Below are 57,671 nucleotides of genomic sequence, written 5' to 3' on the forward strand. Positions count from 1 at the left end.
TGGGTGTTCGGGTGGGCTGGTAGATGTTTATATCATACACCCGCCTCGCCATGCAGCGAGGCGGGCCGCTTTTTCGTTGCAGCTGTGCCGACTGACAAAAAAGACCTGCGCGATGGATTACCCCGGGAATAAAACCGGGGCCGGTCCAGTCATGCCTGACGAACCGATCCGCAAGGGCCGCCGGATAATCCGCGGCCCGTCTGCGACTCTTTATCGTGAGGTCAACATGTCGTCAGATCATTCGTTCGACGCGTCGCGTCGCGGCGCGCTGAAGTGTCTTGCATTCGGTGGCCTGGGCACCGTATTCGTTTTGTCCGGCGGGATACTGACGCCGGTGGAACTGGCGCTCGCCGCCGACCAGAAATCGTCCGCGGCCGGCTCGGGCGTGCCGCTTTTCCTGCAGATCAGCGACTCGCACATCGGCTTTAACAAGGAAGCCAACCCGGACGTGGCGGGCACGCTGAAGCAGACCATCGAGTACGTGAACGCGATGCCGGTCAAGCCCGCGCTGACCATCCATACCGGCGATATCACGCACCTTTCCAAACCTGCGGAGTTCGATCTCGCGGCCCAGTTGATGTCCGGTCTGAAGATCACCGAGCTGCATACCGTGCCAGGCGAGCACGACGTGACGGACGGCCCGGGAACGGAATACTTCAGCCGGTTCGGCAAGCCCTCGGACAACAAGGGCTATTACAGCTTCGACCACCAGGGCGTGCACTTCGTCGGCCTCGTCAACGTCATGCACTTCAAGCCGAACGGCCTGGGCGGTCTGGGCGACGAACAACTCGAGTGGCTCGAAAACGATCTGAAGGGGCGTTCGTCCAGCACACCGATCGTCGTGTTCGCGCACATGCCGATGTGGACGATCTACGAGCCGTGGGGCTGGGGCACCGGCGATGCCGGCCAGGCGATGACCTATCTGAAGCGCTTCGGCTCGGTGACGGTGCTGAACGGCCACATTCATCAGATCGTGTCGAAAGTGGAGGGCAACATCACCTTCCATACGGCGCGCTCGACGGCCTATCCGCAGCCGACGGCCGGCAACGGAACCGGCCCCGGACCTTTGACGGTGGCTAGCGACCAGCTCCCGAAAATGCTTGGGGTCACCAGCATCAAAGTCACGCGGCATCCGCTCAAGGCGACGCTGAACGACACGACACTGGTTTGATCGATACTTTCTTCTTGCAGGAGATCAGTTATGCAAACTAAAAACATTCGCCGCGTTTTTCTCGTAATGGCTGCCAGTTCGGCATTGTTTGCGGCATTGTCGGGGTTCTCGGTGGCGCGGGCGGAAACGCCGAACGCGGTCGTCATCAAGAACTTCATGTTCTCGCCGATGGAACTGACGGTCAAAGCCGGCTCGACTGTGACCTGGAAAAACCTCGACGGCGAGCCGCATACCGTCGTGAACGACGCGGGCATGTTTCGCTCCGCCGCGCTCGATCAGAACGACACTTACCAGTTCAAGTTCGACAAGCCAGGCGTGTACAAGGTGTTTTGCGGCATCCACCCGAATATGAAGGAAACGATTACCGTGCAGTAAGCGCCGAAATAGGAGAGATCCCGGCGCGGCGTTCACCGTGGCGAACGGCAGGATGCGACGACCCGGGTCTCCACACGCAGTCTCCACACTCAAATAACAGTAGCCGCCTCGCGCCGAAACCGAGCTTCCAGACGCCAGCGCGAGCGTCGCCGGCAGGCGCGCGACACGAGGTGATTGACCGGTGCTCGTGGAGGCGGGATGCGGCGTTCTCCGCGCCGAACAAGGCAAGCCACGCGCGCCGCGATTCGATCTGATCCCGCGCGAGTGCAGGCGGTGCTTGTCATTGTTTGCAGCCAATGGCCGGATATCGGGAATGGCACTTGCGTTTAAGACATGAGACGTCAAGCGCGAGCAAGCCATTGCGCCTGAGCGTGGCTGTCGCATCACCCCACAGCCGTCCGCTCGCCGCCCGCCGCGTGTGGCTTGCACGGCCTGCAGACGCACCTTGCGAAGGCTGCCGACATTGCGCGCGACTACCAGCGTCGTAGAAGTTTTACCTGTTTCTCCAACGCAACCCTGCCTCGCCAAGACGCCGTTTAAAGCGCAGCATGGCCGTGTTGTTCTCGTGCGTTGAGGAGGCTAAATTCGTCGAACGGCTTTGCGCGGATCACCAGGATCGTGTGAACAAAGCCTGCCGACAGATCAGACATAAGGATTTAGTGGAGAGTACTGCGATGTTCAATGATCCCAACTTGCCCCACTCTCTGGCCGCCGGCCTGGATGTCGGCGGCCGAATGAACGGTTTGCCACTTTCCGCTGCGCCGCCGCGGTTCGGACGCTTCGCCATGTGCGTGGCTGTGGCCAGCGCGCTCGCGATCGGCGTGATGGGTACGGTGGCGTACGGTGTCTGGTTCAATCACGATCAGAAGGCCTACACCGAAGCAATGGCCGGCGCACGGCAAGCGCTCGGTAGCGGCGCATCCGGGAGTGCGGCAGTGGTTGCACGAACCAACGGCGCGACATCGTTGCCGTCAGCGGCGGCGGAACGCAGCCCGACGGTGACGGCAGCGCCAACCGCCGACGATCCGGAAGCGGGCGGGCAGTTAGCCACCTTCTCTGGTGAGGTCAAGCGGCATTCGCCACCGACGGTCCAGACAAACTTCGTGACAGATGCGGCGCCCGACGCGCCTGCTTCCTCTGCCAGCGCGGCCCGACGTTCGGCAAGCGTCGGCACGCCTGCCGTGCAGCAAGCGGCCCCGTCGCGAGCGGGTAAAGATGGTCGTGCAACGCCGCAGGAGCGCCGTACGACCTTGGCAAACGCGAAGCATAAAGACAACGCGTTCACCCGCATCGGGCTCTTTTTTCGTCGAGTGAACTATCGGCAGCATGGCAACGCAAATCGGCAAGACATCTATTCCCATCCCTGAGCGACGCCGTGGCGCTCGCATGGGTCCGGCAGGCGCCTTCATGACCCGGTTCAGGCGGGCGCCCGCCATATTGGCCGGCGCCTCGCTGGTCTGTCTGCTGGCTGGTCTTCTGTATCTCGCCTCGCAGATCAGAACGATCTTCTCCGATCAGTTGAAGCAGGAATACGCCGGGCTCGTGCTCGAAGCGGCAGGCCGCGCGGACAGTGCGCGTGCCATGGTCGAGGTATGGCGGCAACGCCCCGGTGATCGCGAGGCGCAAGCTCAGGGTTACCGGCAGGCACGCGCCGAACTCGCCGATCGCCTCGGGGCGCTCGCGGCATTGGTGAACGCCAGCCCGTCTGCCGCGCCGCACATGCCCGGCTCAGCGTTGATGGCTGACGCCAGTCTGAGCGAGACCGAAGCGCTGCTTGCCACGGTCTCCGCGTATTGGCGGACACAGCGCGATACCAACGGCGCGGACATACGCCTGCGGGTCGCCCACGTCGCGAACGTGCTGATCGCGCTGGCTGCGCTGCTGTTCTGTTTGTTGCTCACCGCGCTCGGCATGTACGCCAAACGCAATCGTCAACTGGTGGGCGAGTCGTACGAATTCGAGTACGCCGCGTTGCACGATCCGCTCACCACGCTGCCGAACCGGCGCCAGCTGTTCGCCGTGCTCGACGATGCAGCGGCGAACCCGCAGCCAGGACCGGCGCCTCGCAAAATCGCCGTGCTGTATGTGGATCTGGATGGTTTCAAGCAGGTCAACGACTCGCATGGCCACCGTGCGGGCGACGAATTCCTGATCGCGGTATCGCGGCGTTTTCGCGAGTCGGTGCGCAAACGCGACGTTGTCGCGCGCATTGGCGGCGACGAATTCGCGGTACTGATACACGAATTCTCCACCGCCGACGAACTGGCCGAGGTTGCCCGGCGGCTGATTGCGTGCGTGGTGGCGACCGATGAGCAGATGGGACTCGGGCTGGTGCGCGCGAGTATCGGCATTGCCAGCTTTCCCGACCTCGTCGGCGATTACCAGCGTCTCGTCGCCGCGGCGGACGAGGCGATGTACCGCGTCAAGCGCAGCGGCAAAAACGGTTACGCTTTCACGGCGAAAGCTGACTGAGCGCACACTCGGCGCGTGTGTGCATGTTTGCGTGTGCGCATCCTCGGTGCGGAGCAGGGTTGTGCCTCTTCAGCTTCACTTTCCGCCCCGGCATTCGAATACCCCTACGCGATGACCTCGCGCACGCCGAGCTTTGTTTCGTGTTACAAAAACGAGGCTCGACGACGTGTGCATGATTCATGCGCCGGCGCGATCGTGGTCGATGCGAATTCGGTCCCAGCGGAAAGATCCATGTCCAGATATTCAATGATGCGCGCCGTAGGGCGCTTGAAGCAGCCGGAGTGGCTCGTCGCCATTCTGGTCGCTGCCTTGGCTGCCTGCGCGCCGGTGCCTCCCGCGCCTGTTCAACCCGTCGCTCAATCCGTCGCGCAACCGGCTGTCATTCAACCGGCCGCACAGCCCGGCAATCAGCCCGGCAATCAGCCCGGCGCTCAGGCTACAGCCCGCACGGCCGCAGGGTCGCTGCCGGTCCCGCCAAACCTGGTTGCGCTGGCGCAGCCGGCCGGTCAGAAACGATTGACGGGTGCAGCGTCCAACCAGTCATACTGGCCGCTCTCGCAGTATTTCGAAACCCAGCGTAACGAAGCCTATTGCTCCGTGGCCACGTCGGTTATGGCGCTGAATGCACTGGGCATTCGCCGGCCCGAGTCGACGCAATATCCGGATTTCCCGTTCTTCTCGCAGGACGATTTTTTCCGCGCAATCGATCCGCAGGTCGCCAACGCCGCGCAGGTGTCGAGGGAGGGCATGACGCTCGACCAGCTCAGCACGGCCCTCACTGCATTTCCGGTGGCGGTCAGGAAATATCACGCCGCGGACCTGTCGCTCGGCCAGTTCCGCGATATCGTGCGCGCGACTACGGCGCACAACGACCGCTTCGTGCTGATGAATTTCCGGCGCATGGAAATCGGCGAAGCGGGTGGTGGACACTGGTCGCCGCTCGGCGCTTACGACTCGGCGAGCGACAGCGCGTTGCTGCTCGATGTGGCGCGCTACAAATATCCGGCCGTCTGGGTGCCGGTCGCGCAGTTGTACGCAGCGGCGCTGGCGGTGGATAGCGTGAGCGGACTGTCGCGCGGCATCGTGATTATCGGCAAGCGGCAGAATTAGAAGCGGGTTGCCGATGCATCGAGAAGACTTCGACGTGACGCGTTCAGTGCGAGCCATTCATGGCTCGCACCAGGCACCTGGCACCAGGCATTAGACAGCAAGCAACACGCAGCACGCAGCACACACGCGCCAAACCTATTTCACCCGCTTCACCACCGGTGTCTTCCACTTGCCGTCCAGCAGCACCGGTTTGGGCCAGTAGAAGCGCATGGTGATCATGAACGGTCCATCCGGCGCCGGCAGCCAGTTGGCCTCTTTGCCCTTGCCCGGCGACTTCGCCTGAATATAGATCGTCAGGCCGCCATCGCGATCCTTCCTGAGTTGCGGCAGCATGGGCGAATTGATCAGATAGCGATCGATCGGATTCTTCACGAGCAACTGACTGGGCAGCGCGTACATGGTCACCGACCAGAACGCATTCACAGGCGGCAATTGTCCCTTCGGAAACCGCAGCACGTAGCGACGCTGACTGCCGTCGAGGGGCTGGCCGGCCGAATCCTTGTCGAGCACCGGATACAACGCCTCCTCGCGCGAGTTCGCGCCGATGCCGACCTGGGTGCCGGTGGCGCGCGCCACGTAGTCGTTCTTCAGATACTCGCGCGAGCCGAATAGCGTGTCGGTCTTGCCGCCGAGTGAAGCGCGCCTGTCGTCGATCGCCTTCTGACCATCCTGCATGCCGGCCTGAAAGGCCGCTTTCTGCTCGGGCGAGAGCGCGTTGACATCGAACCGTCTGCCGGGCACGACGCCGATCTGTGCAAAGCGGCTGCGCAGCCCCGCTTCGTCCGGATTGACCGGCGCGAATTGCAGCACGAAGGCAAGTTCATTGAAGAACTCGAGCGATGTCCGCGCGGTGGCCGGTGCGATCGGCTTGATCCACTGCACTGGCGGCGCGGTGGGTGCGGGTTTGCTGCCGGTGAACGCCGACAGCGTTTGCACCTTGTAGCCCGCCTGAATCTGCTTGACGTTGTCGAGGTCGTCCGGATTGAACAATTGCGTGCGCCCGACCACGTTCACGAGATCGGTCTCGGAACGGATGACCTGCGTGATGCCATTGGGCGTCTGCCCGTTCCAGCGTGGTCCCGCGATCAGGAACGTGCCGCCGTTGTTGCCCGTCGTGCGGCTGCCGATATACGCGAAGTTAAAGGTGTAGAGGTCCATCAACTGGAACACGAAGTAGCGCTTCGGGTCCATCGGCGGGACGGTGATCACCACCGGTTCCGCGCGCAGGTCGAGGCCGGCGAACGAGTAGGGTGTATCGGAGTTGGGCGTGACGAAGGCGGTGTCGTCCGGCGTGAAAACGCGCGAGATGTTCAGGATGGAATTGAACGGGCCTTTGTATTGCGGGTTGGTGGAGTCCACCGAAAACGCATACATGATGCCGTATGAATCGACCATTGGCGTGCCGTAGAGATAGGCGTCTTTGGCGATCGAGCGGATGTCGGCGCTGCTGGCGGTGACGGGGGCGACAGGGGCTCTTGCGAAGTCGTTGGTAGGCGCCGTCTGGCAGGCGGCGAGGGCGATGGCCAATAGCGCGGCAGCGATAGTTCGTGTTCTGTACATTGCGACCCTTGCGAAGGCGCCGTGCAAGACGGCAGCGTGATCATTCGGACAGCGCGGGATAACAGAGGCAACAGAGGCAACAGCAAACCGGACTCGCAGTGCAGACGTTCTGCACGCCGCAGCTTGCCTAATGCCGGGGCAAGCTGTCAAGCGGCTTTCGGCAGGCTGGGTGGACAAAGTGTGGGAGCGCGAAAGGCCGCGCGTCATGACGTCATGCGTGGCGAATCGTCCGTATGCGCAGAAGAAGCCGGTGACGTGTCGACCCATGAACTGTTCTGCAAAACGATCCGATAGCCATCCGGATCTTCGAAAGTTTTGCCCTGACGGTCCCAATAGGGATTCTCAGATTCGCAGGCCATTGCGCCGAGCGCTTCGAGCCGTTCGACGGCCGCACACCATGCATCGCGCTCAGGCAGATAGAGCACGAGAAGGTGCTCGGTGGTCGGCGCCCGGTCCACGGTCACGCCGTGTTGATGCGTGAACTCGATGTGCCAGGGGCAGCCTCGCCGTCCCACGATGACGCCATCGAAGCCCGCGTGATTCTCGAAGCGCGCGAGGACTTCGAAGTCCAGCCCGCGGGTGTAGAAATCGGTGACCTTATGCAGGTCGTTAGTGGGGCGGGCGACCCGGAGAACGGGCGAATGCATCGGCGACTCCACGAAACATGGGCAGGCCGCATAGCATAACGTGTCAGTTGCGGCGCGCAGCCGATAACCTTAGCCGGGTGCCTCAAACCGATTACGAAACTTGATTACGAATCCCCCATCACGCCATCACGCCACTACGCGCTGCGCGCCATCTCGCCGAGGCCCGCATTGAAGTCTTCCCTGCGGCCACCCGCAGCGGCGGCCGCCCGAGCCCGAACCGCAGTCTTGCGAATCCGCGTATCGCGCAGCGCCGGACGTGCATCCACCAGATCCGCATACAGCGCGAGATAGTTCGAAGTCGACGTGTCCCAACCGAAGTCGCGGCTCATCGCGTTACGCTGCAACACGTGCCACGACGACGGCTCCACGAACGCGGACAGCGCGCGGCCCAGTGCATGCATGACGTCGTCCGGGCCTTCGCCGTCGAACAGGAAGCCGGTTGCCTTGCTGTCGCCGCGAGGATCGTACGGCAGATAATCGACGATCGTATCGGCCAGGCCGCCGACACGCGACGCCACCGGAATCGTGCCATAGCGCATCGCGTAGAGTTGCGTGAGTCCGCAGGGTTCGAAGCGGCTGCCATGCAGCAGAATGTCCGCGCCCGCATGCAGCATGTGCGCGCGCCGCTCGTCATAGCCGATCTGCACGCCGACGCGCCCCGGCCATGCCGCCGCGATGTCCTGCAGTGCCTGTTCGATACCATGCTCGCCCTGACCGAGAATCGCGAACTGCAAGCGCGGATGCCGTTCGAGCAGCGCCGGCAGCGTATGCACGACGACATCGGCGAGCTTCTGTTCGGTAAGTCGGCTGCCGATGGCGACCAGCGGCGCGAACGGATCGCGCGTGAGACCGAAGGCCTGTTGCAGTTCACGCTTGCAGGCCTGCTTGCCGGCGGTGTCGTCGACGGAATAGGGGCGGGCGATGAGTTTGTCGGTGGCGGGATTCCAGACCGTGGTGTCGATGCCGTTGACGATACCCGACAGCTTGCCGGCCTGCGCCTGCAATACGCCTTCCATGCCGTGGCCGAAATGCGGCGTCAGGATTTCGCGTGCATAGCGGCGGCTCACGGTGGTGACGCGATCGGCATGCACAATGCCGGCTTTCATCATGCTGAGCGAGCCGTAGAACTCGATGCTGCGTTCGTCCGACAGCGCGGGCGCCAGCAATTCGGGCGGCACGCCGATCCAGCCGCCCATGGCGAGCGGATGGTTGCCCTGGAACGCGAGGTTGTGAATCGTGAACACGCTTTTCGCGGCAACGCCCGCGAGCCGCAGGTAAAGCGGCGTGAGTCCTGCATGCCAATCGTGCGCGTGCACGATGTCGGGGCGCTTCACGTTGCGCACGCCGCGCGCCACCCGCGCGGCCGCTGCCGCGAGCGAGGCGAAGCGGGTCAGGTTGTCCAGGTAGTCGCGCCCCTGCGGATCGCGGTACAGGCCTTCGCGAGCAAACAGGTGATCCATCTGCAGAAGCAGCACCGGTATGCCGGTGTCGGGCATCTGGCCGCGCAGGAGCCGTGCGTCGCCGCCGGGCAGGCCTGTCATGCGCGCGACCGGCGCGACCTCGACGGCGCGTTCGAGCGCGGCCGGATAGGCGGGCATCAGGATCGAGACATCGACACCGGCGTCGCGCAGTGCGGCGGCGTATGCGCTGACCATGTCGCCGAGTCCGCCGGATTTGGCGAGCGGCAGGGCTTCGGAAGCGACGAGAAGAACGTTGAGCGGCAAAGCGGCCCCCAAGGACGGGATTTGTGCACTTGCACAGTGCGGTGAGATGCGTTGAGGTGTCCTTTCAGCAAGGGGTGTGCCTGATGTTCAGGTCGTTATTCTGGCTACGCGCAAGATTTGTGTTGCAGTGCGGCCGAGCGGTTCTTTGGCTGCGGGCGCCTACTTAAATGTCTTGACCGTGCGCCGCACCGCAATGCGTTTTTTCATTCGTGTGTAGATTTGACGTTCTGTTTCTCGACGCAGGCGCGAGGCTTGAAATGAAAAGGGGCTGTCGCCGAAGCGACAGCCCCTTTCGACAACTGCCGGAAAAAGTCTTAATGCACCGGCGCGTGGGTCTGCTCGACCGGCCGCGGCTGCGTCATCGCGCTCACCGCCGCGAACACGATGATATTCACCGCCAGCGCGAGGAACCCGATATTGACGTCCTTCAGCGCGTCGGGCAGGAACGGCATCAACTGACCGACGCTCAGGTGCATGGTCGTCGTCACGGCCACCACCGCCACTCCCGCCAGAATCCCGCAAAACGCGCCCTGTTTGGTCGCGCGGTTATGCGGACGCAGGCTGCAGATCACCGCGGGGAATAGCTGGGTAACGAAGCTGTAACCCATCAGCAGCAACGCCACGATGGTTTCGCCGCCTTGCAGCGTGAAGCCGACCGCCACCAGCGCCACGACCGGCACGAGCACACGCGCGAGCGTCGCCACCGTGGCGTCCGACGCGTTGCGGTTCACCATGCCGCGATACACGTCGTTGGCGAGCAGCGTGGACGCGGAGGTGAGGATCATCGAGCCGGGCACCAGCGCGGTCAGAATCCCGGCCGCGCCGATCACGCCGACGAACCACGGGTCGAAGGTCTGCAACGACAGGCGGAACAACGACAGGTCGATGTCGCCGCCCTTCAGACCCGGCACCTTCAGGGTCGCCGCAAAGCCCACGAAGAACACGAACAGCAGAATCAACTGGTACAGCGGCAGCACCATCGCGTTACGGCGGAAGATGCGCTCGTCCTTCGCGGTGAAGATCGAACCGAACGTATGCGGCCACATGAAGAAGCCGAGCGCCGTGAGCAATACCGTCGACTGGAACCACGTCACGCTCGAACCCTTGGCCGGGAAGGTCAGGAAGCCGGGGCGCGCGGCGTCGATCGCGTGGAACATCTCGCCGAAGCCGCCGTAATAGTGCAGCGGCAAATAGATGCCGAGGAACAACACAATGGCCAGAATCAGCAGATCCTTCACCACCGAATTCCACGCCGAACCGCGCACGCCCGAAACGATCACATAAGCGGTCACGACGCACGCGCCGATCCACACGGCCGCCGTCGACGAAATCGCCCCGTACGAGGCCGTCGCCACGATAATGCCGAGCCCCTTCAGCTGCAGCACGAGGTAGGGAATCAGCGCGGCCACGCCGACCAATGCGACCAGCGTGCCGAGCGCCGGGCTTTCGTATTTGCGCGTGAAGAAGTGCGGCTGCGAGACGAGCCGGTGTTTTTTCGCATAACGCCAGATGGGCGGCAACATCCAGTACGAAAGGATGTACGCGAGCGTGCCGTAGGCCAGAATGTAATAGACCGGCGCGCCCTTGCCATATGCAAAGCCACTGCCGCCGAGGAAGGTGAAGGTCGTATAGATTTCGCCTGCCATCAGCAGGAACACGAAGGCCGTGCCGAAGCTGCGGCCACCCACGGTCCATTGTTCGAGACTCATGTCGTGGCCGCGCTTGGCGCGCACGCCCAGGTAAAGCGCAAACAGCGTAATCGCCGCAATGATGATGAGTGCGCTCATGAGCTGGCCTCCTCGCCATCCACGGCGAGCTGACGGTTGGACGGGTCCAGACGGTAGATGATCGCCATGATGATCGAACTGAGCACCACCCACATGACGATCCAGGCCAGCACGAACGGCATGCCGAGCATCAGCGGCTCGACACGATTTACAAACGGGACACCGAGCAGAATGCCGATGAACGGCAGCGCGGCGAGTACACGAAGCAACATGGGGGCAACTCCTCGAACTGGTAAGTACGTCTCGTTGAAAGTGCGGCTTCGCTGGGGACTGTATGCCTGATGCTTTGGTCGCGTAAAGCAGGTCAAAAAAGTGTAGGCTTTCTGAAAGTTGCGGGCGCACCTTCATAGGTGCCGGTTGCTGCGTTGCAAGGCGGCAAGCGGGGCGTGGCGCGCCGCGGCACACGCTCAAGCGCCGGGCTTTTTTACGATCCTGGTTGGCGCGCCGCGATATGATCTCGCCACGCAACGCAAGCGTCATCGGAATCGCCGGAGAGACTCCGGTTTCATCAACATGGCGCGGCGCGCCGGGTACACAGACGAGCTACCCGAGCCGCCGCTCGACACGGAAACGCATATGGTCGAAAGTCTGATCCCGGACATTCTGTTTGGCTTTACCGGGCTGATCAGCATCATCAACCCAATCGGCATTGCTTTCGTCTTCCTCGACCGGACTGCTTCGCTGAGCACGGAAGAGCGCACGTTGCTGGCCCGCAAGATCGCCATCAACGTGGTGTGTGTGCTGCTGGTGGCGTTCTTCATCGGAACGCCGATCCTGCATTTCTTCGGCATCTCCATGCAGGCGCTGCGCATTGGTGGCGGCCTCGCCGTCGCCGTGGGCGGCTGGCAGATGCTCAACGCGCCCGACACGCAACCAGGCGAGCAGCCGGCAGTCAAACGGGTGGACGCGGACAACGCAATGTCGAAGGCGTTTTTCCCCTTTACCATTCCGTTGACCACCGGGCCGGGCTCGATCGCCACCGCCATTGCGCTAACCGCGAACCGCACGCATAAGCTCTCGGAGTTCGTGATTTCGAGCATTGCGTCGGTCGTGATCTCGCTCGCCGTGGCCGTCACGGTGTATCTGGTCTATAGCCGCGCGGTGATTTTCGCCAAGTATCTCGGCGTGGAAGGCACCAAGGTCGCCATGCGTGTATCTTCCTTTTTGCTGCTGTGCATCGGCGTGCAGATCATGCTGACCGGCTTCTCCGAATTCCTGATTCCGATTGCGACACTGCAACCGGTGGTCAAATAGACGCATCCCCGGCGGCCTGCTGTTCCATCCGGCACCGGGGGCGCTCACGCACCCGACAGGAGAACACTCCATGTGCCGTTGGCTCGCCTATACGGGCAACCCGCTTCAACTGGAAACGGTGCTGTTCAACGCCAAACACTCCTTGATCGACCAGAGCCTGCATTCGCGGCTTGGCTACACCACGACCAATGGCGACGGCTTCGGCATCGGCTGGTACGGCGATCCGACGGATATTCCGTTTCGCTACCGTTGCATCCAGCCGGCGTGGAGCGATCGCAATCTGCGCGAAGCCGCGCGGGCGATCCGCGCACCGCTGTTCGTCGCGCATGTGCGTTCAGCAACCGATACACCTTCGCAGGAAACCAACTGTCATCCATTCCGTCACGGCCGGTGGCTCTTCGCGCACAATGGTCTGATCCGCAACTATCCGGCCGTGCGCCGCGATCTGATGGTGAAGATCGACCCCGATCTGTTTCCGTCCATCGAAGGTTCGACCGATTCCGAGGTGATGTTTTTCCTCGCGCTGACCTTCGGTCTGGAACTGGCGCCGGTCACCGCGCTAGAGCGGATGGTCGCCTTCGTCGAGCAAACCGGCCGCGAGCACGGCGTGGATGAACCGCTGAACATGACGGTGTGCGTCACCGACGGCGAGCAGATCGTAGCAGTGCGCTATTCGAGCGAAAGGCAGTCACGCTCGCTTTTTCACAGCACCTCGTTCCGTCATCTGCACGAGCTGTATCCGGACGATCCGCGCATTGCGGCGGTCGGCGAGAATGCGTTTCTGGTGTTGTCCGAACCGCTTGCGGACTTGCCGGGCTGGTGGGAAGAGATTCCCGAAAGCACGGTGGTGGTGGCGCGCGGCGGCCAGATCGAACAGTATCCGTTCAAGCCGCAAGCGGCGTGAGTTGAGGAGCCGACCATGACGCCTCAGATAGAAGCGTTTTACGATGCCACCACCGGCACCTTCACCTATGTCGTCTACGCGTCCGAAGGCTCGGCGTGCGCGGTGATCGATCCGGTGCTCGACTACGATCCGAAGTCGGGCGGTACGTCGACGGAGTCGGCGGAGCGCGTCGTCGCATTCGTCAACGCGCATGAGCTGCGTGTTCAGTGGCTGCTCGAAACGCACGCGCATGCCGATCACCTGTCGGCCGCGCAGTATCTGAAGGAAGCCCTGGGCGGCGAGATTGCCATTGGCGAGAGCATTCGGATCGTGCAGAGCACATTCCGGCGCATCTTCAATCTCGGCGAGGACGTGCCTGCCGACGGCCGCCAGTTCGACCATCTGTTCCAGCCGGGTGAGACGTTCAGCATCGGCGAGTTGAGCGGGGAGGCGTTGCATGTGCCGGGCCATACGCCGGCGGACATGGCGTACCGGATCGGCGATGCCGTGTTCGTGGGCGACACGCTGTTCATGCCGGACGTCGGCTCGGCGCGCTGCGACTTTCCCGGCGGCGATGCCCATACGCTGTACGAGTCCGTGCGCAGGCTGCTCGCGCTGCCGCCCGACACGCGGCTGTGCATGTGTCACGACTATCCGCCGCCGTCACGCGGGCCGCAATGGCAGACCACGGTGGCTGCACAGCGGCGCGGCAATATTCATTTGCACGACGGCGTGAGCGTGGCGGAGTTCGTGGCGATGCGCACCGCGCGCGACCGCACGCTCGGCATGCCGACGCTGATTCTGCCGGCCATTCAGGTCAATATCCGCGCGGGCAGCTTGCCGGAGCCGGAAGACAACGGCGTGCGGTACCTGAAGATTCCGCTGAACGCGTTTTGAGCCGCGTGGGCGCCGGCGTTACCGCGTGAGCAGCATCGAACTGAGTACGGAGAACACCGTCGCGGGCAGTTCGGCAAGGCGGCTCACTACCACGTTGTGCGGATAGAAGACCTCGACCGCGTCGGTCAGTACGCCGATTCCGACCAGTTCGATACCGCGCTTGCCGATGGCCGCGACACGCTCGCGCAAATCGCTGCGCAACACCTGCGGATCGCCGTCGCCGGTGGATGGGTAGCCATCGGAAAACACCATCAGAATGCGCCGTTCGGCCTGGTGACCGGCAAGCCGTGTCGCGGCCCAGGCCAGCGCCTCGCCGTCCGGATTCTCGTGCCCGCAGTCGATGGCGGCGATCCCGCTCATGTCGGTCGCGCCGAAGCGTTTATAGACTTTCAGATCGAGTCGTTCGACGAAGCGGTTATAGCGCCGTAAGTCCGCGCCGGTTGCCCGCTGCCGCTCATAGAGCTGCTTCATCGGCACGGATTCGACCGAACAATAGCCGAGTACTTCGCAGTCGAACGACAACTGCGTCAGTGCATCGCACAAGGCGGCCGCGCACTGGCGCGCGAGTTCGATCTTGCGCCCGGCCATCGAGCCGCTGCGGTCGATCAGCAGCGTCACGGCCACGTCGCGTCCTTTGGCGGGCCGCTGCGTGCGAAACGGCGTGCGGTAGCCGGGCGAGGTCGCGAGCTTCGCCAATGCGGTGCGATCGATCTCGCCGCGCTCCTGCTCGCGGCGCCAGCGCGTGCGTTCGTCGGCGCTCAGCGCGCGTTCGAGCTTTTCCTTGAGCGGCGCGGTGTCCGCGCGCGCTTGCGTGCGTAGTTCGCGCCACGCGGCGCTGTCGCCCTGGCCCGTGAGATCGCGGATATCGTCGAATTCGGTGGCAAGCGGAATCGACAGCCGGGCTCGTGACGCGTCCGCCATCGAGCCGGCTGCTTCGCCTTCGGAACGCTCGGAGGGCTGCTGCGCGTCCGCGAGCGATTGACCCATGCCGACCGCGTTGTCCGCCTGCGCGCCACTGCTTCGCTCGGACAGCGGCGAGGTCGTGCTGTTCTGATCGGGCCGCGTGGTTTCGTCGTCATCGGGCGGCGCGGACGACGACGCGGCCGTTTCCGTATCGATGTCCTCGAGCGGATCCGCGGTGAACGCCATGCTGTTCACCTCGCCTGCGGACAGCGCGCGCACGCGCGCCACGAGCGCCTGCGCCGCGGCAATGCTCTGCGCGGTCGAACGGCTCGCGCGCGCCTCATCGAGCAAGTCCTGCGCGGCATGCAAGGCGGCGAGCAGCGACTGGCTCGCTTCGTTCCGCGTGGGCGGCTCGTCCCACAATGCGCGCTCCACCAGCCAGACCAGCCGGTCGCGCCAATGCAGCTTTGGCCAGCGTTGCCGCACGCGCTCGGCGGCATGCAGGCGCAACCTGCCGATGAACCAGCGCGCGCCCGGATATTCGTCGAGCAATTGCCCGCACACGCGGCGGTCTTCGACAACTTGCGCAAGAGTCGCGGCGATGCCCGCGGGCAGCGCGTCGAGCTGCGCGAGCGACGCATGCCTGGCGCGCGCGACCAGCAGGTCGAGATAGCCGATCAGCACATCGCGCTCGACCTCGCCATTCAACTCGTAGTCGGGAATCACGATCCGGCCGGGTTCGACGCGCGGACCATCCGGACTGAACGCGACCGTCACGCCGTACTGCCCGGTCAGCACGCGGGCGACCTTGCTGAGCGTGGATTCGAATGCGAAGCCGCGCGTGTCGCGCGGATTGCGCGTGGCGTGCATGGTGTTCAAGCGTCGGTGGCCGGCGCGATGTGATGACGGATGATGCCGCGAATCAACGCGGCGTCTTCCGGGCTCACCTTCGCATAAATTGCCGGGCCGGCTGCGCGTTCAGGGTCGCCCGTGCGCAGCATCAGTTCGGCCCAGTCAAGCAGGCGCCGGGTGGAGAACGCACTCGACAGGTCTTCGCGGGCGAACGCCGCGCGGCAGTCGGCGGCGATCGCGGCAAGCGTGGTGGCGAGCGCGCGCGTCATGTGCGGGGCGAGCGTGGCCATCAGCACATCGGCTTCTTCCGCGGGTGACAGATAGTCGAGTAGATAGACGCGCCAGCGATCCAGAAACGCCTCGTTCATCAGATTGGCGCCCTGATACAGATGCCGGAACTGACTCATTGCGCCGACCGCATTCGCCGTGGCGAACAGCCGGAAGCCCGGATGTGGCGCGACGATCTCGTTGCCTTTCTCCTTCAGCACGAGGCGGCCGTGCGGTTCGAGCACGGCGGTGAGGGCGGCGAGAATGGACGGCTCGGCAAAATCGATTTCGTCGACGATCAGCCAGAGTCCTTCGCGCATGGCCGTGGGCAGTACGCCGTCCACCCAGATCGTCTCACCGCCCTTGACCGTCCAGAAACCGACAAAGTCGCCAACGGTGGTCTGCCCGTTCATGTTGGAGCGCAGCACGCCGTGATGCGAACGCGCCGCGACCTGTTCGATCAGGCTGGTCTTGCCCGCGCCGGTATGGCCGATCAGCATCACGCGCCGGTTCTCGACAATGTCCTCGACAATGTCGTTAAAGCGCTCGGAGAACAGATAGGCCGGGTTCAGGCGCGGCACGAGCGGATTGCCCACGCCGCAGGGCACATCCACATGACCGATGCGCACGGTCTCGCCGGTGCCTTCGACCTGCCGGTGTTTTGCCGCCGCGGTCCGTGCCGCGGCGCGCTGCAATTCCGGCATGAAGGCGACGCGCCCGGCCGCGGATTGCTCGCTTGCGGCATTGTCCGTGTCGATCGCGAAGCCTTCGCGGCGCCATTTCTTGAGCTTCGCGCGCAGATTTTCCGCATCGACAACGAGATCGATATCGACCGCACCAGGCTCGCCGCCGTTGTCCACGCCATGTTCGAGGCGATAGGTTTCCGGCCGGTCTGCCACACTGACGCGCCACCATTCCGCGCCGCCTTCCGTTGCGCGTTGGTAGAGGCCAAGATTTTCGTCTTCGGTCAGTTCGGGCGCGTTCATGGCAAAGGTTGAATAGTCAATGACGAATAGTGCGTTGCGATTTGGCTGACGCGGAATGACCGACTATCTTATCTTGAGCGGCTTTCGAACTGCCAATTGCATTCCGGGCTGGCCGGCAGTTTCGAAACATTCACAGTCCGCTTTGCCCTACATCGCGACAGAACAAATCGAAGGCAGAACAATGAGACTACATACAAAACTCATGGCTGCGCTGGCCGTGGCAAGTCCGCTGGCATATGGCCAAACGAGTGTGACGCTATATGGCCGCCTCGACGCCGGCCTGGAATATCTGAATCACATCAACAACGGCGCGGGCGGCAGTTCAAGCCGCTGGAGCGCGGAAGGAGGCGATTGGGGCACTAGTATGCTCGGCCTCAAAGGCAATGAAGACCTGGGCGGCGGCCTGAATGCGATCTTCAACCTCGAAACCGGCTTGCAGGTCATGAACGGCACGACAAGCGGCGGGCGGCTCTGGTCACGGCGCGCGTTCGCGGGTTTGAAGAGCCAACAGTGGGGCACGTTGCAGGCCGGCCGTAATCTGTTTATCGACAGCGACGGCGTGTGGGAATTCGACCCGTTCGTGCAGCAGGCGTTTTCGTCGGCCTCGCTCGTGCGCGGGCGCAACTGGCAGCAGACGAGCAACAACGTCGAGTATCACAGCCCGGTGTTCTGGGGTTTCGACGTGCAGGCGCAATATGCGTTCGGCAACCAGCCAGGCGCGTTCAATAGCGGCGCGGTGGGCGAGTTCGGCCGCTCGGACGGCATCATGCTGACGTACCACTCGCCGCTCTTCGACGTGCGCGGCATCTACGACGAACTGCGTGACGTCAACGGCCACTTCAGCAACATCTTCCAGGCATCGCGCGAATATTTCGTGGGCGCGAACGTGCGCCTCGATTCGCTGAAACTGCAGGGCGCCTACACGCATTACTCAGCGCCCGATTCGCCGGCCGGCGTGGCCGACACCGCGGATCACTACTGGCTCGGCGCGACCTACACCTTCCAGCCCCGCTGGGCCGTGACGGCGGGCGGATTCTACGTGAAGGTCGGCGACGGATCGGGCGACGCCGCGCACGATCCGTCCGGCCACGCGATGATGTACGTGCTCGGCACCACCTACAACCTGTCGAAGCGCACCTTCCTGTACGGCACGGTGGGTTACGTGCACAACGGCAGCAACTCGAATTTTTCGCTCGAAGCTTCGCCTCGCGATGCGGCCGGCAACACGAGTCCGCTCGTCGGCGAATCGCAAACCGGCGCTTATGTCGGGATGCTGCATCAGTTCTGAGGTCTGTCTGCTTGCGCCGCGTCAGGCGGCGGCTTCGGTCACGAGGGTGGATTTGCGCAGCCGCACCGGGATCGACTTGGAAGCCGGCACCTGACTCGTTTTCGCATGATGCGAGAGCGGAATCAAGCGGTTGCATTCCGGGTAATAGCCCATGATGCAGCCACGCGGAATGTCGAAAGCATGGACGTACATGCCGTCGATCTCGCGCGAGATGCCGTCGTTCGAGTCGGTGGAGATACATACCGAGTCGCCTTCCGCAAAGCCGAGCCGTGTCATGTCGTCCTGATGCATGAGCAACACCTCACGGCTGCCTTGCACGCCGCGGAAGCGGTCGTCGAGACCGTACACGGTCGTGTTGAACTGGCTGTCGCCGCGGGTCGTCATCAGGCGCAGCACGTCGGGGCCGCGCGACGGCATATCCGCGTCTTCGTCGAGCGTATCGGGCACGATGAAATTGGCCTTGCCGCTTTCGGTGTTCCATTTGCGCTCGCACGCCGCAAGCGGCCGATGGAACCCGCCTGGCTGCCTGAAGCGCTGATTGAAGCCCTTGAACTGATCCGGATAGGTGCGCTCGATCGCCTCGCGCACCAGTGCATAGTCATCTACCCACGCATCCCAGTCGAGATTCGGATTGCGCGGCAACAGCGCCTTGGCGATGCCCGCGACAATCGCCGGCTCGGACAGCAACATGTCGCCGGCCGGCTCGGCCATTCCATGCGAACCGTGTACGCAGGCCGTGCTGTCTTCCACGCTGACCCATTGCTCGCCGCTCGCCTGGCGGTCTATCTCGATGCGCCCGAGACACGGCAGCAGATAGGCGACCTCGCCATGCAACAGATGGCTGCGATTCAGTTTGGTGGCGATCTGCACCGTGAGCCGCAGCCGTTGCCAGGCGGGGTCCATGACATGATGATCGGGAATCGCCACCTGGAAATTGCCCCCTAAGCCGATAAAGGCTTTGACCTTACCGTCGAGCACGCCGCGACAGGCTTCGACGGTGCTCATGCCTTTGTCGCGCGGCGGCTCGAAGCCATACAGGTCCTTCAGTGTGTCGAGCGGCGCGAGTTCAGGCTTCTCCGTGATGCCGACCGTGCGCTGTCCCTGCACGTTCGAGTGGCCGCGAATCGGACAGATGCCGGCGCCGGGCCGGCCTATATTGCCGCGTAAAAGCAGCAGGTTCGACAACATCTGCACGTTATGCACGCCGTTGCGGTGCTGCGTGATGCCCATGCCGTATAAGACCATCGACGCATTCGCCTGCGCGTAAACACGCGCCACGCTTTCGAGCGCGGCGCGGCTGAGTTGCGAGCGCTGCTCGATCTCTTCCCATGAGGTCGCGCGCATGGCGTCGGCGAAGGCTTCGAAACCGTGTGTGTGTTCGGCGATGAACGCCGCGTCGAGCACGCGTGGCGCCGCGTTGCGTTGCGCGTCGTCGTCCCATTCGATTAGCAGCTTGCAGAGTCCGGCAATTGCCGCCGCGTCGCCGCCGATCTTGATCTGATGGTATTGCGTACTGATTTGCGTGTCGGCCGGGGTCAGCATGTCGAGCGGCGACTGCGGGTTCGCAAAATTAACCAGCCCGCGCTCCTTCAGTGGATTGAAGGTGATGATCTCCACGCCGCGTTTGCGCGCGTCCTGCAGTTGATGCAACATGCGCGGCGCGTTGGTGCCGGTGTTGTGGCCGAAAAACAGCATGCAGTCGGTGTGGGTGAAGTCTTCGAGCTGCACCGTCCCGACCGGCACGCCGATCGTCTTCGGCAAGCCGACCGAGGTGCTTTCGTGACACATGTTCGAGCTGTCGGGCAAATTGTTGGTGCCGTAGAGCCGGGCAAGCAACGCATACATGTAGGACGCTTCCAGCGACGCGCGGCCGGATGCATAAAATACGGCCTCGTTCGGGTGAATGGCTTGCAGTTCCCTCGCGATCTCGGCGAACGCGTGTTCCCAGGTGGTCTGCACATAGCGGTCGCTTGTGGCATCCCAACGCATCGGTGCGGTCAGCCGCCCGCGTGATTCGAGTTCGAGACCGCTCCATACGCGCAGTTCGTTCAGTGTATGCGTGGCGAAAAAGTCGGCTTCGACGCGTTTGCTGGTGATCTCCCACGCGGTCGCTTTCGCGCCGTTTTCGCAGAACTCGAACAGGTGCGGGTCCGCCGGTTTGGCCCATGAGCAGCTCACGCACGCGAAGCCGTCCGCCTTGTTTTGTTGCGCCAGGATGCGACTCCCGTTCAACGTGACGTGTTCCTGCACGAGAATCGACGCGACCGCTTTCACCGAGCCCCAGCCGCCTGCCGCGTTGCGGTATTCCTTGATCGGCGCGCTGTCGGGCGTGCAATCCGCTTCCGCGTTGTCGGGTGCTGTTCCGGCGATCTCATCCGTACTCATGCTGGGCCTCCTCGGCGTAGGCGGCCGCTCCTCGAAGACCGGCTCGCAGGAGGAGGACCGCAATTACCGGACCAGCGAATTAATTTGCGCTTACAACGATCTTCTGAGGCTGGAAGAAGGTGGTGGCGACCGGCGGCGGTTTGACTGGCGGATCGCCTTCGGGCGCACGTGTCGGATCGTTCGGCGGCACATCGTCGGGCGGCGGCGACGGGTCGGGATCGCTGGTGGGGAGCGGGACATCGGGATCGACCGCGGGTGGCGTCGGCGTATGCAGATGCAAGGTCGGTCTGCGTCGTGTGCTGAACAGAATCATTGTTGTCTCCGTGACGGCGAGGCTGATGTTGACAAACCCCGTTTGCAAACCGCCATCTGCAATCCGCATGCCACTCGCCTTCGTTTCCCCAAATGTTTCCCCCAATTCAGGCCCTGACCGAGTGGAACGGCTATTGCTCGGTCAAGACATGCGCGCGGCGCCGAGCGGCGGCACGCGCCGACATATCACATCGAACACGACGCACTGAAGTGCAGGGATAAGGGAAAGACAAATGGCGCGACATAAGGCCGACGTGGCTGACGACGACTTCGAGATTTACGCCAGCTATCACGGAACAGGCGATGGCCGTTACGTAGGTGGACTGAAGGTCGTCAGAAAGGCGGACAGAAAAATCCTGTTTCCATTCGACGGCGCGCCGGAGATCGGGCCATACGCGACCGCCGACGAGGCGCGGCGCGCAGCGATCGACTATGGCCGGGAGATTGTCGCCGCGGATCGCGCGGCTCCTGAAAAGTGATGGGGGCGGCGTGAGCGCGCCGTCTGCAGGCCGCAACGGCTCAGGGTATGCCGCCGAGCGATGGAGAAATCGTGCTGCCCCGACCGGGATCGTCGGGATGTTCGTCGGGCACCGTCGGTCGGACGGATAACGGCGGATGGGTGCGGTAGCAACTATCGATCGAAGTATCGGCGAGGCAGCGCTGGAATGCGTCCGCGTCGTTCTTTTGGGCGAATGTGTAAAGGGTTCGCTCGACTTGCACTTCCGTTTCGGACAGGCGAATGGTCGTCATCGTCATGAGGATCTCCTTTTTACAAATGGTGGTCCGGACCTCCACTTGAAACGCCGCAACCGACGTGCCCACCGTGGTTCGAGTGCGCTTTCCGCACAGTCGGCAGAGAGGGACCGGATGTTGCTGCAATGACGATATACCCGACAACATGAGGAGGGCGTCATGCAGGACAGCAAACCCCAGGATAGCTCCGCCGAACACAGTGCCGAGGCGGTGAAACAGCGTAACAAGCCGAGCGGCACGCACTATGTCGAGCCCAGCCCGCTGGGCATCGAGCCCGTCGAGCAGACCGGCGTGGACAAGCAGACCAATCCGCCGCGCTCCAGCGACAGCCCCGCGCAAACCGCCGAGGTGCCCTTGGGCACAGGCCCCCATGCCGAGCCGCCGGGAGGGGGCGGACGCGAGTCGCAGCGCAAGAACTGACGCGCCACGTGCTGCTTCGGCACGCGGTGGTGTCGTACGTGCAAATCCCACCAGGGGAGGATTCACTTCATATGTTTGAAAAATTCGTTCACCGACACGGTCACGCGCGTAAAGCGGCTCAAAGAATCGCGCGCGCGCAGGCGGGCGCGCTTTATGCGGCCCTGAAAAGACCGCCGGGGCCACCGCGCGCGCCCGACTCCGGGCAACACAGTGAGCATCGGGACGCAGAGGAGCATGCCATGCACAACGATTCGCTGCATGGATTCGATGCGGCTCAAACGGAGTACGAAGCCTTCATGCTGAAGCCGCATGATTGGGTGCCGAATAACCGCAAGCTGCCGGTCGTGATCTACCGGCGTGCGCTCATGCCGGACAGCGGCGACCTCGGTGCCGCATTCGAAATCCTGTTCGAACGCAACGCATGGCCGACGCAATGGCGCGATGGCATCTTCGACTACCATCATTTCCACGCTACCGCGCACGAAATTCTGGGCGTGACCGACGGGTCCGCGCAAGTGATCATAGGCGGACCGGGCGGCACGGTGGTGACGCTGTCCGCCGGCGACGCGATCCTGCTGCCAGCCGGCACCGGACATTGCCTGCAATCGTTCGCGCGGCACTTCCGGGTGGTGGCCGGTTATCCCGAGGGGCAGCAATGGGATATCCGCCGCGAGGCGCTCACGCCGGACGAACTGGCGGCCATGGAGGCGTTGCCTTTTCCGTCGCTGGATCCGATTGACGGCAAACACGGTCCGCTGGTGGAGCATTGGCTGCATGCAGCCTGAGGCGGTCGCTTCTTTTTGACTTGTAGCCGCGACGATCCGAACGATTCTGTAGCGCAAGCCCTCTGAAAGATAATCCGCTGCTTCCTTCCAACAGCAACCCTGTACATGCGGCACGTCATGCTCCGTGCAGGTTTGCGCGCATTGGCGCATCATCGTCGAGTCTCGCAGCGGTTCCTCATGCGTTCTGCCACATCAACACGGTTCGCCGGGTTCGCCGACGCAAGCAGTGCGTCCCGGTCGTCTCTTTCACGCCGAACAAGGAGTGTCCCATGCAAAACGATCCCGCCCTCGATCAGCTGTGTATCAACACGATTCGCACGCTGTCGATGGACGCTGTGCAAAAGGCCAATTCCGGTCACCCCGGCACGCCGATGGCATTGGCACCCGTTGCCTATCACCTGTGGCAAAACCATCTGCGTTACGACCCGGACGAGCCGCTGTGGCCGAATCGCGATCGCTTCGTGCTCTCGGTCGGGCATGCATCGATGCTGTTGTATTCACTGTTGCACCTCGCGAACGTCAAGGCCGTGGATGACGGCGGCAAGCCCACTAACGGACCCGCTGTGTCGCTCGACGATATCGAGCATTTCCGTCAATTGGGCAGCAAGACGCCGGGCCACCCGGAATACCGGATGACGACCGGCGTCGAGACCACCACCGGCCCGCTCGGGCAAGGGCTCGGCAACAGTGTCGGCATGGCGATGGCGGCACGCTGGTACGAGAGCCACTTCAACCAACCGGATGCGCCGCTGTTCGACTATCGGGTCTACGCGCTGTGTGGCGACGGCGACATGATGGAAGGCATCTCGCACGAGGCGGCTTCGCTCGCGGGACATCTCAAGCTATCCAATCTGATCTGGATCTACGACAGCAACCGCGTCACGATCGAAGGCCATACGGACCTCGCCTATAGCGACGACGTGGAGAGCCGCTTTCGCGGCTACAACTGGCACACGCTGCATGTGAACGACGCGAACGACGCCGCCGCGCTCGAAGCAGCGTTCGTCGAAGCGAAAAGCATCACCGACAGGCCGACCCTGATCGTGGTGCACAGCATTATCGGCTGGGGCGCGCCGCATAAGCAGGACACTTCGGCGGCGCACGGCGAACCGCTCGGCGTCGAGGAAGTGGCGCTCGCCAAAAAGGCGTACGGCTGGCCCGAGGATAAATTTTTCTACGTGCCGGACGGTGTGCACGAACGCTTCGCTGCTGGCTTCGGTGCGCGAGGCAAGGCGGCGCGCGAAGAATGGCAGGCGAAGTACGAGGCTTACAACAAAAAGCACCCGGAACTGGCGCGTGAATTCGCGCAGATCGAAGCGCACGAATTGCCGGCAGGTTGGGACAGCGACATTCCCACCTTCGATGCGGACCCGAAGGGTGTCGCTTCACGCGATTCGTCGGGCAAGGTGCTCAACGCGATTGCCGCGCGCGTTCCATGGATGATCGGCGGCGCGGCCGACCTCGCGCCTTCCACCAAAACCAATCTGAAGTTCGAGGGCGCGGGCAGCTTCGAACACGACAATTACGGCGGCTGCAACCTGCATTTCGGCATTCGCGAACACGCGATGGGCGCGGCGGTGAACGGCCTCGCGCTGTCGAATCTGCGGCCGTTCGGCTCGACCTTCCTGATTTTCAGCGACTATATGAAGCCGCCGATCCGCCTCTCGGCGATCATGGAAGTGCCGGCTATCTACGTGTTCACGCACGATTCGATCGGCGTGGGCGAAGATGGTCCCACGCATCAGCCGATCGAGCAGCTAGCGTCGCTGCGCGGCGTGCCGGGGCTGACCGTGCTGCGTCCGGGCGACGCCAACGAAGTGGCCGAGGCGTGGCGTGCAGCACTTGCGGATCCGCGGCGGCCTTCGTGCATCGTCGTGTCGCGTCAGCCGCTGCCCACGCTGGACCGCAGCCGCTATGCGGCTGCGAGCGGCACGCAGAGGGGCGCCTACGTGCTGGCCGATGCCGCCGACGGACAGAAGCCGCAAGTGATCCTGATGGCGACCGGCAGCGAGCTCTCGGTTTGCGTCGACGTGTACGAGAAGCTCAAGAGCGAGGGCATCGCGGCGCGTGTCGTGTCGATGCCGTCGTGGGATATCTTCGAGCGTCAGGACGAGGCGTATCAGGATTCGGTGTTGCCACCGGACGTGGACGCGCGCGTGGCGGTCGAACAGGCGGCCTCGCTGGGCTGGGATCGCTATGTGGGGCGTCTTGGCGCGCAGGTCGTGATGCATACGTTCGGCGCTTCCGCGCCGCTTGCCGAGCTGAAGAAGAAGTTCGGCTTCACGCCGGAGCATGTGTACGAAGCGGCGAAGCAGCAGATCGAGCGGGTGAAGTCCAAGCGCAGCCAGGAGTAGCGCGGGTGCGGCGTGGGCGATAGACACCGGCGGAGTGAGCCAGCTCACACCCGCCGGTTTTTCATTTGCAATTCGGCTTCGCGCGCTACCCTCGCCGCGAGATCAATTACAACATCAACGCGGAATCAATTCGCCGGAATCGTCACCACCGGCGCTTTGCTGCTCGTGTCGGCTTCCGCCAGCGCCATCAGATTTTGCACCACCGTGAAGGCGTATTTCGAATCGAAGTCGTTGCGATCGACCCAATACGTGGACGGGCCATACGCGATCATCACATACGCGTTGTCAGGCGGCGTCTTACCCGAATGCACGATGATGGTCGGCCGCGTCTCGCCGCCGATCAGCCCCACGGTCGGTTTGGTCGAGCCATCGCTGATGCGTTCGACAGGCACCTGCACCTGGGCGCCGAGATCGGTCAGGATGCCGAGCACGGAGCGCGTCACCATCGGAATCTTGTCGCCCTTCTGCGAGGCCGACGAGGGGCCGTAGACGATTTCATACGTGCGTGTATTCGACGACAGATGCAGCAGCTTGCGCACGCGCGCCAGATCGGCCGCCGTGGCCGGCGACTCGCCGCTGGTGGTCGCGCCCATGACCAGATATACGCCCATCGCGCCGTTCTTGCCGTCCGCCTGGCGTGACTCGACGTTCAACTCGCCCGCCAGTTGCAGGCGCCGCAGCGCTTGCAGCAATTCGAAGAACCCCGGCGCGCCCGCGCTGTTCTCGCCGCCGAGCGCATTGCCGTTCTGCAAGCCGCCCACCGACTGCGCGGTGATGCGCAACAGCAGATCGATCGGAATGCCGCCTTCGGCGAGCGGCAATACCAGCGACGGCGCGAGCGGCCGGATATACGCGGAGGCAAATGCTTCGCCGGTGGTCGGCGTGAAGGTGAAGGTCGGATGATTCGAGTAAGACACGCTGCCCGTGGCAAGCGCGTAGTTCGGCTGGCTGCCCGAGCCGACGTTGGCGGTGGCGCCGCCCGTCGCGTCGAACGTATAGGCCGCGATGATGCTGCTGACAGTCAGGAACGCGGGTGCGTCGCCGTAGCGGAGACCGACCACGGCGGCGAGAATCTCGCGTTTCTTTGCGTCGCCGAGGGCGCGCGCATAGTCGACCTGGTCGGCTTTCAGGCGGGACGGTCCGATGTGTACACAGGCTGAAGTGAGGCAGGCCGCGCATAATGCCGCGGCGACAGAAGCGGTTCTGATCATAACGGCGAGGAGGGCGGAACACTATCCGCTGAAGAATGGGCCCGCAACGGCGGTAGCAGGACCTATTCCCGTATGGCGGCGCAAGGGCGCCGATCGCCATTTCGTCCTATGAATCAGCGGTGTATTCGCCCGGATAGAGCGAAAGCGGCAGTGCGCAGGAATTGCTATTGCGTTGCAATATTAGCAGAAGCCCGTGCCTGATTACGCACGGTTCAAACCACCTGACGGGCGCATTACACGGAATCGTCTACTGTGTTCTCGGGCAGGTCCGCCGACATTTCGCCGGCAATGTCCAGCGTGCTGCGATAAGCGCGCGATTGCATTTCGGCAAGACGGCTCAACGTGCGTGACAGATCATGTGCCCCTTCCAGGCCGTTGAGCGCCGCCACGATCGGCTCATCGGATGCGATGAACAGGGCGCGCTTGCGGTCGTAGAAGATATCGACCAGCCAGACCAGCCGTTGCAGCGTGTGGGGGTGAGTCAGCGATTCGGTGCGCAGATTGTCGAGAATCAGACCGTGCCATTGCTCGGCAAGCTCCAGGTAGTCGAGATGCGAACGGCTCGCCACGCACAGATTCTCGAAGTCTGCCCATAGCAAAGCCGCGCCCGCTGCGCGCGCGGCGAGCGGCCTGCCAGCCGCGCTCAACGTGACCGGACTCGGCGCCGCGCTGCCTTCGTAGTGCACGAAAATCCGGCGCAGCGCTTCGTGGGTGGCGGAATCGAGCGGCGCAAAGAAACGCGGAACGTCCGCTTCTTCTCCGCCGAAACGATAGTCGCGCGCGCCGTCGAAATGAATCACGGTGAAGCAGCGTTTGATCTGCTCGATGGTCGGCAGAAAACGCTCGTGAAACTCCGGGTCGGCGAGCAGGGCGTCCGGCGCGTAGTTCGAGGTGAGTACGATGCGGGTGCCGAGGCCGATTGCGGTGTCGAGAAAGCGGCCCATCAGAAACGCGTCGGCGATATCGTGCACGTGGAATTCGTCGAAACACAGCAGCTCGCTACCATCGAGCCATTGTCGCGAGACCGAGCCGAGCCGGTCGTCGCCGCGTGGCTCGTTCACGAGCCGCCGGTTCATCTCACGCAGAAATTCGTGGAAATGCAGACGCCGCTTTCGGCCGTTCGCCAGTTCAAACACGGTATCGACCACCAGACTCTTGCCGCGCCCCGGCAATCCGTAGCAATACACGCCTTGATGGTTCGGTGCGGCGCCAGATGATCTCGCGGCCCGGCCGTTAGCGCCGAGCAGGGAGGCGAGCGCTGCGATCGCTTGACGCTGGCTCGCATCGGGCACGATGCCGTGCGCGGCCAGCGTGCGCGTGACCTGAGCTTCGTCAAACATGGGCAAGCGTGCCGGTGTGCAGCGAGTGGCTGCAAAAGCGTACAGCGGCGAATGGCGTAGCGAGGTGCGCGAGCATAAAGGGGCGGGTGGCGGAAATCGCGTCAGTTTAACAAGCCGCGCGTACCGCTCATACCCGCTGCCGGCTCAGTACCCGTTGCAATTCCCGTGGATCGACAGGTTTGGTGAAGTGATGGTCGAAGCCCGCCTCCACGGCGGTTTGCTTGTCCTGTTGCTGGCCCCAACCCGTGACGGCGATCAGCAGGATGCCGGCGTCCTCGTGATCGCGGCGAATCCGCCGCGCCACTTCATAGCCGTTCAATCGCGGCAAGCCGATATCCAGAATCACCGCCTGCGGGGCAAAGGCGTCGATCAGTTCGAGACCGGCAATGCCGTCGCCGGCGGTGCGCACTTCGTGGCCTTCGAGTTCGAGCACCATCGCAAGGCTTTCGGCGGCGTCCGCGTTGTCGTCGACGACCAGCACGCGCAGGCCGGCCGTATGCGGCGCCTCGGGCGGCGCGCTGTCGGCCGGCAGCGAGGCGGCTTTCGTCAGCGGCAGCCGGATCACGAACTCGCTGCCGGTGCCGGGGCCGTCGCTGAAGGCCGCGACCGTGCCGCCGTGCAGTTCCGCGAGGCCGCGCACCAGTGCGAGACCAATGCCGAGCCCGCCTTGCGAGCGGTCCAAAGCCGGCGCGAGTTGCGAGAACATTTCGAACACGCTGTCCAGATGCTCGCGTGGAATGCCGATACCGGAATCGCGCACGACGATCACCGCTTCGTCGCCTTCACGCTCCGCTGCGAGCGAGATGCTGCCGCCAGGCGGCGTGTACTTGGCCGCGTTGTTCAGCAGATTCAGGATCATCTGCGAGAGGCGCGTGGGATCGGCGATCAGATAAAGCGGCTCGCGGGGCAGCGTCACGCTCAAATGATGGGATGAGGCCTGCACGGTCGGCCGCGCCGCTTCCATGGCCGATTGCATCGCGCGCGCCAGTTCGAGCCGTTGCTTGCGCAACTCCAGCTTGCCCTGGGTGATGCGCGAGACTTCCAGCAGGTCGTCGACCAGATGCGTCATGTGTTGCAGTTGCCGGTCGAACACGTCGCGCGACCAGTTCAGTTGCGGATCGGCGAACTCCTTCAAACGCAAAATCTCGAGGACGTTGCGCATGGGCGCAAGCGGATTGCGCAGTTCATGCGCGAGCGTGGCGAGGAATTCATCCTTGCGGCGATCGGCCTTGGAGAGTTCGAGATTCAGCCGCGTGAGCTGATGTTCCGCGCGCCGGCGCTCGGTAATGTCGCGATTGATGCTGACCGCGCCGTAGATGTCGCCACGCGCGTTCGCGAGCGGCTTGACCACGGTTTCGCAGACGCCGCGCGAACCGTCGCGCCGCACGAAGGGCAACTCGCCGCGCCACGTGCCTTCGGCGGCCAGCGCCGCCAGCGTTTCCCGGCGAATGTTCAAGGCATCTTCCGGCGGCAGGAAGAGCGCGACCGGCTTGCCGAGAATCTCGCGCATGCGATAACCGAGCATGCGCTCGCCGCCCACGTTGAAGTCGGTGATATTGCCGCGCAGATCGGTGATCACGATCGCGTCACTCAGGTGCTCGAAGATCGCGGCCTGGCGCAGCAGCACGGTCTGCGCTTCCTTGCGTTCGGTAATGTCGATGCCGAGGCCGTAGATCATCAGCGGCTCGCCGTGCCGGTCGTAGGCGGCGCGCCCGCGCCCTTCCATCCAGCACCAGTCGCCGCTCGCATGCAGGAAGCGGAATTCGGCGACGTAATCGTCGCCGGCTTCCACCGCATGGTCCACCGCCTCGTTCAGCGCGAGCAGATCGCCTGGATGAATCAGTTCGAAAAAGCCGCCGGGCGTATTGGCAAAACGTCCTTCGGCGTAGCCCGCGAGCGCTTCCAGTTCTCGGCTCCACCAGAACCTGCCGGACTTCGGCTCGTGCGACCACGCGCCCATGCGCGCGCCGCGCATGGCGAGACTCAGCACGTCGCGGCTTTCCTGCAACTCTTTTTGCGCGAGCTGATGCGCGGCCACGGAGGCCTCGGCGTTGCGCCGTGCGAGCAGCAACTCCTGCTCGTACTTATGGCGATCGGCGACGATCAGCACGGCCACTTCGAGGTAAGTCAGCTCGCCATGACGGCGGCGCACCGCGTTGAGCAGCATCGGCAGCATGTGGCCGTCGCGATGCATCATGTTCAGCTTGACCTCGGCCACCGAACCCTGCATTTGCAGGAGCGGCGCCCAATGCGTCTGATAGAACACCTTGCCGCCCGTGCTCAACAGATCCTGAATCTGTCGCGCGCCGGCAAGCTCGTGGGCCTCGTAGCCGAGCCAGCCGCAGAAGGTCGCGTTGACGCGCAGGATGCGGCCATTGTGGTCGGTGACGAGCAGGCCGCAGGCGGCGTGCTCAAACAGCGCATCGCCGGAGGGCAGCGGGTAGTCCGTGCTTTGCATCGCGTTACAGGCTCATCGGCCCGAGAAAGGCGCGCATGGCAGCCGCGCTCGCCTGAGGCGAACTCAGGTGCGGACAATGGCCGATGTTTTCGATCAGCTGCAGCGAACTGCCGGGCAGCATGCGGTGCATGTATTCGCCGACCTCGCGCGGCGCGATGATGTCGTCGCTACATTGCAGAATCAGCGTGGGCATGACGGCGCGCGGCAGGATGTCGCGATGGTCGGAGAGAAAGGTCACGCGCGCGAATTGCCGCGCAATCTCGGGATCCGCGCGGCAGAAGCTGTTGGTCAGTTCGACGCCGAGTTCCGGCTGCTCCGGCGCGCCCATGATGGCCGGCGCCACGGTACTCGACCAGCCGAGGTAGTTGCTCTCCAGCGTGCGCAGCAGGTCCTCGATATCTTCGCGAGAGAAGCCGCCCACGTAGTCGCCGTCGTTCACATAGCAGGGCGACGGGCTGACCATGATATGCGCGCGGAAGAGTTGCGGCGCCTGCAGGCTCGCGATGAGGCCGATCATTGCGCTCACGGAGTGGCCGACGAACACCACCGGAGCCTCGGCGACTTCGCGAATGATCTCGATCAGGTCGCTCGCGTATCCGTGCAGCGAGTCGTACTTGTCGATGTCGTACGCGGCGAGGTCGGACGAGCCACTGCCGACGTGGTCGAACAGCACGATCCGGTATTCGTCATGAAACGACGGCGCGAGATAGCGCCACATGCTCTGATCGCACCCGAAGCCGTGCGCCATCACCATGGTCCGTGTGCCGCGGCCGGAAATCTGTATGTTGTTGCGCTGGGTGATGCTCATGGTCTGTTCCCGAAGCCTGCCGGATGAAAGCGGCGATCACGCCAGGCGCGCCTCAGCCGGTATTCAGCAGAATGTTACCCGAGTCTTGCCCGAGTGTTGCCCGAGTGTTGCCGCGAAGCCGTGTATCGGTGTTGTCAGGCGTGGGCGGCATGTGGGACTCGGAGTGAGAGGTCTTGCGTCTGACGCAGCGACCATCGTTTGGTTCCGGCGCGCATGTGATCCGCGAGCGGTCAATCCCGTATGATGCAATCGGCATTGGCATTGGCATTGGCATTGGCACGGCGGAAAGTGGCGGGCAGACGCACGCCGCAGGCTTTCCATTCGCGTGTCCGTCAACCGGTCTCGATCTTCGGCTGCGGCGCCTCAGGTGACTCGGTTCCGAATCGTTCGTATTGCGAAATCACCTGTGCGCCGAATAGCAGTAGTGTTGCGAGCCACTCCAGGCTGAACAGGATCACGATCGCCATGGTCAGCGATCCATATACCACGCTGACTTGCGAGAGCGTGGCGAAATACCAGACCAGCACATGCCGGGTGATCTCCCACAGCGCGGCGGCCACTATGCCGCCGAACAGCGCATGTTTGAGCGAAGGGCGTCCAACCGGCATCACCATATAGATCGAAGTCAGCACGAAAATCTCGCCCGCGAGGCCGAGCAGATACAGCACGACGCGAGAGAGTCCTTGCAATGAAACGTGCAGCCCGAACAAATCGATGCCTTCGGCGCCGATCGCCTCGAGACCGCTCGACACGAAGGTGACGATCAGCAAGCCCACGCCGAGAAACAGGATGTAGCAATACGGCAGCATGGCCGAGAGCAGGAAGTGCCGTCGCCGCACCACTACGCGGTGAACGAAAATCAGCGACATGGCGTTCTCCAGAACGGTGAAGGCGAGCGAGCTGAAGAAGATCATGGTGAGCAGCAGCACCCAGCCGATCACCGCGCGATGCGCGAGAAAATTGGCCAGTTCGCGCACGAGCGCATTCGATTGACCCGGCACCAGCCATTGCAACAGATGCGCGAGCGCCGCCAGTAAAACATGTTGCGGCACGACGCGCGACAGGGCGATCACGATCAGGATCATCAGTGGCACGATCGACAGCAACGCGTAATACGCGACTGCGCCGGCGAGCAGCAAACCCTGGTTTGCACGAAACGCCTTCAAGGTTTGCAGCAGGAAAGTACCGGGATGTTTTGCCACATACAACGCGTGATCGTCGATGATGGTTTGCATGGGACCTCTCAGCGCGCGTTGCGAACTCTGCGGGCATGCAGACTTTGTCGACGCGCTTGCCTTGTCACTTAAGCAAGTATGCGGCCATACTGGATAACGCTGTCGTTCGGATGCGCCGACCCGGCAAAGTGCGCCGGGAATGCAGTTTGCTTGGCGGCTGTGGCGACGTTGCATCAACCTGCTTCAGGACCCCACTTGAACCTAGCCTCTGACCACGCGGACAGCGCGGACCTGGTGGTTGCGCGGCCCGAGGGACTGTACTGTCCACCCGGCGACTTTTATATCGACCCGTGGCGCCCTGTCGAACGCGCCGTGATCACGCATGCGCATTCCGATCACGCGCGCTTCGGGCATCGCCACTATCTTGCGTCGCGAGCCGGGGCGAACGTGCTGATGTCGCGTTTGCCCGGCATTTCGCTGCAAACCCTGGCTTATGGCGAGCGTCTCGATCTCAACGGCACAACCGTCTCGCTGCATCCCGCCGGGCACGTGCTGGGCTCGGCGCAAGTGCGGATCGAACACCGAGGGCGCGTTTGGGTCGCATCGGGCGACTACAAGCTCGACCCCGACCCGACTTGCGACGCTTTTGAACCGGTACGGTGCGACACCTTCATTACCGAGTCGACCTTCGGCCTGCCGATCTATCGATGGGACGCGCCGCAAACCGTATTCGATGGCATCGATTCGTGGTGGCGTCACAACGCTGCGGAAGGACGCGCGTCGGTCCTGTTCTGCTATTCGTTTGGCAAGGCGCAGCGCGTGCTGGCGAGCGTCGACGCGGGCATTGGTCCGATCTTCTGTCACGGCGCGGTCGAGCCGCTCAATCGCGCGTATCGGCAAGCCGGGGTCAGCTTGCCGCCGGTGCGTCCAGTCAGTGAGATACCGGTCAAGGACAAGGCCGTGTTCCGGCAAGCGTTGATCGTTGCGCCGCCGTCCGCGCAGGGCAGCGCGTGGCTCAAGCGCTTCGGCGACTACAGCGACGCGTTCGCTTCGGGATGGATGCGGTTGCGAGGCGCGCGCCGCAGGCGTGGTGTCGACCGCGGTTTCGTACTGTCGGACCACGCGGATTGGCCCAGCCTGCAAACGGCTATTCAGGCGACTGGCGCCGCACGCGTAATCGTGACCCACGGGTCCGTCGAGCCGATGGTGCGCTGGTTGCGGGAACAGGGCCTCGAAGCGGGCGCGTTTGAAACGCAGTACGGCGACGATACGGTCGAAGCGGACGCCGCGGGTGCGGATGAAACAGCCGCTACAGGTAACGTAAAACTTCCACTCGATCAGATGGGCGAGCAGGACGAGTCCGCCGATAACGCCGCCACGCTCGCTGATCCCGTCAACCCGGCGAGTAGCGCATGAAACGCTTCGCGGCCCTCTATACCGCGCTCGACGCGACCACCTCGACGCACGACAAACTCGAGGCGCTTACCAGTTACTTTGCCGTGGCCGAGCCGGAAGATGCGGCGTGGGCATCGTATTTCCTCGCTGGCGGTAAGCCGCGCCAATCGGTGCCCACGCGTCTTCTGAGCGAGATCGCCCGCGAGCGCGCCGGTCTGCCGGCATGGTTATTCGAGGAGTCGTATCACGCCGTGGGCGATCTGGCGGAGACCATCGCGCATATTCTGCCGCCCGCGCAGCGCACCTCCGAACTGGGTCTCACGCAATGGATCGAGCAGCGCATTCTGACGTTGCGTGGGGCGGCGCCGGAAGAGTTGCGCACGCGTTTGCTCAGCTATTGGGACGAACTCGATTGGGGTGGCCGCTTTCTGCTGACGAAACTGATTGGCGGCGGGTTTCGCGTCGGCGTGGCGCGGCAACTGGTGGTGAGGGCGCTTGCGGAAGTGGCGGGCGTTGATCATAAGCGGATTGCGCAACGCATGGTGGGTTGGACCGACTCGCAACAGAAGCCCGACGCCGCGCGCTATCTGCGTTTGATCGCACCCGAAGCAACGGGTGACGATGCACAAGCCGGCGAGCCCCAGCATGACAGCGATCTCGGGCTGCCGTATCCGTTCTTCCTGGCCCATCCGTTGCAGGCTGAGCCGGCCACGCTTGGCGATCCCTCGCAATGGCAGATCGAATGGAAATGGGACGGCATTCGCGCGCAGCTCGTCAAACGCGGCGGACGCGTCTGGCTGTGGTCACGCGGCGAAGATCTGATCACGGACCGGTTCCCCGAAGTCGCGGCGCTAGGTGAGGCCTTGCCAGACGGCTTCGTGATCGATGGGGAGATCCTCGCGTGGGAACCGGGCGCAAGCGCGCCATTGCCATTCGCGCGCTTGCAACCCCGTATTGCCCGCAAAACGCTGACGAAAAAAATCCTCGCCGATTCGCCCGCCACGCTTCTTGCTTACGATCTGCTCGAAGCGCACGGCAGGGATTTGCGCATGACGCCGCTTGCCGCGCGGCGAGTCCAACTGGATGCGCTCGCAACCGCCATGGAAGGCACGCTCGCGCGTGATCTGCTGCGCGTGTCGCCGCTCGTGCGCGCGCCAGACTGGCATGCGCTGGCGGCGTTGCGTGATGAGAGCCGCGCGCGTGGCGTGGAAGGTCTGATGGTCAAGGAGCGCGAGTCGATGTACGGAGTGGGCCGGACCAAGGCGTCCGGCACATGGTGGAAATGGAAAATCGATCCTTATGCAGTAGATGCCGTGCTGGTTTACGCACAGCGCGGACATGGCCGCCGGGCCAGTCTCTACACCGATTTCACATTCGCGATATGGGATGAAGCGGACGGTGTACGCACGCTCGTACCGTTCGCCAAGGCGTATTCCGGACTGACTGACGAAGAAATGCGCCAGGTGGATGCGATTGTGCGCAAGACCACGATCGAGAAATTCGGTCCTGTGCGCAGCGTGACGCCCACGCTGGTATTCGAAATCGGCTTCGAGGGCATTCAGGCGAGCCCGCGTCATAAATCCGGCGTGGCCGTGCGGTTTCCGCGCATGCTGCGCTGGCGCACCGACAAACATATCGACGACGCCGATACGCTCGCCATGCTTAAAGGCTTCATCGACGATCCCTCGGGATAAACCCGCTGAGTAGAAATCCCTAAAGCGTGCAAGTGGCAGCCGCCTCGTGCACGCGGCAAGCGCGGCCCGCACAGCCGTTGTGCGTCTGATCGACGCACAGGCGTCATCTACCGCGAAATTCGCGCTGTCTCCTGGTATTAAATCCATGAGCGGTGATTTATGGCGTGAGCTATGGTGGTGAAGTAAAGCGTATGCGGCGGCCGCCTGAGCGCCTCGCTACGCACACCGAAGCCTTCGTCGGGCGCACGATGGATTTTGTCCGTGCGTCGGGAGCGAATCTTGCGCGCGTGTTCCGAAGTGCCTGCGAGTAGCGCATGGAAGAATGCCAGGGAGAAGAGGGTGACGTTCGACGACCGTATGGATGAAAACGACGACGTTGTCGTGTGGAGGCCGATCCAGTACGCGATGGTCTCGCACCGGCGTGTGCTCGTGGTGGACGATTACCGTGAAGCGGCGGAGGCATTGCAGATGTTGCTCACCGCCGACGGCTTCGAGTGCCGCGCGCTCGAGGACCCGCTTGCGGTCTGCGAGATGGCGCGCGAATGGCAGCCATTCGCGGTGGTGCTCGACATCAAGATGCCGGGGCTCGACGGACTTGAGCTGGCTCGCCGCCTGCGCGCACACGCTTCGACTTCCCATATGCTGCTGGTGGCGTGTACCGCGTTTGCCTCGCGTGACGACCGGGCCCGCGCCAAAGCGGCCGGCTTCGACGCACATTGCGCCAAGCCGCTAACGCCCGAGCGTTTGTTGCGCGTACTGGAATCAGCCGCTGCACTGCACGAGGCCGGACGACCGTAAAGGCTGCGTGCGCTTTGAAAAAAATCCCATGCCATCGATCATGCTATTGCCGAAAGATTGAATCAGGAGCAGGGGATGCAGATCAAATTCTCCTTCCGGCATGACGAAGTTGTAGAAACCACGATAGAACGCGGGTCCACGGGTTGCTGATTGCGTTGCCATGCGGTGTGCATTCACACATCGCGCAATCTCATCGCAACCGGAGGTCCGTCATGAGCGACACGCAACGTCCTGCACCACCTTTCCCCAACCAGCAACAGACCCACACGCCAGGGCTCACCGCGCCGATGCAACCGCAACCCGACCACGGCGAGCGGTCCTATCGAGGCTCGGGACGTCTCGCGGGCAAAGCGGCGATAGTCACCGGCGGCGACAGCGGGATCGGCCGCGCCGTTGCCATCGCATTCGCGCGCGAAGGCGCCGACGTGCTCATTTCGTATCTGAACGAGGACGACGACGCGCGCGAGACCGCGCGTTGGGTCGAGGAGGCGGGCCGCAAAGCCGTCTTGCTGCCAGGTGACATCACGAAGCCCGCGCATTGCAATACGATCGTCGATCGGGCTATTGAGGCTTTTGGCCGGCTGGACATTCTTGTCAATAACGCCGCCTACCAGATGAGCTATCCGTCGCTCGATGCGATCAGCGACGAAGAGTGGGACAAGACCTTCGATACCAACATCGGCGCGATGTTCAGGATCACGCGGGCCGCGGTCAGACATATGAAACCCGGTGCCGCGATCATCAATACCACGTCGATCAACGCGGATCATCCTAATCCGGGGTTGATCGCGTATGCGACGACCAAGGGCGCGATTCAGAACTTCACGGGTGGCCTTGCGCAACTGCTGGCGGAGAAGGGCATTCGTGCCAACTGCGTGGCGCCCGGACCGATCTGGACGCCGCTGATTCCTTCGACCATGCCGCCGGAGAAGGTCGAGAAGTTCGGCGAACAGGTGCCGATGAAGCGGCCCGGTCAGCCCGCCGAACTTGCGGCGGCCTACGTGATGCTCGCCTCCGATGAAGCCAGCTATATCTCCGGCGCAACTATCGCGGTCACCGGCGGCTCGCCGATCATTTAGGTCGATTGAATTAATCCGGCAGCGCTGCGTTTCCTTTGTTCGACGATAGCTTCGTTCGCCAGCACGACGCAGACGCGGCGCGAGCGCGGACCGACGTGCCGCGGTGGCACGTCGCTTGCGCAACCCCGCTGTATCGCTTAGCGACCTATCGTCAGGAGAAGGAGAAACCCATGGATACCCCAATCGCGGACTCGGCGCTCGATCTCGCGCCGAGCGAAGTCGAGCGCGTGCCCGTCACGTTCGAAATCAACGGCAAAACCCGGCATTTCGAAGTGGAAGCATGGACCACGCTGCTCGATCTGCTGCGCGAACACTGTCATCTGAGCGGCACAAAAAAAGGCTGCGATCATGGGCAATGCGGCGCCTGCACGGCAATCGTCGATGGCCAGCGGATCAATACCTGTCTTGCGCTCGCGGCCGTGCGCGACGGCGCTTCGATCACGACGATCGAAGGCCTCGCCGATGGCGACACGCTGCATGTCATGCAGCAGGCGTTCATCGACCACGATGCGTTTCAATGCGGCTACTGCACGCCGGGGCAGATCTGCTCGGCCGTTGCCATGCTCGACGAGGGCCACGTGAAGTGTGCCGACGACGTGCGCGAATTGATGAGCGGCAACCTGTGCCGCTGCGGCGCTTACACGAATATCGTCGCGGCGATTCTCGACGCCGCTGACTTGCCGAACAAGCAGCGCACCGGCGAGGGAGCGCACTCATGAACCGCTTTTCTTATACCCGCGCGAGCGCGGTGCCTCAGGCAATCGATCAGCATCGCGCCGATGCGACGGCGGCGTTCATTGCGGGCGGCACGAACCTGGTCGACTTGCTGCGCGAAGACGTGACGCATCCTGCGGTGCTGGTCGATATCAACCGTTTGCCGCTCAGGCAGATCGAGACGACGGAATCAGGCGGACTCAAGATTGGAGCATTGGTAACCAACAGCGCGGTTGCGTACGACCGCGCGGTGGCCGCGCGCTATCCGCTGCTGGCCAAAGCCATTCTGGCCGGTGCGTCCGCGCAGATCCGCAATGTGGCGACAGTCGGCGGCAATCTGCTGCAACGCACGCGCTGCCATTATTTCTACGACGCCGGCACACCCTGCAACAAACGCGAACCGGGAACGGGCTGCCCGGCGCTGGAAGGCGTGAACCGTATTCATGCCATTCTCGGCGCAAGCGATCAGTGCATCGCCGTGCATCCGTCGGACATGTGTGTGGCGCTTGCAGCGCTCGATGCCAGCGTGCATCTCGCCGGTAAGGACGGTACGCGTACGTTGCCATTTGCAGACTTTCATCGCCTTCCCGGCGACACGCCGAACATCGATTCGAATCTGCGCGACGATGAATTGATCACGGCGATCGAGTTGCCGAAGCAGGGCTTCGCCACCCATTACGCTTACGTGAAAGTGCGCGACCGGGCCTCGTATGCGTTCGCGTTGGTGTCCGCTGCAGTGGGTGTGGAACTCGACGGCGACACGATCGTGAACGCGCACTGCGCGCTCGGCGGCGTGGCGCACAAACCGTGGCGCGATACCGTTGCGGAAGGGGGCTTGCGCGGCAAGCGCCTCGATGCCGCCACCGTGCGCGATTTCGCCACCATGCTATTACGCGGCGCCCACGGCTATCGGGATAACACGTTCAAGATCGAACTGGCGGCACGCGTCGTCGTGCGCGCGTTCGAATTGGCGACGCAACGTTCGTTTGAGGAGACCGCACCATGAACCGCGTCGAATCATTGCCGGCCGCACGGGCGACCGGGGTGCCGCACAACCGCGTGGACGGGAGATTGAAAGTCACCGGCGCGGCGCACTATGCCGCTGATTTCACGGCTGAAGGTCTCACTTATGGTTTCGTCGTGTCGAGCACCATTGCGACAGGCCGTATCGTGTCGATCGATTCATCCGCCGCGTTGGCGTTGCCGGGCGTGCTGTTGGTGCTGACTCATCAGAATCGCCCGGCATTGCCGTTCGAAGACAAAGCGTACAAGGATAGGGTCGCGCCAGGCGGCAGTCCGTTCAGGCCGCTATGGGACGATCGCGTCTGGTACAGCGGACAACCTGTCGCTCTGGTCATTGCCGGATCGCTGGAACTGGCGCGCTATGCGGCGTCGCTCGTGAAAGTCCGTTATGAAGCCACGCCGCATCAAACCGACTTGAGCGAAGCAGTGATGAGCGCTGTTCCGCCTTCGACTGAAAAAGGCGGCTTCGAACCACCGCCGCCGGCTCGCGGCGACGCGGACACGGCGCTGGCGAGCGCCGTCGCGCGCGTGGATACCTTCTACAGCACGCCCGCGGAATATCACAATCCGATGGAAATGCATGGATGCACCGTGGTGCCGGACGCGCAAGGGCGCCTGACCGTGTATGAAAAGACTCAAGGCGTCGGCAATACCAAGTCGTATCTCACCAATCTGTTTGGCCTGAAAGACGACGAGGTGCAGGTGATCGCGCCGTTCGTCGGCGGTGCTTTCGGCTCGGGGCTGAGGCCGCACTATCATCTTGCGCTCGCGGTCATGGCCGCGCGCGAACTGAAGCGGCCTGTCCGGCTCACGTTGACACGTCAGCAGATGTTCACGTTTGCCCACCGCCCGCAATCCATCCAGCGTGTCGCACTCGGTGCGGGCGCCGACGGCAGATTGCAGTCGGTGATTCACGAAGCGGTGTCGGAGACCTCGCAATACGAAGACTACTGCGACGTAGTCGTCAATTGGGCCGGGCAACTGTATCAGTGCGACAACGTCACGATGGGCTACAAGGTCGCGCGAATCGATGTGCCGACGCCAGCGGACACGCGCGCGCCAGGCGCGGCACAAGGGCTTTTCCCGTTGGAAATGGCCATGGACGAACTGGCCGAAGCCTTGCAGATGGATCCACTCGATCTGCGTTTGCTCAATTACGCCGAGCGTGACGCCAACAAGAACTTGCCTTTTTCCAGTAAAGCATTGCGCGAGTGCTTTCGCGAAGGCGCGGCGCGCTTCGGCTGGGACAAACGGCCGCTTGCGCCGCGAGCCCGGCGCGAAGGTCATGAACTGATCGGCTGGGGCATGGCGGCTGGGGTGTGGGACGCCATGCAGAACGAGGCGTCCGCGCGCGCGGTGATGACGCGCGACGGCCAGGTGAAAGTCTCGAGTTCGACCGCGGATATCGGCACCGGCACCTACACGGTGATGTGCCAGATCGCCGCGGATGCGCTCGGCGTTTCGATTCACGACGTCCAATTCGAACTCGGCGACACACGCTTGCCGAAGGCGCCGATTGAAGGCGGCTCGTGGACGGTGTCGTCAGTGGGCAGCGCGGTGGATGTCGCCTGCAAGCGCCTGCACAACCGCCTCGTCGAACTCGCGCGGCAACATGGCGGCGCACGTTTCTCGAGCGTTGCACGCGAAGACATCCGCCGCGTGGGTGAGCGTCTCGTTTGCGGCACCGGTGCAGACGATGCGATCACTATCGACGCGCTGTTTATCCGCGCGGGCGTCGACGAACTCGACGAGCAGGCCAGCGTGCAACCGCATGAAAAGCAAAAGGCGTATTCGATGGGCACGCATTCCGCCGTATTTGCCGAAGTGCGCGTGGACGAAACGCTCGGCACGGTGCGGGTGTCGCGCGTGGTCAGCGCGATCGCCGCGGGGCGAATGATGAATCCGAAGACGGCGGCCAACCAGATTGCCGGTGGCGTGGTGTGGGGCATCAGCATGGCGCTGCACGAGCATGGTCAGTTCGACCATACACTCGGGCGGCAAATGAATCACAACTTCTCCGAATACCATGTGCCGGTCAATGCCGACATCCACGACATTGACGTGTTGTTCGTTGAAGAACACGACGATATCGTCAATCCGTTGGGGGCGAAAGGCGTGGGAGAAATCGGCGTTGTGGGTGTGGCCGCCGCGGTGAGCAATGCGGTCTGGCACGCAACCGGCAAGCGGGTGAGGGCGCTGCCGATTACGCTGGATAAGCTGTTAGGAGGCTGACGCGCGCGAGGCGCAGAAGTCTTCGCCAGACGGCTCGCGCCCTCGCGTGGGCTCCGGCGAGGGGCGGCAACCTTCACCGTCCCCCGCCGGGCGCGCCGACTCGTCAATAGCCGCGACGCTGCGGCAAATGCCTGAAGCTCAATCCGGCGCGTACTTGAATTCAGGCAGCGTTTCAAGCGACTTTTTCGTGGCTTCCGGCAGCACTACACGACGGTTGTTGATCTGCAAATCGTTGAACGGAACGGCGACGAGATGTTTGCCCATGCCCAGAAAGCCGCCTACCGACAGGATTGCGTATGTGCCGCGATCTCCGCTCGGCGACACGATCAGGTCGTCCAGGGTGCCGATCGTGTCTTTGTTCTTGTTATAGACATCGGCGCCGCTTAGCTTGGAGGCACGATAGCCGCTGGCAAGCTGGACCACATCCGTGCGCTTTTCCGTGATCGCTTGCGGCGCGCCTTGAGCGTAGGCGTTGCCATATGACGCGAATGTGGCGAGCAGCAATGCTGTGGCGGCGAGCGGTTTGAGTAGTGTTTTCTTCATGACGAACTTCTCCCTGATATGGTCTGGCGCTTTGCGGTGCACTGCGGTGAGCGCCATGTCGGCTTCGATTGTGCGAGCCTGCCCTGATAGCTGCAAAATTTGTGCCGCACAGGCTCGTTCCCGTTGCGATCGTGTCAGGTCCGTAATTTGCTATTTCAGCGGGCTTGCTGTTCACTGCTTAAAACATGCGCGTCAGCGCCTCTTGCTTCCACAGGAACCCCTATGTCATCCCAAGCCAACTACTCGACGCGTATCGCGGAAGGCACGCCTTTTCCGCTCGGCGCGACATGGAACGGAAGCGGCGTCAACTTTGCGCTGTTCTCGGCGCACGCCACCAAGGTTGAACTTTGCCTGTTCGATGAAACCGGCGAAAACGAAATCGAACGCATCGAATTGCCGGAATACACCGACGAGGTCTGGCATGTCTTCGTGCCGAATCTCAAACCGGGCGCCGTCTACGGCTATCGCGTGCATGGTCCTTATGAACCCGAGAAGGGACATCGTTTCAATCCGAACAAACTTCTGCTTGATCCGTATGCGAAAGCACACATTGGCGAGTTGAAGTGGGCGCCGGAAATCTTCGGCTATACGCTGGATTCCGAAGAAGGCGATCTCTCTTTCGATGAGCGCGACAGCGCGCCCTTCGTGCCGAAGTGCAAGGTGGTCGACGCCAACTTCTCGTGGAGTCATCCCGAGCGCAATGCGTTGCCGTGGGAACGCGTGATTTTTTACGAAGCCCATGTGCGCGGATTTACCAAACGGCATCCCGAAGTACCCGAAAATCTGCGCGGCACGTTCGCCGGACTTGGGCAACAGGTCGTGCTGGACTACATCCGGAGTCTCGGCGTGACATCGGTCGAATTGATGCCGGTGCAGACTTTTGTCAACGACAGTTATCTGCTCGACAAGGACCTGACCAACTACTGGGGCTACAACACCATCGGCTTCTTCGCGGCCGATCCGCGTTTCTTCGCGTCGTCAATCGATTCGGTGGGCGAGTTCAAGGAAATGGTGGACCGCTTTCACAACAACAATCTCGAAGTCATTCTCGACGTGGTGTACAACCACACGGCCGAAGGCAACGAGCGTGGGCCGACGATCTCTTTCAAGGGAATCGACAACGCGTCGTACTATCGGTTGATGCCTGATGAGCCGCGCTATTACATCAACGACACCGGCACCGGCAACACGCTGAACCTGTCGCATCCGCGCGTGCTGCAAATGGTGACCGACAGCCTGCGCTACTGGGTGACGGAAATGAAGGTGGACGGTTTCCGTTTCGACCTCGCCACGATTCTCGGCCGTGAACTGCATGGTTTCGACGAAGGCGGCGGTTTCCTCGACAGTTGCCGGCAGGACCCGGTGCTGTCGAGCGTGCGGCTCGTGGCCGAGCCGTGGGATTGCGGCCCTGGCGGCTATCAGGTCGGCGGCTTTCCGCCCGGCTGGGCCGAGTGGAACGACCGCTTTCGTGACACCGTGCGTGAATACTGGAAAGGCGACGAGGGGAAGGTCCCCGATCTCGCTACGCGTCTCACCGGTTCCGGCGACAAGTTCAACCATCGCGGCCGCCGCCCGTGGGCGAGCGTAAACTTCATTGCCGCGCACGACGGCTTCACGCTCAACGATCTCGTCTCATACAACGACAAACACAATGAGGCCAACGGCGAGGACAACAAGGACGGCCACTCGGATAACAAGTCCTGGAACATGGGCGTGGAAGGTCCGACCGACGACCCGGAGATTCGTCAACAACGCGAGCGCCAGAAACGCAATCTGCTGGCCACGCTGCTGCTCTCGCAAGGCACGCCGATGATTCTTGCCGGCGATGAATTCGGCCGCACGCAGAAGGGCAACAATAATGCCTACTGTCAGGACAACGAGATCAGCTGGGTTGATTGGGAAGCGATCGACGACGACGGCCGTGCGCTGACCGAGTTCGTCAAGAATCTGACCACGCTGCGGCACCGTCTGCCGGTTTTGCGGCGCGGTCGCTTTCTCACCGGTGAATACAATGAGGCTCTGGAGGTCACGGACGCGCGCTGGCTTTCGCCCGACGGCACCGATCTTTCGCAGGAGCAGTGGGACGATCCGTCCATGCGCTGTTTTGGCCTTGTAATCGACGGCCGCGCGCAGGCGAGCGGGATTCGCCGGCCGGCGTCGGACGCGACTTTGCTACTGGTGCTGAACGCGCATCACGATGTCGTCAATTTCACGCTGCCGGACATTCCCGAGGGCGATCGGTGGACTTGCCTGCTCGACACCAACATGCCGGTGCGCGCGGAATTGCCTCATTTCGCCGCCGGCGACGCGTATCAGGTGACCGGCCGCTCGCTGCTGCTGCTTGCGCTCGAAGCGCCGAGCCGCGCCACACAGCGTGTATTCGATCGCCTGGAAGAGCAACTCACCACCGACGAAACCGAACCCCCTGCACAGGATTGACGAACCGTTACGAAGGCCTCCAACGGGCTGGCGCCGGCGGGTATAGCGCTTGCTCGTTTCCCGATGACTGCGCGCCCGCTGCCTTCAGCGGCGGGCGCGCAAGTCAGCCGATACCGGCCTTCGTCAGCTCTAACTGAGGGTGATCAAATGGAACAGGAACAAACCTCTCAAGAGGAACAGATTCGCACGCGCGCTTACTACCTGTGGGAACAGTCAGGTGATCAGAAGGGCACGCCTGACGAGTATTGGGAGCAGGCACGCGCTGAAATAGAAAAAGAGGCGCCGCCGACGGAAAGTGGTCCCGTGGGTGAGAAGCCTGCGAATTAGATGCGCTGTCAGGCAGATATCGAGCGAGCACGGCATTGAAGAAAAGGTGGCCAGACGGTTGGCCGCAAAGTGAAGTGCAGCTACGAGTTGCATTGTCGACGCCCGCGCGGCCCGCTGCCGCGATGCCGTCGGCGTGCGCAACCTGGATGAGCTGCCACGCCTGACGAGAACGGGAACGTAACGGAGCCGAACAGAGCATTCGCCAATGAAGGACATTCCCGACCCGCGTGGCGTGAGGCCTGCCGCCCGCATTCAGGCGCCACCCGCTGCCTTCGGCCTTGACAGCCTGATTGCGCTTGCCGTGGGCGTGACGGTGGTCGCGTGCCTGTACTTTGCGAGCGCGGTGCTGATTCCAATCACGCTCGCGATCCTGCTCAGCTTCCTCGTCGCCCCGTTGGCAGACGCGCTGACGCGATTGCGGCTCGGCCATGTGGCGTCCGTATTCGCCGCAGTGGTGATTTCGGTGTCGCTGATCGGTTTGCTCGGCGCGGTGATCGCCACCCAACTCACCGATCTTGCAGCCGGCATGCCGCGCTATCAGGCGACCGTCGAGCACAAGATGGAAACCGCGCACAATCTGACCATCGGCAAACTGAACCGTTTCGCCAGCGCGGCCGGTCAGGCCCTGCAGCGCGCGACGATCGAACCGCCGCAACCGGCGCCGCAGCGCAATGCCGCTTCGTCCGGCGCTGCCCAATCGACTGCCAATGTTCCCGCCGCGGTCCCGGTCGAGGTGCGCGAACCGGTGCCGACACCGTTCGAACTCGCGCGGCGCGTGCTGTCGCCGGCCATCAGCCCGCTCGAAACGGCGTTTATCGTGTTCGTCGTGATGGTGGTGATCCTTCTGCAACGCGATGACCTGCGCGACCGTGCGATTCGCCTGTTCGGCTCGCGCGATCTGCACCGCACCACCACGGTAATGGACGAAGCCGCGCGGCGGCTAAGCCGTTATTTCGTTTCGCAACTCGGGCTGAATGCGGGAGTTGGCGTCGTCATCGGCACGGGGCTGTTTCTGATCGGCGTACCGAGTCCGATTCTGTGGGGCATTCTCGCGGCGTTGTTGCGGCTCGTGCCCTATGTCGGCATCTGGATTTCAGCGACGCTCGCCACCGCGCTCGCCGCCGCCGTCAGTCCGGGTTGGGCGATGGCGATCTGGTCGCTGGCCCTGTTCGTCACCGTGGAATTGCTGGTGGGACAGATCGTCGAGCCGCTGCTGTACGGCCGCAGCACGGGACTCTCGCCGTTTTCGGTGGTGGTCGCCGCGATTTTCTGGAGCTGGATCTGGGGGCCGATAGGGCTGATTCTGTCGACACCGTTGACGCTGTGTCTGCTCGTGCTCGGCCGGCATGTGCGCAGGCTGGAGTTTCTCGACGTGTTGCTCGGCGACCAGCCCGCGCTGACGCCCATCGAAAACTTCTACCAGCGAGCGCTCGCGGGTGATCCCGACGAAGCGATCGAGCAGGCCGAGGCCTTGTTGCGCGAACGTTCATTGTCGGCGTACTACGACGAGGTCGCGATCAAAGGTTTGCAGCTCGCGGCGAACGACGTGGTGCGCGGCAGCGTGACGGCCGCGCAGCTTGCGCGAATCGAGGCGACCACGAACGATCTCGTGGATGGCCTCGACAGCTATGAGGATCGCGAGCCGGCTACAACGCCGGTCGCGGAAGAAAACTGGAGCGCGGCGGGGCCGATCGCGCCTTCGGATTCGGACGCTGCACAAGCTGAAGCTGCAAGCAAGCGTATCGCTTCTTCCCCGCATGTAGACGCCGGCACGCCGAACCAGCCGCCGCTAGCCGCCAGCAATCGTGTGCTGTGCATTCCCGGACGCGGCCCGCTCGACCCGTTGGCGACGACGATCCTGTTGCAGTTGCTGGCCAAGCACGGGTTCACGTCACGGGCGCTGCCGCACGATGCCGCGTCGCGAGCATCGATCGATAGTCTCGATGCGGACGATGTCGGCATTGTCTGCATTCTCTATCTGCAGATCGACGGTATTCCGTCACATTTGCGCTATCTGGTCAGGCGCATTCGTGCGCGTCTGCCGAACGTGTCGATTGTCGTCGGGCTGTGGGCGCCGCAGGATACGGAGAAATGGAGCGCGGATCTGCAAACCGCGATGGGCGCGGAGTGTTACGCCACGTCACTGCAGGAAGTTCTGGCGGCCTGCAAGCGCGTCGAGATGGACCGGTCCCATGTAGAAGAAACATTGCCTGTGGTGGTCAACGGTTAGTACGGGGAGTACGGGGCCGATTGGCCAACGCGTCATTCCCTTGCGATAACTGTCCCCCATCGTCCAGAAGGATTGCAGTTGCGTAGGGCGAGAAAAAATCGCCCGTCCGCAGTGCGTCCGGGCAATTCGTATCCGGCCAACAACGTTTAATGGCTAGCGGGTTTCTTCGCTGCCGACTTCTCTTTCGAAGTAGCCTCCTTGTCCGGGACGATCTTCGTGGTGCCGCCCGTGGAGGGCGGGTCGCTCGCGGGGAAGCTGTCTTCGACCTCGCGGTCGATCTGCTTTTCGCTCTTGTCCGAGTGCGGGTGCTTTTCCTTCTGTTCTGTCATGGCGTTTCTCCTTCAGGTCATTAAGTCATCATCGAGTCGGCGTGGTCAGCCACGCGGGCCGATCCGGGTGTTGCCCTACGTCGCGCTATCGTTCTGCGCGGGTCGTTAGTGTTTGAATGTTCATTGCGCGACGCACGATGCGTCGCTGATCATTGCCAGCGCAGCCGCGCGCGACACGCCTCGCGCCATGGCATCGATCAGGCGAGCGGTCTGCGCTTCGCGTTCGCAGGCCAGCGCCGCGATCACCTTGTCGTCCTTCACGTACAGCGCGACGAATTGCTGCTGATCCAGGTCGCCGTCAATCACGATCTCGTCCCACTCGTTCGCATGGCCGAGATATTCGAAGCGTTTGCCGAAGTGATAGGTCCAGAAATACGGCACGCCGGCGTAGCGATGGCGCGCTCCGCACATGTTTTCCGCGGCAATGCGCGCATGCTGCTGTGCGACGCGCCAGTGTTCGATGCGCAACGGTTCCTCGTCCTCATGCAACGGAAACGCCGCGATATCCCCCGCCGCATACAGGCCGGGCGCGGCTTGCATGCCGGCGTTGACGATCACGCCGCCGTCTTTCTGCAGCGGCAGTCCTTCGACAAAACCGGTGGCCGGCGCGACGCCCGTGCCCAACAAGACGAGATCGGCCGAGATGGCGTCGCCATTCTCGAGCATGACCTCGTGGACGTCGCCTTCCTCGCCTTCGAGCGAGGCGACCTTCGCCTCAAGACGGAACACCACGCCATGTCTCTCGTGAAGCTCGCGGAACATGACGCCGGCGCGCTCGCCAAACTGCTTCGCGAACGGCACTTTCTCCGGCGAGATAACGGTGACCGGCGCACCGCGTTTGCGCAGCGCGGAAGCCGTTTCGAGTCCGATGAAACTGCTGCCGAGAATCGCCACCTGAGTTTGCCCGGCATCGTCGCCGAATGCATCGACGAGTGCGGCGGCGTCGTCGAGACTGCGCAGCACGTGCACGCCGCCGAGTTCGACGCCCGGAATCGCGGGTAACTTCGGTACGCTGCCGGTGGCGAGCAAGGCGGTGTCGTAAGTCAGCTCGCCGCCGGTTTCGAAATGAATCGTGCGGCCGGGCACATCGAGCCGTGCGACGTTGCCGACGATCCGCTCCACGTCATGCCGCTCGAACCAGTCTTGCGGTAGAAGCGGCGGCACGTCGGCGGCCGGCATTTCACCGGACGGCACGAATTTGCTCAACGCCGTGCGGTCGTAGGGCGCATGCGGCTCTGCTCCGATCAGCGTCAGATGGCCTCTAAAGCCGCATTCGCGCAGGGCTGCGCAAGCCGCGGCACCTGCCGCGCCCGCGCCGATTACAACGTAGTGCGGTTTTAGGTCACTTGCGTTGCGCACGGGTTGCGGTAATTTTTCCGGCGTCACCATTACATCGTCGCCGGCGACGAGCACGGGATAGCGGTCGAGCGCGCCCAGAGCGGGCGGTTCAAGCACGTTGCCCGTGGCGACGTCGAACGTTGCCTTGTGCCACGGGCAGATAATCCGGCCGTGGCACAGCGCGCCTTCTTCCAGCGGTGCGCCGGCGTGCGGGCAATCGGCGGAATAGGCGTGCACGGTATCGCCGTCGCGCACCAGCAGGATCGCTTCGCCATCCACGACGAAGCGTTCGGCGCGGTCCGATCGCAATTGCGATAGCTGGGCGACGCGTCGGGCAATCGTGGGCATGGCGGGCTCCTCACGGACGATGAAACGTGACGGCGCAGGCGGCGCGCAATGCGCAACGATGCGCGTATCGCAGCGCGCCTTTCATCCTGCTGATTCCCGTGGTGCAGCAATCCACGTGCCCAACTGTTTGCATCTGTTCAAGCGCCCGTTCCACGGCTGCCGCGCTATGGAGAACGCCTGAAGTGCGGTAAATTCCGGGGAAGGGAAATAGCGCACGACCGAGCGCACGACCGAGCGTACGACCGTGCGCGGCACATCGCGTGGCGTACTTTCCTTCACCCATCTTGTCCTTTCACGGAGAGCTTGACCGTGCAGCGTGCGGAACGTGTCGCAGTCGATGTCCCGATGCCCTCGCGCAATTTCGCGGCGACGCGGCGCATGCTTCTGATCGTGCTCGCGGTGTCGATTGTGTTTCCTCTGATCTGCCTCGCGGGCTACGGCTACTTCGACTACCAGCGCCGGATCGCCGATTCCGACGACATGATCGAGCGGCTCGCACGTGTTGCCGAGGAACAGGCGGTGAAGGTGCTCGACCTCAATCAGCAGATGTCCTCACGCATCGTGGAGTTGCTCGGCAACGAGGACGAAACGCAGATTCGCGCACGCGAAGCCATGCTGCATGATCGTCTGCGTGAAATCGGCGGCGACTTTCCGCAGGTGTCGTCCATTTACCTGCTCGGCGCGAAAGGTGATCTGCTCGTGTCGAGCCGCGTATTTCCGGCCCCCGCCATCTCGATCGGACAGCGTGAAGACTTCCTGTCCGCCAAGGCGATGCGTCCGCAGCAGTATTTTTCGCTGCCGATGTTCGGGCCACTGTCGCAAACCAACGTGTTCACCACCGCGACGGGGCGCTCGGACGCTGATGGCCGCTTCCTCGGCGTAGTATCGGTCGCGCTGCGCAACGAGTACTTTTCGCGCTTCTATCGTGAACTGACGAATGGCGATTCGTCGCTGGCGATGGGCCTGTATCGGCAGGACGGCAATCTACTGGTGCGCTATCCGCCCTGGCCGGCGGGCGCGAAGCCCACTCCGCAAAGCAAATTCACGCAGGCGTTGCGTGACAAACAATTGTTCGGCCACGTCCGTTTGAACTCGACCGTGGACGGCGTCGAGCGCCTGTTGGCATTTCGCCGCGTGGGCGACTATCCGCTCTATGTGATGAGCGCGTACGCGACCTCGTCGATCGGTGCGGCATGGCGGCAGCATTTCATTCTGATCGCGGCGCTGACGGCCGTGCCCTGTGTCGCCATCTGGCTGCTGGTGCTTTACTCGCTGCGTCAACTGGAAGGCGAGCGCCGCGCGTGGGAACGCTGGCAGGGCGAAGTGGCGATGCGTCTTTCAGCCGAAGCGTCGAGCCGGCAACTGCAACGCATGGGCGCGCTCGGCAATCTCGTGGCGAATGTCGCGCACGATTTCAACAATCTGCTGATGGTGGTCTCCGCCAACACGGAACTCGCACGGCTCAAACGCTTCAACCAGGTGGAGAAAGAAGTGCTCGCGGTGGAGCGCGCCACCGCCACGGCCGAATCGCTCACACGCCGCCTTCTGAGTGTGGCGCGCAAGCAGCCGCTCAAACAGGAGCCGCTCGATCTCGCCACATGGTTGCCCGCAGCCGCGCCGCTGATCGACGCGGCGCTCGGCGACAATGTGGAACTGGCGCTGAACATGGTCGACAGCGTCTGGCAGGTGCTGGCCGATCCGACCGACCTCGAATACGCGATCATGAACCTGGCCGTCAACGCGCGCGACGCGATGCCGCGCGGTGGACGCTTCGTGATTCGTTGTCAGAACAACCGGCTGGTCGGCAGCGACACCTTGCTGCCCGACGGCGAGTATGTGCTGATTGCCTGTTCCGACGACGGCGAGGGCATGCCCGAAGCCGTCGCGCGGCGCGCGTTCGAACCGCTCTTTACCACCAAGCTGCGCGGCTCGGGCACCGGTCTCGGGCTCGCGCAGGTGCTTTCCATGTGCGAACAGGCCGGCGGCACGGCAAAGATCGAAAGCGTGCCGGGCAGCGGCACGACGGTCAGGTTATATCTGCCGCGATATCGCGAACGTCAGAAGGCGACGGCGACGCAAATCGAAACGGCGCAGGCGGCGGTGCCCGCGCCGAGCGGCGTGGTGCTTCTGGTGGAGGACAACGAGGACGTCGCGGCGGGTGTGGCGGCGGTGCTGGAAACCTTCGGCTGCGAGGTACGCCATGAGCCGACCGCCGATCAGGCGCTCGACCTGCTCACGGGCGGCGCGCGCTTCGAGCTCGTGCTCTCCGATATCCAGATGCCGGGCAAGCTCAACGGCATCGACCTCGCGGAGAAAGTGCGCAGCGCGTGGCCGTCGCAGAAGATCGCCTTGATGACCGGCTACGCCGACGAACTCGAACGCGCGCGGCGGCTAGGCGTGGCGATTCTCGCCAAGCCATTCAATATCGACGAATTGCACGCGCTCGTAGTTTGCGAACCGTAAGGCTCGCAGGCCGCAACGTGTGGCGGTGCGTGTTGGAAGCATTTCATGACTCGCGGCACAGCCCTTGCTGAAAAGAGGACGAGGTATGCGTGTCGGGCTGGATCAGCCGGCGCAACCCGCTTCTTTTTCGAACCGGAGAATGTCATGAACATCGGAAACAAAACCCGCAGCGCGTTGCTCATCTCGACCTTGCTCGCCGCTTCTTCGCTCGCCATGGCGCAAGGCGCGGGTGGCGGCGGTGGTGGCCCGGCTGGCAACGATCCGAATGCCGGCACCACGGCCGGCGCGACCCGTGAAGGCGGCGACATGCAGGCATCGGGCGCGATGGCGCATTCCAAGTCGACCAAAAAGCATCACACGAAGTCGTCGAAGGCAAGCAAGCCTGCAACCGACTCCACCAATATGCCGGGTGCGGATGCCAGCAGCGATACAAAGGGGCAGTGACGAAAAGGCCTGACGCGGCGAACGATTCTGAGTCAGGCTTTACGCTTTGTTCCTCGATGCGAGGAGGGAACAATCCGCTCACAGTTCACTCGGTAATCCTCATGAAAGTTAACCTTCCATAACGATTTCAGTTATGCGGATGTGCCCCGCCGACGCGCCCCTCTGAGTAGTTGACGATTATTTCCCCGTGACACTGATTGAACGCTTTCCGGTGCCGGGTAAAAATGCGACTGTCACTGATCGGACGTTCATCGGGATTCGCATGCGGGCAGAGTTTTCGCGCGACGCACGTGCCGTCTCAGCGAGTCCGCCACAAGAACAACACCAAATCGCCGATGGATCCTCGACTGCTGAATTACTACAATCAGGAGCTGATTTACATGCGTGAGCTTGCTCCCGAGTTCGCGCAGGCTCATCCCAGGATCGCTCAACGCCTCGGCATGAAGGCGGGCGATGTGACCGACCCCTACGTCGAACGTCTGATCGAGTCGTTCTGTTTGATGGCGGCGCGCATGCAGATCAAGCTCGACGCGGAGTTTCCGCGTTTCACCGGGCATCTGCTCGATGTGCTGTATCCCAACTACGTCGCGCCCACGCCTTCCATGGCCGTTGCGCGTTTCTTTCCGGGGCGCAAGTACGTCAACGCGGCCGAAGGTTTTCGGGTGCCGCGCGGTTCGACACTCAGATCGCGTATGCCTCCCGGCGAAAATACGGTTTGCCGCTTCCAGAGTAGTCAGGACGTGATGCTCTATCCGCTCGAAATCGTCGAGGCGCGCTTGACCGGCGTTCCGCCGGACATGCCCGCGCTCGAACGTTATCTGCCGGCCAATACCGAGGTGCGCGGAGCGCTGCGACTGGGATTGCGCACGCTCAACGGAATGGACATTGCCTGTCTGCGGCACCTGGACAGGCTGCCCGTTTATCTGACGGGCGACGAGCAGATTGCATCGCATCTCTTCGAATTGCTGCACACGGCGAGCGTAGCGTCGATTACGGGCGCGCCTCGCGAATTCGGCGTGGCGGGTGGGCTGCTTTCAGTGGTCTCGGGCGACGCCGTGGTGCATGAAGGCCTTGGCCCCGATCAGGGGCTGTTGCCGCTTTCCTGGTCGAAATTTCACGGCCACAACCTGTTGCAGGAGTATTTCGCGTGTCCGGCCCGCTTCTACTTTTTCACGCTGACAGGACTCGAGGCGGGTTTTCGCAGAACAAAGGGCGACGAGGTCGAGATTGTCGTGCTACTCGACCGAGCGCCCGAGCGGCTCTTGAATCTGGTCGATGCGTCACGTTTCGCGCTCTTCTGCACACCGGTGATCAATCTGTTTCCAATGCGCATGGACAATATCGCGTTGAATAGCGCGCAAACCGAGTTCAGGGTGATTCCGGCTCGCGCTGCTCCATTGGACTACGAAGTGTTCTCCATCCAATCCCTCACAGCGCAGGCAACGACGGAATCCGCCGAGTTCGAGTTCCGCCCGCTATATCAGTCACTCAATAACGACGAAGATAATTACGGGCGCTACTTTTCAACGCGCCGCGAACGCCGTTTGATTTCCGATTCGGCGCGTCGCTATGGTAGCCGCACGCAGTACATCGGCACGGAGGTGTACGTGTCGCTCGTGGATCAGCACGAGGCGCCGTATCGCGAAGAGATTCGCTACCTCTCGGTGGCCGCGCTCGCCACCAACCGGGATTTGGCGAGCCTCGTCCCACGCGACGGCGTGAATGATCTCGAACTGGATGACAGCGGGCCGGTAGAGAGCATCGGCCTGATTCGCCGGCCCACGGCGCCCAAAGCGCCTCACGCCGAACGCGAAATGGCATGGCGGTTGATTCGCCAGCTCAACTTCAATTATTTGCCGCTCGACGATCTCGATCACCGCGCCGGCGCCCAGGGTTTGCGCGATCTGTTGCGGCTATTCGTGACGGATGAGGCGACGGACCAGTGCCGCCAGGTGGAGAGTCTCGTCGGCGTAAAAACGCGGCCTGTCACACGCAAGCTGACTGGCAACGGCATGCTGGTATTCGGTCGCGGCGTGGCGTGCGAACTGACGGTCGACGAAACGGGATTTTCGGGGACCAGCCCTTATCTGTTCGGGCTGATTCTCGAACACTATCTCGCGCGCCATGCGTCCATCAACTCGTTCACGCAGACTGAACTGCATTCTATGCAGCGCGGTCGCGTCGCGCGCTGGCCGGTGCGTATGGACACGCGCGGAGTGCTCTGATGGAGCGCGTTTCTATCGGGGCGATCACGCATCGCACGTTACTCTCGCCGGCGCTGATCGGGCATTTGCAGGCCGAACCGTGGCGCTTCGGATTTCTCGCGCTGCTGCGTCGCATTGGCGCCGACAAGCGGATCGATCCGGTCGGAACGGCGTCAGGCCCGCAGGCTGAGCCGTTTCGTCTCGGGCAGCAACCCAGCCTGTGTTTCGCGCCGCGCGAGATCGCGAGCGTAGGCGAAGCCGACGGACGGTTGAAGGTGCGCCTGTTCGGACTCGGTATGCTCGGGCCGAACGGACCGTTGCCGATTCACGTGACCGAAATCGCGCGTGACCGCGAACAGAGCCGCAACGACGCCACGCTCGTCAATTTTCTCGATATCTTCCATCATCGCTATCTGACGCTGCTTTATCGGGCCTGGGCATCCGCGCAAGCTGCCGCGGGACTCGATCGCGCTGACAATGAGCGCTTTTCGTTCTATGTGGCGAGCCTGACGGGCCAGGACATCCGCGAGATCGGTCACGGCCCGTTGCCCGCGCATGCACGGCTCGCGGCTTCGGCGCACCTCGTGCGGGAGGCGCGCAATCCCGATGGGCTGCGCATGACGCTAGAGCGCTACTTCGGCGTTCCGGTCGAGATCGAGGAATCCGTGTTCAGCTGGATCGATGTCGATGCAGAAGAGCACAGCTATCTGGGCAAGGCGGGCGCCGCTTCGACCATGACGGTGGGCGCGTTGCTGGGCGAACAGGTGCCCGACTGTCAGCACACCTTTCGCATTGTCGTCGGTCCGCTCGATATCGCCGCGTACCTGCGCTTCACGCCGCGAGGCGCTGATTTGCCGAAGCTCGTCGAATGGGTCAGGACGTTTGTCGGCTTTGAGTTCGAGTGGGAGCTCGAGTTGCGTCTCGAACCGCAGAGCGCGCCGCCGGCCATTTTAGGCGGCCCCCAGCAACTCGGCTGGTCGGGCTGGCTCGGCCATGCATCACACGACGACCGCCTCACCTGCGTACGCTTCAAACCGGAGCGCTATGCGGCGCAATTCTTTAGCCGTTTCGCGCCGCCATGCGCGAATGTGCGACAGGTATAGCGCTTGCTCGAATCTCACGGCATGCACGGGGGTCGAGCGCGGTGTTCACAGCTTCGATGGATCCGTGAAATCTTCCATCAGGAGCATCGCCATGACACTCGGTGACACCATTAAAGGCATGGTCGGCATGGATCCCACGGGTCATGCCGATCCCGAGATGAAAGCCGTGCTCGACGCGCTCAGGAGTTTGAACCCCAAGCCAATCGAGGATTGCACCGTAGCCGAAGCGCGCCAGCAACCCACGCCCGCCGATGCCGTGACAAAGCTGCTGAGCGACCCTGCGTTCAGCGCGCGCCCAGCGCTGGAGCTGGAGGCAGTGCGCACCGAGGACATCATGATTCCCGGCGCGGCGGGCAGCAATCCCGCGCGCGTGTACACACCGCAAGGCGAGGGGCCTTTCCCGCTGATTCTGTATTTTCATGGCGGCGGCTGGGTGATCGCCGATCTCGATACCTACGACGCCACGCCGCGTTCCATGGCCGCGCAAAGCCGGGCGATCGTGGTTTCCGCGCACTACCGGCAGGCGCCCGAGCACAGGCTGCCGGCCGCCCACGAAGACGCGTTTGCGGCGTGGCGCTGGCTCGTGGGCAATGCGGCGAACCTCGGCGGGGACCCCGGCAAGATTGCGGTAATGGGTGAGAGCGCCGGCGCCAATCTCGCGATCAACGTTTCGATTCGCGCACGCGACACGGGCACGCGCATGCCGATGCACCAGGCGTTGATCTATCCGGTGGCGAGCAACAACATCGTGTCGATCTCTTATGAAGAGAATCGCAACGCCCGGCCCTTGAACAAGCCGATGATGCTGTGGTTCCTGCATAACGTGATCAATAGCGAGAGCGATCTCACGAGTCCGTTGATCGACGTGGTGAGCGCCGATCTGTCACGCTTGCCGCCGGCTGTCGTTGTCACGGCGGGCATCGATCCGCTGCGCGCGGACGGTGAGAAGCTCGTGCAGAAGCTGCACGGCGCGGGCGTGCCCGTCGAGCATCGCAATTACCGTGGCGCGACTCACGAGTTCTTCGGCATGGCGGCCGTGGTGCAGGCGGCGCGCGACGCGCAGGCCTTCGTGTCGCTCGCGCAGCGCCAGGCATTCGGCGGGGCGCCGCTTTGACGCACTGGCGCGGTCCGCTGCTCTCAACCGATCTCGGCGCGCAACGGACCGTGCGGCGTTCACGCTAGCTCTTTTCCTGCGCGGCCTCGTACTTGCCCAGCGCGGCAGCGCTGTTCAGGCGCGCGCGTTTGAGCAGTGCCTGCTGTGCCTGCTCGACGTGGCTCGCTTCGCCCCTCCAGGCTTGCAGCGGCGGTTCCTGCAACGCGCGGCCATAGGAAAAGCTCAAATTCCACGGCAGCGCCCCGAGACGATTCATGGCGTCGAGATTCGCGGTCGCTTCTTCCGGCGACTGGCCGCCGGACAGAAATACGATACCCGGCACCGCCGACGGCACGGTGCGCTTGAGCACCCGCACGGTATGAGCGGCAATATCGGCGCTCGACGACTGTTGCGCGTGTTCCGAGCCGGCGATCACCATGCTCGGCTTGAGCAGAATATGTTCGAGGACCACGCGATGCCGGTGCAACGCATGGAATACCTCGTGCAGCACGGCCTCGGTGACCTCGGCGCTGCGCTCGATGGTGTGCTCGCCGTCCATCAGCACTTCGGGCTCGACGATCGGCACGATGCCCGCTTCCTGCGAGATCGCCGCGTAGCGTGCCAGCGAATCCGCATTCGCCTCGATGGCCAGCCGGCTCGGCAGGCTCGCCGTGATGTTGTAGACCGCGCGCCACTTGGCGAAACGCGCGCCTTGCCGTTTGTAGTCGGCGAAACGGCGGGCGAGTCCGTCAAGCCCTTCGGTGATTTCGTCGCCCGGGGCGAGCGCGAGCGGAATCTTGCCGAGATCCACCTTGATGCCGGGCACGATGCCGTTTTTCGCGGCGAGTTGCGGGAACGGCGTGCCGTCGTCCGCTTTCTGGCCCAGCGTTTCTTCGTAGAGAATCACGCCGCTCACGAATTCGCCGAGTCCGGGCGTGGTGAGCAACAGGTTGCGATAGGCGCGGCGATTTTCCTCGCTCGATTCGAGGCCGATCGTCTTGAAGCGTTTGGCGATGGTCGGGCCGCTTTCGTCGGCGGCGAGAAGGCCTTTGCCGGGTTGAACCATCGCCTTGATGGTGGCTTGCAATTCGCTACGGGTGTCCATGAGGTGTGCTCCCTTTAATCCGGTTCGCGGATGAAATGTTGCAACGAATCTCTGTCAACAATGCACCTTGAAACATACACGGCCGCGACTCGCGCCGTCATTCACCGAGCAGATGCAGCACGATGTCCCGATGCTGCGTATGACGGCGATGTTCGAACAGATACAAGCCTTGCCAGGTGCCGAGCACCATCTGCCCATGTTCGACCGGCACCGACAATTGCACTTGCGTGAGCGCCGTGCGCAAATGCGCCGGCATGTCGTCGGGGCCTTCGGCGTCGTGTTCGTAGCGCTCGGCGTCTTCGGGCGCGAGGCTCGCGAAGTAGCGCTCCAGATCGCGCTGCACCGAAGGGTCGGCGTTTTCCTGAATCAGTAACGAAGCGGACGTATGACGGCAAAAGAGCGTCAGCAGGCCGGTCTCGATGGCTTGCCCGGCGACGAAGCGCCGCGCTTCATCGGTGAACTCGACGAGCCCGCGGCTGCGGGCTTTGACGCTCAGGTGATGGATGGCTTGGCGCATGATAGCTGTGGGTCGGGTCTTGCGTATTCGTGTCTGCGTGGCGTGGGCCAATGCGGCGGCGCATCAGTGGCTGTGC

The 57,671-nt window shown here is 63.0% G+C and carries 48 protein-coding genes; 28 read left to right on the forward strand and 20 right to left on the reverse strand.

Annotated features, from left to right (window positions below; genetic code table 11):
• The first annotated feature begins 226 nt into the window (after positions 1-226).
• The 5 genes from P0D71_RS16790 to P0D71_RS16810 all read left to right on the forward strand — a co-directional run bounded on the left by P0D71_RS16790 (position 227) and on the right by P0D71_RS16810 (position 5,128).
• A complete protein-coding gene (locus P0D71_RS16790) occupies positions 227-1,171 on the forward strand; it encodes a metallophosphoesterase family protein (protein ID WP_408297675.1) in 945 nt (314 codons plus the stop codon).
• 30 nt (positions 1,172-1,201) lie between these two features.
• Positions 1,202-1,546, forward strand: coding sequence for a cupredoxin domain-containing protein (locus tag P0D71_RS16795; RefSeq protein ID WP_091808224.1), 345 nt, complete (start codon positions 1,202-1,204; stop codon positions 1,544-1,546).
• A 548-nt stretch (positions 1,547-2,094) separates the two neighbouring features.
• Positions 2,095-2,913: a hypothetical protein gene (locus P0D71_RS16800; RefSeq protein ID WP_408481105.1), complete on the forward strand. Its 819-nt coding sequence runs from the start codon at positions 2,095-2,097 to the stop codon at positions 2,911-2,913.
• Positions 2,914-2,953: 40 nt separating this feature from the next.
• Positions 2,954-4,018: a diguanylate cyclase domain-containing protein gene (locus P0D71_RS16805; RefSeq protein ID WP_408481107.1), complete on the forward strand. Its 1,065-nt coding sequence runs from the start codon at positions 2,954-2,956 to the stop codon at positions 4,016-4,018.
• Positions 4,019-4,249: 231 nt separating this feature from the next.
• The gene (locus P0D71_RS16810) at positions 4,250-5,128 is read left to right on the forward strand and encodes a phytochelatin synthase family protein (protein ID WP_408481109.1); all 879 of its coding nucleotides are present in this window, start codon (positions 4,250-4,252) and stop codon (positions 5,126-5,128) included.
• Positions 5,129-5,263: 135 nt separating this feature from the next.
• Here the strand turns inward: P0D71_RS16810 and P0D71_RS16815 are convergent, their stop codons facing one another.
• The 5 genes from P0D71_RS16815 to P0D71_RS16835 form a co-directional block, all read right to left on the reverse strand.
• Entirely contained in the window at positions 5,264-6,688 is a 1,425-nt protein-coding gene (locus tag P0D71_RS16815) for a DUF1254 domain-containing protein (RefSeq protein WP_408481110.1), read from the reverse strand.
• A gap of 203 nt (positions 6,689-6,891) precedes the next feature.
• Positions 6,892-7,335 carry a VOC family protein gene (locus P0D71_RS16820; RefSeq protein WP_091808230.1) on the reverse strand — a complete coding sequence of 148 codons (444 nt, stop codon included), beginning with the start codon at positions 7,333-7,335 and terminating at the stop codon, positions 6,892-6,894.
• Between the two features lie 134 nt (positions 7,336-7,469).
• Positions 7,470-9,059, reverse strand: a complete 1,590-nt coding sequence (gene glgA, locus P0D71_RS16825; RefSeq protein WP_408481111.1) for a glycogen synthase GlgA — start codon at positions 9,057-9,059, stop codon at positions 7,470-7,472.
• 314 nt (positions 9,060-9,373) lie between these two features.
• Positions 9,374-10,846, reverse strand: coding sequence for a sodium:solute symporter family protein (locus P0D71_RS16830; protein WP_091808232.1), 1,473 nt, complete (start codon positions 10,844-10,846; stop codon positions 9,374-9,376).
• A complete protein-coding gene (locus tag P0D71_RS16835; protein ID WP_091808235.1) occupies positions 10,843-11,058 on the reverse strand; it encodes a DUF3311 domain-containing protein in 216 nt (71 codons plus the stop codon). The genes P0D71_RS16830 and P0D71_RS16835 overlap by 4 nt, the downstream gene beginning before the upstream one ends.
• A 364-nt stretch (positions 11,059-11,422) precedes the next feature.
• On the opposite strand from P0D71_RS16835, the gene P0D71_RS16840 reads away from it, so the two are divergent.
• The 3 genes from P0D71_RS16840 to P0D71_RS16850 all read left to right on the forward strand — a co-directional run bounded on the left by P0D71_RS16840 (position 11,423) and on the right by P0D71_RS16850 (position 13,880).
• Positions 11,423-12,100 carry a MarC family protein gene (locus P0D71_RS16840; protein ID WP_091809292.1) on the forward strand — a complete coding sequence of 226 codons (678 nt, stop codon included), beginning with the start codon at positions 11,423-11,425 and terminating at the stop codon, positions 12,098-12,100.
• A gap of 70 nt (positions 12,101-12,170) precedes the next feature.
• Positions 12,171-13,004: a class II glutamine amidotransferase gene (locus P0D71_RS16845; protein ID WP_408481113.1), complete on the forward strand. Its 834-nt coding sequence runs from the start codon at positions 12,171-12,173 to the stop codon at positions 13,002-13,004.
• A gap of 15 nt (positions 13,005-13,019) precedes the next feature.
• Complete coding sequence (locus tag P0D71_RS16850) at positions 13,020-13,880, forward strand: MBL fold metallo-hydrolase (protein ID WP_408481115.1); 861 nt, start codon at positions 13,020-13,022, stop codon at positions 13,878-13,880.
• 18 nt (positions 13,881-13,898) lie between these two features.
• Here P0D71_RS16850 and P0D71_RS16855 read toward each other — a convergent pair whose 3' ends face one another.
• Entirely contained in the window at positions 13,899-15,653 is a 1,755-nt protein-coding gene (locus P0D71_RS16855) for a cobaltochelatase CobT-related protein (RefSeq protein ID WP_408481254.1), read from the reverse strand.
• A gap of 5 nt (positions 15,654-15,658) precedes the next feature.
• The gene (locus tag P0D71_RS16860) at positions 15,659-16,888 is read right to left on the reverse strand and encodes an AAA family ATPase (protein WP_408481116.1); all 1,230 of its coding nucleotides are present in this window, start codon (positions 16,886-16,888) and stop codon (positions 15,659-15,661) included.
• 181 nt (positions 16,889-17,069) lie between these two features.
• Between P0D71_RS16860 and P0D71_RS16865 the strand changes: the two genes are divergently transcribed.
• On the forward strand, positions 17,070-18,176 hold the full coding sequence (locus P0D71_RS16865; protein WP_494478305.1) for a porin: 1,107 nt from the start codon (positions 17,070-17,072) through the stop codon (positions 18,174-18,176).
• A gap of 21 nt (positions 18,177-18,197) precedes the next feature.
• Here P0D71_RS16865 and P0D71_RS16870 read toward each other — a convergent pair whose 3' ends face one another.
• Both P0D71_RS16870 and P0D71_RS16875 read right to left on the reverse strand, forming a co-directional pair.
• The gene (locus tag P0D71_RS16870) at positions 18,198-20,561 is read right to left on the reverse strand and encodes an FdhF/YdeP family oxidoreductase (RefSeq protein ID WP_408481118.1); all 2,364 of its coding nucleotides are present in this window, start codon (positions 20,559-20,561) and stop codon (positions 18,198-18,200) included.
• 79 nt (positions 20,562-20,640) lie between these two features.
• Positions 20,641-20,943 carry a hypothetical protein gene (locus tag P0D71_RS16875; protein ID WP_408297697.1) on the reverse strand — a complete coding sequence of 101 codons (303 nt, stop codon included), beginning with the start codon at positions 20,941-20,943 and terminating at the stop codon, positions 20,641-20,643.
• 163 nt (positions 20,944-21,106) lie between these two features.
• Between P0D71_RS16875 and P0D71_RS16880 the strand changes: the two genes are divergently transcribed.
• Positions 21,107-21,352 (forward strand): DUF6723 family protein, encoded by a 246-nt coding sequence (locus P0D71_RS16880; protein ID WP_091808250.1) that lies wholly within the window; start codon positions 21,107-21,109, stop codon positions 21,350-21,352.
• Positions 21,353-21,392: 40 nt separating this feature from the next.
• Here the strand turns inward: P0D71_RS16880 and P0D71_RS16885 are convergent, their stop codons facing one another.
• Positions 21,393-21,629 carry a hypothetical protein gene (locus P0D71_RS16885; RefSeq protein WP_091808252.1) on the reverse strand — a complete coding sequence of 79 codons (237 nt, stop codon included), beginning with the start codon at positions 21,627-21,629 and terminating at the stop codon, positions 21,393-21,395.
• A gap of 156 nt (positions 21,630-21,785) precedes the next feature.
• On the opposite strand from P0D71_RS16885, the gene P0D71_RS16890 reads away from it, so the two are divergent.
• The 3 genes from P0D71_RS16890 to tkt all read left to right on the forward strand — a co-directional run bounded on the left by P0D71_RS16890 (position 21,786) and on the right by tkt (position 25,185).
• On the forward strand, positions 21,786-22,046 hold the full coding sequence (locus P0D71_RS16890; RefSeq protein WP_408481120.1) for a hypothetical protein: 261 nt from the start codon (positions 21,786-21,788) through the stop codon (positions 22,044-22,046).
• A gap of 239 nt (positions 22,047-22,285) precedes the next feature.
• Positions 22,286-22,831: a cupin domain-containing protein gene (locus P0D71_RS16895; protein ID WP_091809296.1), complete on the forward strand. Its 546-nt coding sequence runs from the start codon at positions 22,286-22,288 to the stop codon at positions 22,829-22,831.
• Positions 22,832-23,100: 269 nt separating this feature from the next.
• Positions 23,101-25,185, forward strand: coding sequence for a transketolase (tkt, locus tag P0D71_RS16900; protein ID WP_408481121.1), 2,085 nt, complete (start codon positions 23,101-23,103; stop codon positions 25,183-25,185).
• Between the two features lie 125 nt (positions 25,186-25,310).
• Here the strand turns inward: tkt and P0D71_RS16905 are convergent, their stop codons facing one another.
• From P0D71_RS16905 to P0D71_RS16925, 5 genes are all read right to left on the reverse strand, one after another.
• A complete protein-coding gene (locus tag P0D71_RS16905; protein ID WP_091808258.1) occupies positions 25,311-26,396 on the reverse strand; it encodes a hypothetical protein in 1,086 nt (361 codons plus the stop codon).
• Between the two features lie 233 nt (positions 26,397-26,629).
• Complete coding sequence (gene zapE / locus P0D71_RS16910) at positions 26,630-27,736, reverse strand: cell division protein ZapE (protein ID WP_408481122.1); 1,107 nt, start codon at positions 27,734-27,736, stop codon at positions 26,630-26,632.
• A 127-nt stretch (positions 27,737-27,863) separates the two neighbouring features.
• Positions 27,864-30,194 (reverse strand): PAS domain S-box protein, encoded by a 2,331-nt coding sequence (locus P0D71_RS16915; protein WP_408481124.1) that lies wholly within the window; start codon positions 30,192-30,194, stop codon positions 27,864-27,866.
• 4 nt (positions 30,195-30,198) lie between these two features.
• Positions 30,199-31,002: an alpha/beta fold hydrolase gene (locus P0D71_RS16920; protein WP_408481126.1), complete on the reverse strand. Its 804-nt coding sequence runs from the start codon at positions 31,000-31,002 to the stop codon at positions 30,199-30,201.
• Positions 31,003-31,334: 332 nt separating this feature from the next.
• Positions 31,335-32,237 carry a YihY/virulence factor BrkB family protein gene (locus P0D71_RS16925; protein ID WP_408183946.1) on the reverse strand — a complete coding sequence of 301 codons (903 nt, stop codon included), beginning with the start codon at positions 32,235-32,237 and terminating at the stop codon, positions 31,335-31,337.
• A gap of 195 nt (positions 32,238-32,432) precedes the next feature.
• Here P0D71_RS16925 and P0D71_RS16930 point away from each other — a divergent pair, with 195 nt between their 5' ends.
• From P0D71_RS16930 to P0D71_RS16960, 7 genes are all read left to right on the forward strand, one after another.
• Positions 32,433-33,593, forward strand: coding sequence for a ligase-associated DNA damage response exonuclease (locus P0D71_RS16930; protein ID WP_408297712.1), 1,161 nt, complete (start codon positions 32,433-32,435; stop codon positions 33,591-33,593).
• On the forward strand, positions 33,590-35,266 hold the full coding sequence (locus P0D71_RS16935) for an ATP-dependent DNA ligase (RefSeq protein ID WP_408481127.1): 1,677 nt from the start codon (positions 33,590-33,592) through the stop codon (positions 35,264-35,266). Before P0D71_RS16930 ends, P0D71_RS16935 begins: the two co-directional genes overlap by 4 nt.
• A gap of 339 nt (positions 35,267-35,605) precedes the next feature.
• Positions 35,606-36,064 carry a response regulator gene (locus P0D71_RS16940; RefSeq protein ID WP_408481128.1) on the forward strand — a complete coding sequence of 153 codons (459 nt, stop codon included), beginning with the start codon at positions 35,606-35,608 and terminating at the stop codon, positions 36,062-36,064.
• Positions 36,065-36,276: 212 nt separating this feature from the next.
• Positions 36,277-37,143 carry an SDR family oxidoreductase gene (locus tag P0D71_RS16945; RefSeq protein WP_408481129.1) on the forward strand — a complete coding sequence of 289 codons (867 nt, stop codon included), beginning with the start codon at positions 36,277-36,279 and terminating at the stop codon, positions 37,141-37,143.
• Between the two features lie 170 nt (positions 37,144-37,313).
• The gene (locus P0D71_RS16950; RefSeq protein ID WP_091808280.1) at positions 37,314-37,862 is read left to right on the forward strand and encodes a (2Fe-2S)-binding protein; all 549 of its coding nucleotides are present in this window, start codon (positions 37,314-37,316) and stop codon (positions 37,860-37,862) included.
• Positions 37,859-38,863 carry an FAD binding domain-containing protein gene (locus tag P0D71_RS16955; protein ID WP_408481131.1) on the forward strand — a complete coding sequence of 335 codons (1,005 nt, stop codon included), beginning with the start codon at positions 37,859-37,861 and terminating at the stop codon, positions 38,861-38,863. The genes P0D71_RS16950 and P0D71_RS16955 overlap by 4 nt, the downstream gene beginning before the upstream one ends.
• Positions 38,860-41,112, forward strand: coding sequence for a xanthine dehydrogenase family protein molybdopterin-binding subunit (locus P0D71_RS16960; RefSeq protein ID WP_408481133.1), 2,253 nt, complete (start codon positions 38,860-38,862; stop codon positions 41,110-41,112). The genes P0D71_RS16955 and P0D71_RS16960 overlap by 4 nt, the downstream gene beginning before the upstream one ends.
• A gap of 138 nt (positions 41,113-41,250) precedes the next feature.
• Here the strand turns inward: P0D71_RS16960 and P0D71_RS16965 are convergent, their stop codons facing one another.
• Positions 41,251-41,655, reverse strand: a complete 405-nt coding sequence (locus P0D71_RS16965) for a PRC-barrel domain-containing protein (RefSeq protein ID WP_091809299.1) — start codon at positions 41,653-41,655, stop codon at positions 41,251-41,253.
• A gap of 222 nt (positions 41,656-41,877) precedes the next feature.
• On the opposite strand from P0D71_RS16965, the gene glgX reads away from it, so the two are divergent.
• The 3 genes from glgX (at position 41,878) to P0D71_RS16980 (ending at position 46,651) form a co-directional block, all read left to right on the forward strand.
• Positions 41,878-44,094 carry a glycogen debranching protein GlgX gene (gene glgX / locus P0D71_RS16970; protein ID WP_408481135.1) on the forward strand — a complete coding sequence of 739 codons (2,217 nt, stop codon included), beginning with the start codon at positions 41,878-41,880 and terminating at the stop codon, positions 44,092-44,094.
• Between the two features lie 147 nt (positions 44,095-44,241).
• Complete coding sequence (locus P0D71_RS16975) at positions 44,242-44,421, forward strand: DUF2934 domain-containing protein (RefSeq protein ID WP_091808289.1); 180 nt, start codon at positions 44,242-44,244, stop codon at positions 44,419-44,421.
• 205 nt (positions 44,422-44,626) lie between these two features.
• Positions 44,627-46,651 carry an AI-2E family transporter gene (locus P0D71_RS16980; protein WP_408481137.1) on the forward strand — a complete coding sequence of 675 codons (2,025 nt, stop codon included), beginning with the start codon at positions 44,627-44,629 and terminating at the stop codon, positions 46,649-46,651.
• Positions 46,652-46,797: 146 nt separating this feature from the next.
• Here P0D71_RS16980 and P0D71_RS16985 read toward each other — a convergent pair whose 3' ends face one another.
• Both P0D71_RS16985 and P0D71_RS16990 read right to left on the reverse strand, forming a co-directional pair.
• Complete coding sequence (locus tag P0D71_RS16985) at positions 46,798-46,980, reverse strand: hypothetical protein (RefSeq protein ID WP_091808293.1); 183 nt, start codon at positions 46,978-46,980, stop codon at positions 46,798-46,800.
• 120 nt (positions 46,981-47,100) lie between these two features.
• Positions 47,101-48,666: an FAD-dependent oxidoreductase gene (locus P0D71_RS16990; RefSeq protein WP_408481140.1), complete on the reverse strand. Its 1,566-nt coding sequence runs from the start codon at positions 48,664-48,666 to the stop codon at positions 47,101-47,103.
• Between the two features lie 309 nt (positions 48,667-48,975).
• Between P0D71_RS16990 and P0D71_RS16995 the strand changes: the two genes are divergently transcribed.
• The 5 genes from P0D71_RS16995 to P0D71_RS17015 all read left to right on the forward strand — a co-directional run bounded on the left by P0D71_RS16995 (position 48,976) and on the right by P0D71_RS17015 (position 55,994).
• Positions 48,976-51,129 carry a hybrid sensor histidine kinase/response regulator family protein gene (locus P0D71_RS16995; RefSeq protein ID WP_408297732.1) on the forward strand — a complete coding sequence of 718 codons (2,154 nt, stop codon included), beginning with the start codon at positions 48,976-48,978 and terminating at the stop codon, positions 51,127-51,129.
• A 144-nt stretch (positions 51,130-51,273) separates the two neighbouring features.
• The gene (locus P0D71_RS17000) at positions 51,274-51,573 is read left to right on the forward strand and encodes a hypothetical protein (RefSeq protein ID WP_408481142.1); all 300 of its coding nucleotides are present in this window, start codon (positions 51,274-51,276) and stop codon (positions 51,571-51,573) included.
• 335 nt (positions 51,574-51,908) lie between these two features.
• Positions 51,909-53,798 (forward strand): type VI secretion system baseplate subunit TssF, encoded by a 1,890-nt coding sequence (gene tssF, locus P0D71_RS17005; protein WP_408481144.1) that lies wholly within the window; start codon positions 51,909-51,911, stop codon positions 53,796-53,798.
• Positions 53,798-54,880 carry a type VI secretion system baseplate subunit TssG gene (tssG, locus tag P0D71_RS17010; protein ID WP_408481146.1) on the forward strand — a complete coding sequence of 361 codons (1,083 nt, stop codon included), beginning with the start codon at positions 53,798-53,800 and terminating at the stop codon, positions 54,878-54,880. The genes tssF and tssG overlap by 1 nt, the downstream gene beginning before the upstream one ends.
• A gap of 91 nt (positions 54,881-54,971) precedes the next feature.
• Positions 54,972-55,994, forward strand: coding sequence for an alpha/beta hydrolase (locus P0D71_RS17015; RefSeq protein WP_408481148.1), 1,023 nt, complete (start codon positions 54,972-54,974; stop codon positions 55,992-55,994).
• Positions 55,995-56,058: 64 nt separating this feature from the next.
• On the opposite strand, the gene P0D71_RS17020 is transcribed toward P0D71_RS17015, so the two are convergent.
• Positions 56,059-57,078 carry a class I fructose-bisphosphate aldolase gene (locus tag P0D71_RS17020; protein WP_091808302.1) on the reverse strand — a complete coding sequence of 340 codons (1,020 nt, stop codon included), beginning with the start codon at positions 57,076-57,078 and terminating at the stop codon, positions 56,059-56,061.
• 97 nt (positions 57,079-57,175) lie between these two features.
• Positions 57,176-57,595, reverse strand: a complete 420-nt coding sequence (locus P0D71_RS17025; protein WP_091808304.1) for a secondary thiamine-phosphate synthase enzyme YjbQ — start codon at positions 57,593-57,595, stop codon at positions 57,176-57,178.
• Positions 57,596-57,671 lie beyond the last annotated feature (76 nt).

The organism is Paraburkholderia sp. RL17-383-BIF-A, assembly GCF_046028015.1.
Lineage (GTDB): Bacteria > Pseudomonadota > Gammaproteobacteria > Burkholderiales > Burkholderiaceae > Paraburkholderia.

Coding starts and splice junctions, on each gene's coding strand:
- P0D71_RS16790 (WP_408297675.1), top strand. CDS start 227: ATGTCGTCAGATCATTCGTTCGACGCGTCGCGTCGCGGCGCGCTGAAG.
- P0D71_RS16795 (WP_091808224.1), top strand. CDS start 1,202: ATGCAAACTAAAAACATTCGCCGCGTTTTTCTCGTAATGGCTGCCAGT.
- P0D71_RS16800 (WP_408481105.1), top strand. CDS start 2,095: ATGGCCGTGTTGTTCTCGTGCGTTGAGGAGGCTAAATTCGTCGAACGG.
- P0D71_RS16805 (WP_408481107.1), top strand. CDS start 2,954: ATGACCCGGTTCAGGCGGGCGCCCGCCATATTGGCCGGCGCCTCGCTG.
- P0D71_RS16810 (WP_408481109.1), top strand. CDS start 4,250: ATGTCCAGATATTCAATGATGCGCGCCGTAGGGCGCTTGAAGCAGCCG.
- P0D71_RS16815 (WP_408481110.1), bottom strand. CDS start 6,688: ATGTACAGAACACGAACTATCGCTGCCGCGCTATTGGCCATCGCCCTC.
- P0D71_RS16820 (WP_091808230.1), bottom strand. CDS start 7,335: ATGCATTCGCCCGTTCTCCGGGTCGCCCGCCCCACTAACGACCTGCAT.
- P0D71_RS16830 (WP_091808232.1), bottom strand. CDS start 10,846: ATGAGCGCACTCATCATCATTGCGGCGATTACGCTGTTTGCGCTTTAC.
- P0D71_RS16835 (WP_091808235.1), bottom strand. CDS start 11,058: ATGTTGCTTCGTGTACTCGCCGCGCTGCCGTTCATCGGCATTCTGCTC.
- P0D71_RS16840 (WP_091809292.1), top strand. CDS start 11,423: ATGGTCGAAAGTCTGATCCCGGACATTCTGTTTGGCTTTACCGGGCTG.
- P0D71_RS16845 (WP_408481113.1), top strand. CDS start 12,171: ATGTGCCGTTGGCTCGCCTATACGGGCAACCCGCTTCAACTGGAAACG.
- P0D71_RS16850 (WP_408481115.1), top strand. CDS start 13,020: ATGACGCCTCAGATAGAAGCGTTTTACGATGCCACCACCGGCACCTTC.
- P0D71_RS16855 (WP_408481254.1), bottom strand. CDS start 15,653: ATGCACGCCACGCGCAATCCGCGCGACACGCGCGGCTTCGCATTCGAA.
- P0D71_RS16860 (WP_408481116.1), bottom strand. CDS start 16,888: ATGAACGCGCCCGAACTGACCGAAGACGAAAATCTTGGCCTCTACCAA.
- P0D71_RS16865 (WP_494478305.1), top strand. CDS start 17,070: ATGAGACTACATACAAAACTCATGGCTGCGCTGGCCGTGGCAAGTCCG.
- P0D71_RS16870 (WP_408481118.1), bottom strand. CDS start 20,561: ATGAGTACGGATGAGATCGCCGGAACAGCACCCGACAACGCGGAAGCG.
- P0D71_RS16875 (WP_408297697.1), bottom strand. CDS start 20,943: ATGCGGATTGCAGATGGCGGTTTGCAAACGGGGTTTGTCAACATCAGC.
- P0D71_RS16880 (WP_091808250.1), top strand. CDS start 21,107: ATGGCGCGACATAAGGCCGACGTGGCTGACGACGACTTCGAGATTTAC.
- P0D71_RS16885 (WP_091808252.1), bottom strand. CDS start 21,629: ATGACGATGACGACCATTCGCCTGTCCGAAACGGAAGTGCAAGTCGAG.
- P0D71_RS16890 (WP_408481120.1), top strand. CDS start 21,786: ATGCAGGACAGCAAACCCCAGGATAGCTCCGCCGAACACAGTGCCGAG.
- P0D71_RS16895 (WP_091809296.1), top strand. CDS start 22,286: ATGCACAACGATTCGCTGCATGGATTCGATGCGGCTCAAACGGAGTAC.
- tkt (WP_408481121.1), top strand. CDS start 23,101: ATGCAAAACGATCCCGCCCTCGATCAGCTGTGTATCAACACGATTCGC.
- P0D71_RS16905 (WP_091808258.1), bottom strand. CDS start 26,396: ATGATCAGAACCGCTTCTGTCGCCGCGGCATTATGCGCGGCCTGCCTC.
- zapE (WP_408481122.1), bottom strand. CDS start 27,736: ATGTTTGACGAAGCTCAGGTCACGCGCACGCTGGCCGCGCACGGCATC.
- P0D71_RS16915 (WP_408481124.1), bottom strand. CDS start 30,194: ATGCAAAGCACGGACTACCCGCTGCCCTCCGGCGATGCGCTGTTTGAG.
- P0D71_RS16920 (WP_408481126.1), bottom strand. CDS start 31,002: ATGAGCATCACCCAGCGCAACAACATACAGATTTCCGGCCGCGGCACA.
- P0D71_RS16925 (WP_408183946.1), bottom strand. CDS start 32,237: ATGCAAACCATCATCGACGATCACGCGTTGTATGTGGCAAAACATCCC.
- P0D71_RS16935 (WP_408481127.1), top strand. CDS start 33,590: ATGAAACGCTTCGCGGCCCTCTATACCGCGCTCGACGCGACCACCTCG.
- P0D71_RS16945 (WP_408481129.1), top strand. CDS start 36,277: ATGAGCGACACGCAACGTCCTGCACCACCTTTCCCCAACCAGCAACAG.
- P0D71_RS16950 (WP_091808280.1), top strand. CDS start 37,314: ATGGATACCCCAATCGCGGACTCGGCGCTCGATCTCGCGCCGAGCGAA.
- P0D71_RS16955 (WP_408481131.1), top strand. CDS start 37,859: ATGAACCGCTTTTCTTATACCCGCGCGAGCGCGGTGCCTCAGGCAATC.
- P0D71_RS16960 (WP_408481133.1), top strand. CDS start 38,860: ATGAACCGCGTCGAATCATTGCCGGCCGCACGGGCGACCGGGGTGCCG.
- P0D71_RS16965 (WP_091809299.1), bottom strand. CDS start 41,655: ATGAAGAAAACACTACTCAAACCGCTCGCCGCCACAGCATTGCTGCTC.
- glgX (WP_408481135.1), top strand. CDS start 41,878: ATGTCATCCCAAGCCAACTACTCGACGCGTATCGCGGAAGGCACGCCT.
- P0D71_RS16975 (WP_091808289.1), top strand. CDS start 44,242: ATGGAACAGGAACAAACCTCTCAAGAGGAACAGATTCGCACGCGCGCT.
- P0D71_RS16980 (WP_408481137.1), top strand. CDS start 44,627: ATGAAGGACATTCCCGACCCGCGTGGCGTGAGGCCTGCCGCCCGCATT.
- P0D71_RS16985 (WP_091808293.1), bottom strand. CDS start 46,980: ATGACAGAACAGAAGGAAAAGCACCCGCACTCGGACAAGAGCGAAAAG.
- P0D71_RS16990 (WP_408481140.1), bottom strand. CDS start 48,666: ATGCCCACGATTGCCCGACGCGTCGCCCAGCTATCGCAATTGCGATCG.
- P0D71_RS17000 (WP_408481142.1), top strand. CDS start 51,274: ATGAACATCGGAAACAAAACCCGCAGCGCGTTGCTCATCTCGACCTTG.
- tssF (WP_408481144.1), top strand. CDS start 51,909: ATGGATCCTCGACTGCTGAATTACTACAATCAGGAGCTGATTTACATG.
- tssG (WP_408481146.1), top strand. CDS start 53,798: ATGGAGCGCGTTTCTATCGGGGCGATCACGCATCGCACGTTACTCTCG.
- P0D71_RS17015 (WP_408481148.1), top strand. CDS start 54,972: ATGACACTCGGTGACACCATTAAAGGCATGGTCGGCATGGATCCCACG.
- P0D71_RS17020 (WP_091808302.1), bottom strand. CDS start 57,078: ATGGACACCCGTAGCGAATTGCAAGCCACCATCAAGGCGATGGTTCAA.
- P0D71_RS17025 (WP_091808304.1), bottom strand. CDS start 57,595: ATGCGCCAAGCCATCCATCACCTGAGCGTCAAAGCCCGCAGCCGCGGG.